Raw genomic sequence first — 55,695 nt, 5'->3', positions numbered from 1 at the left:
GGCGGGCCCGGGCGCCCGGCTGCTGGACGAGGTGGCCGACGCGGTGGACCGGTCGCTGCGGGCGGTCTGACGACTACGCCCGCCCGGCGGCGGGAGCGGTACGAGGCGGGCCCCGGCCACCATCAGGCCGGGGCCCGTCGGCCCTCCGCCCACGGAGGGCTGACGGCGGGGTCGGTTGTGCGTGCCCGGTCGGGGGCGTCAGCCCTCGGCCTGCGGAGACTCCCGGTCGGGGCCGGTTGTGCGTGCCCGAACGGGGATGTCAGCCCTCGGCCTGCGGAGACTCCCGGTCGGGGCCGGTTGTGCGTGCCCGAACGGGGATGTCAGCCCTCGGCCTGCGGAGACTCCCGGTCGAGGCCGGTTGAGCGTGCCCGAACGGGCCCGTCAGCCCTCCGCCCGCGAAGGCTCCCGGCCGTCCCGGTCGCCCCGGACGTCCCCTTCACTCCGGTCCGCGGCGAGGCCGTGCAGGACCACGTCCCAGACGGAGTCCCAGACCGCGCCCCACGCCGCCCCCCGGGGCGTGCCGGGGGCGGCCATCGCACCCTCCGCCAGGTGCGCCAGCATGGCCTCCGCCTCCTCGGGCGCGACACCCGGGCGGAGCCACCGGGCACCGTGGGCCCGGTCGAGCAGGGCGCGGAGGACGGGCATCCAGGTCTCGGCCAACGGCGGAACCCCGTCCGGCGGGCCGGCTTCCAGGCGGCGTACGGCGCGGACGAAGCGGTCCTCGCGCGCCAGCCGGGCCAGGGTGCCGATCAGGACCCGCAGCTCCCGTAACGGATCGGCGGCCGGGGCGAGTTCCGCCAGGGAGCGGCAGAAGCGCGCACGTCCCGTGAGACGCACCTCCTCGGCCAGGGCGGTCTTGTTCCGGAAGTGGAAGGTCAGAGCGCCGATCGAGGTCTCGGCCCGACAGGCCACCCGCTGGAGCGAGGCGCCCTCGTAACCGCGCTCGGCGAACTCCTCGGCCGCCGCCTCCAGCACGGCCTGACGGGTCCTGGCCGCCCGTTCCTGCATGCGCCTTCTCCTTGAACCTCGGTAAGTCGCCACTCTTCTCCCTCAGAAATATAACGAACATTCTCTATGTTTGTTAGTCTGCTCACCGGACGCTCACCTGGGAGGGACTCGCAGTGACGACGATGCACGAAACGCCCGAGATGGCGACGGGCCGAGCGCTGGACGACCTGTCCCGCCTCCTCTTCGGCCACTTGCACCGCTCCGACCAGCAGCGTTGGGGGCATGTGTACTTACAGGGCCTGCTGCGCACGCACGGCAAGAAGACCGTGCGGCGCATGGCCGCCACCGTGACCGGCTCCGAGGCGACGTCGCCGTCGCTGCACCAGTTCGTGAACGCCAGCCCCTGGGACTGGACCCCGGTCCGCGGCCGGCTGGCCCGCTGGGCCACCCGGTCACTGCCGGTGCGGAGCTGGACCCTGGCGCCGACGGTGCTGCCCAAGCGGGGCAACCACTCGCCCGGCGTGCACCAGCGCTTCCTGCCCGAGTCGGGGCGCACCGTCAACTGCCAGCTGGGGCTGGGCCTCTTCCTGAACGCCGGGCAGGCACACCTCCCGGTCGACTGGCAGCTCTTCCTGCCCCCGCGGTTCACCCAGGACCCCGCCGTACGGGACCGGGCGAAGATCCCGGCGACGGCCCGGCCGCAGTCGCCGGGGGACCACGCCCTGCACCTGGTCCAGGAGATGACGTCCTGGACGGACGGGGAGACCGCCCCCGTGGTGGCCGACCTGACAGCCCTGTGCGACACCCCGGAGCTGGCGCGGCGACTCCAGGGCAGCGGGCACTCCTTCGTGCTCGCCATCCCGGGCCAGACCGCCCTCGGCGGAGCCGAAGTGCCGCCGGGTGAGCGGCCGTCGGCGCGCGCCCTGCTGCTGCGCCGCGGGATGCGGCACCCGGCGGGCGCGGGCCGCCGGATCATCTCGTACGACACCCCCGTGCGCGGGATCCGCCCGAGCGGCGAGAAGGCCCACGGGCCCGGACGGCTGCTGGCCGAGTGGGACGGGGAAGCGGGGCGCCCGGGCCGGATCTGGCTGACGAACATCACCGACCGCCATCCGGCCGAACTGCTGGAGCTGGCCCACTCGGCCCAGGGCGCGCGGTCCGCGGTCCGGCACATGGGCGAGGACTTCGGCCTGCTCGACTTCGAGGGCCGCTCCTTCCCCGGCTGGCACCGGCACATGACACTCGTCTCGGCCGCCTACACGTGTGGCACCCTCGAAAGCCTGAACCCCTGACTTTTCATTGCGCATACAAATAAATATCGGCCAGGACCCACTCTCGTAGCTGCCGACACCCCCCAGATGATTGCATGGGCATGTATCTTGTTGGTATCGCAGTCGAGAAGGGGAGCTGTTCCATGACGATCAACCAGCAGCCACGCGCCGCCTCCGATCAGGCCATGTGGGAGGCCGTTCTCGGCCTGCACGCCTTCGTGGAACGCCAGCTCGCGCACACCCTCCAGCGTCGCTACGGGGTCGGCCTGTCCGAGTACCGGGCCCTGGAGACCCTCCACCAGGCCGAGAAGGGCGAGTGCCGCATGCAGGAGCTGGCGGACCACATCGGGCTGGGCCAGAGCTCGGTCACACGCCTGGTGGGACGGCTCGACAGCGCCGGCTACGCCTACAAGGACAGCTGCGCCGACGACAAGCGCGGCGTCTTCGCCGTCATCACCGAAGAAGGCCGCAAGCGCTACCAGGAAGCCCGCGCCACGTACGCCGACGTCCTCAGCTCGGCCCTCAACACCGCGAGCGCCGACGCCCAGCTCGCCCGGGCGGTGCAGGCGCTGCGCAGCGCCGCCTGACGCGACCACGACGACGGCGGGAGGCGGCCGGGGCAACCCGGCCGCCTCCCGCCGTCTTTGCATGTTCGGGCTTCCCCTGAAGCCGACAAGACTGTGGCCCGGATCACACGAACCCTCAATCTATTTGCTTGACCATGCAAATAGAAACCCGTAGGTTCTCTGTCGTAGCCAGATCTCGCGGCCTCGCAGCCGGATCTCGCAGTCGGACCGCGCGGCTCGCTCGCACGGCCGGATCCCGCCGTGAGATCGCCCATCCACCGAGGGGGACCGTTGCCATCGCCTCGCCTGTTACAGGCCTTCAGCAGACATGTGCAGGAACAGCCCGACAGCACCGCGCTCGTCGCCGCCGGCGAGCGCGTCACCTACGCGGAGCTGGAGCGGCTGACCCGCCGCGCCACCGCCGACCTGGACGGCGCCGGCTTCGGATCCGTCCGCGCCCTGTGCGTCCCGGCCCACAAGTCACCGGAGACCATCGCCCTGCTGCTGGCGGCCTGGCGTCAGGAGATCAACACCCTGGTCCCCTCCCCCGGTCTGGGCGCCGCCGCCCTGGGCACGCTCACCGCCCAGGCCCACGGCCCGCTGACGGCCACGGCGGTCCCCGGCGGCGGCGTGAGCCTGGTGCGGGAGGAGACGGACCCCGCGGCGGCGGACGGCTTCAGCGTCCCCGACCCCGCCGAGTCGCTGCTGACCCTCACCACCTCCGGATCCACCGGCGTACCCAAGCTCGTACCGATCCGCACCCATGCCTTCGACCGGTTCGCCGACTGGGCCACCGGGAAGTTCGGGATCGACGGCTCGACCCGGGCGCTGAGCTTCTCACCGCTCAACTTCGACCTGGCGCTCCTCGACGTCTGGACGGTCCTGGAGGCCGGCGGCACGGTCGTGCTGGCCGACGCCGGGGCCAGCGGGGACGCCGGCTACCTGCGGGAGCTGGCCCTCGCCCACGGGGTGACCCTCGTCCAGGGCGTGCCCCTCCTCCACCGGCTGCTGGCCGCGGACGGGGCTCGCTACCCGGCGGTCCGTACGGTCGTCTTCACCGGGGAGGCCGTCTCCGAGCAGGGGCTGCGGGACACGTTCGCCTCCTGCCCGGACGCCCGCTTCCACAACGTCTTCGGCTGCACCGAGACCAACGACAGTTTCATCGAGGACATCGACCCCGACGCGTACGTCCATCCACTGCCCATCGGCACCCCGATCGACGGCACCGACGCGGTGCTGCTGATCGACGGGCCGAAGGGCAGCGAGGTCCTCCAGGGGCCCGGCACCGGTGAACTGCTGGTGCACACCCCCTTCCAGACCTGCGGCTATCTCGAACAGGCCCGTAACGCCCGCGCGTTCATGCCCGACCCACGCGGCGGCGGCGCCATGTTCTACCGCACCGGCGACCTCGTCCACCGCGACGCCGACGGCCGCTACTTCCTCCAGGGACGCACCGACTTCCAGGTCAAGGTGCGCGGCGTGCGCACCAACACCCTGGAGGTCGAGACCGTCCTCGGCGCCCATCCGGACGTCGTCGAGGCCTGTGTCGTCGCCCTGCCCTGCCCCGAGGCCGGCAACCGGCTGCACGCCGAAGTGGTGCGCCGGGACGGGGCCTCCCTCAGCTCGCTGGGACTGCGGGCGTACGCGGCGAAGCACCTGCCGCGGCACGCCGTGCCCAGCTCGGTCGGGCTCGCCGGCACCCCGCTGCCGAAGACCCCGACCGGCAAGCCCGACCGCAACTCGATCAAGAAGAACCGACTGAACGGAGACATCGCATGACCACCACCGCCAGCGACCCGATCCGCGCCTACATCGTCAGCGAGTTCCTCGCCGGCGAGGACGCCGAGGACCTGACCGACGACTTCGACCTCATCGAGAGCACCGTCGTCAACAGCCTCGGTCTGGTCCGCCTCATCTCCTGGATATCCGAGACCTACCGCATCCCCGTCGACGACATCCCCCTGGAGCCGGCCGCCTACCGCACGCTCGCGGACATCCGCCGCTTCGTCGAGCAGGCCGCCCCGGCCTCCGTCTGACCCCACAGCTCCACCCCCGCACCGCCCGCCCCCCACGCCCAGGCACACCAGCGCACGTCCAGAACACAACGATGACAGGAGTAATTCCATGATCGTCCGTTCTCTGTCCGACGTCCCCGCGGTCGAGTGGGGCAGCGGCACCAGCCACCGCCTGCTCACCGAGGCCGACGGTATGGGCTTCACCGTCTGCGAGACGCTGGTCCGCAAGGGCACCTCCAGCGGGCTTCAGTACCTCGGCCACCTGGAGGCCTGCTACTGCATAGGCGGCTCGGGCGAGGTCGTCACCACCGAAGGCGTCCGCCACAAGATCAAGACCGGCACCATCTACGCCCTGGACCAGCACGACGCCCACCACCTCCTCGCCTCCGACGACGAGGACCTCCTCCTCGTCTCCGTCTTCAGCCCGGCGCTGCGGGGCGACGAGAAGCACTCGCTCTCCGAGGACGGCTTCTCCCGCTACTGATCACCGCCGCCGGGTGCGGGGCCGCGACGGCGCGGCCCCGCACCCGGCTCACCCCGCGACCGGCGAAAGGCAAGGCAGAGCCCTCATGGCAGCAGAGAAGGACACAGACACCTACGGCGTCACAGCGCCGTACGGCGACGAGCTGAACGACGACGTCGCCCGCTGGGACCGGGCCGGCGAGTTCCCCCGCGAGAAGTGGAAGCCGCTCCAGAGGTCGGGCCTCTTCACCCTCCCCTTCGCCCCGGAGTACGGCGGCGCCGGCCGGACGCTCACCGAGACCATGTCCGCGCTGGAGGGCCTCGGCCACACCAGCCGGGACGCCGGTCTCAACTTCTCGGCGTCCACCCAGATCGTCAGCGTCGGCATCCCGCTCCAGGCGTTCGGCTCCGAGGAGCTGCGCTCGCGCTATCTGCCGCGGGTCACCTCCGGCGAGGCCATCACCGCGCACGCGATCACCGAGCCGAGCCACGGCTCCGACGTCATGAACATCCGGACCACCGCGGTCCGGGAGGGCGACGAGTACGTGATCGACGGCGGCAAGATGTTCATCACCAACGCCCCCGTCGCCGACCTCTTCCTGCTGTACGTCCGTACCGGCAAGCCGGGCGCCTTCGGACTGAGCACCTTCCTCGCCGAGCGCTCCACGCCCGGACTGAAGATCGGCGAACCGCTGGAGACGATGGGGCTGCGCACCTCACCCATCAGCGAGGTCACGCTGGAGAACGTCCGGCTGCCCGCCGCCAACCGGCTGGGCAGCGAGGGGGCCGGCTTCCTGATCATGGACTACGTGATGAAGCGGGAGGTCCTCTTCTCCTTCGCCGTCAACCTCGGAGAGATGACCCACCGCCTGGGGCGCGTCCTCGAACACGCCACCACCCGGCAGCAGTTCGGCAGCGCCATCGGCAAGAACCAGGCGGTCTCCCACAAGATCGCGGACATGAGGATCGCGGTGGAGACGGCCCGGAAGTGGCTGTACGACACCGGGCGCAAGGTCGAGCAGGGCACGGACGCCTCGCTGGACGTGGCCGCCACCAAGATCGTGGTCAGCGAGGCCAACCAGCTCACCGCCCGGCACGCCATCCAGATCTTCGGCGCCCGCGGCTATCTGACCGACACCGGCATCGAGCGCGAGTTGCGCAACGCCACCTCCGGCTCCATCTACTCCGGCACCAACGAGATCCAGCGCAACTGCATCGCCGCCCTGATGGGCCTGTGACGAGAGGCATCCGCCATGACCGACACCCTGACCGACACCGTCTCCGCACCCCTGACCGCCGAGGACCTCGACCGCCTCACCGCGGCCACCGACTTCCTCGACCACGAGCACGAGACCGTACGCGCCTTCGTCGACAAGGCCCTGGACGGGATCGACCGCGAGAAGGCCGGCCAGGTCGACCTCGCCGTCGCCCTCTACTACGCGGTGCGCGACGGCATCCACTACGAGGTCTACGGCGCCGACCTCTCGCCCGAGGGGCTGAAGGCGTCCAGCATCATCACCGGCGGCAAGGGCTTCTGCCTGCACAAGTCCGTGCTCTACGCCGCCGCCTGCCGCTCCGTCGGCATCCCGGCCCGGCTGCACTACAGCGACGTCCGCAACCACCTCGCCTCCGACCGGCTGCGCTCCTACATCGGCGGCGACGTCTTCTTCCACGGCCTGGCCACCGTGTATCTCGAAGGCCGCTGGCTTCAGGTGACCCCGGTCTTCAACAAGCTCCTGTGCCGGCTGTACGGCATGACCCCGCTGGAGTTCGACGGCCGCTCGGACAGCCTCTACCACCCCTTCGACGCGCAGGGGCGGCAGAGCATGGAGTTCCTCACCGACCACGGCGACTTCGACGACGTGCCGTACGCGTTCGTCCTGGACAACATGCGCCGCAAGCACCCGAAGTTCCTCGACGCGGACGGCACCGGCACGGTCAGCGGCGGTTCGCTGGCCGACGAGGCGAACTGAGCTCTCCCCCCTCACCCGCAGAGAAGAACGGCAGAAGAAGAGGAGAAACACCCCATGACGCAGTTCCAGGCCCGAGAGGACGGCTGGGGCGCCGTCGCCCGCGTCGGTGTCGTCGTTCCGCACGCGGACGTCGGGCCGGAGTCCGAACTCCAGGCGATGGCCCCGCGCGATGTCTACATCCACGGCTCCCGCGTCCACTTCGGGGCGATGCGGCCCGGCGGTGAGATGGACCCCAAGATCCCGCACGACCCGGTGCGCGCCTTCATCGACCCGCCCTTCATCGACGACGCGGTCGAACTGCTCGCGGCCTCCCCGCTGGACTCCATCGCCCTGGGGTTCACCAGCTCCGCCTACGTCCTGGGCGCCGACGGCGAGCAGAAGCTCTTCGAGCGGCTCGCCGAGCGGACCCGGGGCATCCCGCTGACCGGCACCACCCACGCGGCCACGGCCGGCTTCCGGGCCCTGGGTGCCGAGCGGATCGCGCTGGTCAACCCGCCGTGGTTCGACGACGAACTGTCCGCCCTGGGCGCCTCCTACTTCGGCGAGCGCGGCTTCGACGTCGTCCACCACGCCCCCTGCGGCCTCCCCAGCAACCAGAAGCTGATCACCCCGGAGGCCCTGGTGCAGTGGATCGAGTCCACCGTCGCCCCGCAGAAGCCGCAGGCCGTCCTGGTCGCCGGCAACGGCATCCGCGCCGTGGGCACCGTCGCGGGCCTGGAGGAGCGGATCGGCTTCCCCGTCCTGACCGCCAACCAGGTGCTCTTCTGGCACGCGCTGCACCTCGCCGGCGGTGCCGGTGCGGCCGCGCGGATCAGCGACTACGGCGCCCTGTTCGGCGTCCGCCCGGAACCCGGGAGCGTGACCGGATGAGCCTGCTGCCCGCGTACGGCTACCAGGCCGCCGTGCAGGAGACCTGCGACACGCCCGAGTACCACATGCCCCTGGTGTGCTGGCACGACGACGACAACGGTGTGCACGGCCTGGTGCTGTACCGCGGGGCCCTGCGCCCGGCGGAGCAGGTGCCGGGGTTCCGGCGCTATCTCGCCGCCGAGGGTCTGGAGCAGTACGCCACGACCGGCCCGTGGCCGCTGCTCGCAGCAACCGCCTGATCCGACCCGTGGCGGGGGCCGGCCGGGCCCCCGCCGCACCAGGAGCCGTATCGACATGACACACGACCTCAAGTGGTCCGACGCGCCCCCGGGGGAGGTCCGCGACCAGGTGGGCGTCTGGATCGTCCGGGCCCCGGCCGGGCAGCGGCTGCCGCCCGACGGGTCCCCGCCCGGCTGGCTCGACGAGAAGGAGCGAAGCCGGCTGGCCGCGATACCGCAGCGCTCCGGCAAGGAGGCCTACGCCTTCGCCCACTGGGCACTGCGCAGCGTCCTCGGCTCCTCACTCGGCTGCCCGCCCCGGAACGTCGCCTTCCTGCGGCAGCCGTGTCCCGGCTGCGGCGGGGCGCACGGCAGGCCGGCCATCCGTGATCCGGACCGGGGCGGCGAACCCCCGGAGTTCTCGATGTCGCACGCCGGGGACCACGTCGCCATCGCGGTGGCCGAGGCCACCATCGGCATCGACATCGAGTGCCATCCGACCCCGGAGTCGGTCGCGGGCTATCTGCCCTTCCTCCACCCGAGGGAACAGCAGTGGCTGGGCGGCCGACCGGCGGACGAACTGGTCCGCGACTTCGCCCGGTTGTGGACCCGCAAGGAGGCCATGGCCAAGGCGACCGGCCAGGGCATGGCGGCGGTCATGAACCGGCTCGACCTCACCGGCCAGCCGCTCGGCTGGCGGGTGAGGCAGCTGATCGCCCCACCCGGGTACGAGGCCAGCTTCGCCGTTCCGGCGTCGGTGCACGTGGACGTCCTCATGTACGAGGACCTGCCGCACCCGATGCCGGAGGCGGAACTGGAGCCGGCCTGACCGGTGGCGGGTGGCCCGTACCTCCGAGCGAGGAGGTACGGGCCACCCGCCGCGTCACGTCGAGGGCCCCGGAGGGCGGGCCCGCATCAGGCGAGGGTCACCTCGGAGGTGAAGACCTGGACGCCGTGCTGCTCGACCGAGACGGGTATCCGGCGCCGGCCGGTGCCCGCGGGGGCCGGGGAACCGGCCACGACGACGGCGGGGGCGTCGAGTTCGACGTACCGGACGAAGTTCGTCCGCATCCCGATGACGGCCGCGGTGGCGCCGCCGACGGCACACGCCGCCTGCCGGGCGGCCTCCAGCAGGAGCATCCCGGGCGCGTGGTCGACCGGGTGGTCGAAGAGCACCGGGTGGGCGGTGTCCACCCGCAGCAGCCACCGCCCGGGTCTCTCGCCCCCCGGGGCCGGGGAGAGCACCACGTCGGCCGGGGAGCTCCGGCCCACCCGGTGCGGCTCCACCGGCACACCCGCCGGAAGGCGGTTCGCCAGAGCTGCGTCGATGTCCGCGTGGCTTCCGCGCATTCTCCGGTAGACGGCCGCGGGCTGGTCGTTGAACCGGGTGTGCGCGATCCCCATGAGCCGCTTGCCGAGGTGGACGTCGATGTCCATCGTCATGCCCGCGAACCTGGTGCCGCGCCGGACCACGTCCGAGCAGGACACCACCAGGCGCACCTCGTCCTCGGCGGTGGTGACCAGTGCCGCCAGCGGCTCGACCGCGAAGTCTAAGCACTCCCACGCCTGCTTGTGCTCCCGGGGGACGCCGTGCACGGCGTGGGAGAGCAGCGGCACCGCCTGGCGCACGGTCTCCGCGAGCAGCAGCGGGTCGTACGCGCCCTGCGACGGCTGGTAGAACGCGTGCCCCTTCGGCCAGCGCGCCGTGATCACGAAGCGTCCGGAGTCTTCCTCGGTCCACGTCCTGAGCAGTACTTCCTCCCCCTGGAGTTTGTGCACCTGCCACTGGTGCACCGGAGACTGCTGGACCGGCTGTACGTCACGGCTGAGTACGGAAACAGACAACGTGGACCCCCCACGATCGGTTGCTCGCTCACGGATGACTACGCAACGGATGACTACGCAGAGGAGCGCCATGAGCACCCCCTGCGCCGACTCAAAAATAATGTTTCTTTTGTTTTGCTGGGTCAAGGGGGAACGCGCGCCTGATTTTTTCCGCACCCAGGAGTATGCATAAGCAACTTAACTGGAACAAACGGGACTTGCCTCGGTGGCGGTCGGGCCGGATAACATAAGGGTCATTCTTTTTGGGAAGGTGACAGGGCATGGCACAACCGAAACAGGAGCGAGCGGAACAGACCCGCCGCGCTCTCCTCCTCGCGGCAGCAGAGGTCTTCGACGAGTTCGGCTACGCGGGTGCAAGCATCACCCGCATCCTCAAGCGCGCCGGTGTGACGGCCGGAGCGCTCTACTTCCACTTCGGCTCCAAGGAGGACCTGGCCAGGGCGGTGATGAACAGCCAGCCGGAGACCCTGGTTCCGCTGGTGGCCGCCGGGGGCCTCCAGCGGCTCATCGACATCACCCTCGTATGGTCGTGGCAGCTCCAGCGCGATCCGCTGCTGCGGGCCGGCGTACGGCTGACCAACGAGCAGACCTCCGCGGTCGGTCCGGCCAACGCCGACCCCTACGAGAAGTTCCGCGCGATCATGACCGGGTGCCTCCAGGACGCCCAGAACGACGGCGAGCTGCAGCCGGGTGTCGACCCGGTCGTGGTCGCGGAGTTCGTCGTCGCGGCCTGTACCGGGATGCAGATGTACTCCAACGTCGTCAGCAGCCGCCAGGACCTGCCCGAGCGCACCCAGCAGATGTGGAACCTGATCCTTCCGGGTATCGCCGTCCCGTCCGTGATCACCCGCGCCGACGCGACGCCCGCCCGGGGCGCCGCGATGATGCCCTGACCGCCCTGCCCGCCGTCCGCCCAGCCCGCCGACCGTTCCGCCGCCCCGGACGAACTTCGAGGAGCCCCATGCTTTCCTTACGCCTGGCCGCCCTGAACATCGACGGTGTCCTGCTCAACGACACCTTCAGCCCGGTCATCCACCAGTTCGTCGTGAGCCGGGGCGGGACGTACTCCGCCGAGCTCGAACGCTCGATCTTCTCCCAGCCGCAGCACATCGCCGGGCAGCGGCTCGCGGCCTCCGTGGGCGGCACCATGACGGGCGAGGCGGCGCTCGCCGCCTACTTCGAGGAGCGCGCCGCCCACCTCGACCGCCACCCGGTCACCATCACGCCGGGGACGCGTGACCTGCTCCACCGGCTGCGGAGGGCGGGCCTGCGCACGGTCTGCTACGGGGGCCTGGGCAAGGAGCACTTCGACCACCATCTGGGCCGCTACGCCCGTCTCTTCGACGGCCCCGGTTACGTCAGCACCAACGACATCCGCCCCGGCCTCAGCGAGATAGCCGAGGACGTCTTCGGACTCCGCCCCGCCCAGGCCCTCTTCGTCGACGACGTCGCCCGGGTCGCGGAGGCGGCCCGGCACCTGGGCGCGGCCTTCGTGGGGCGCCCCTCCGCCTTCCCCCACAGCCACCAGCGTGAACTCATGCGGGAGGCCGGCGTCCGCCACATGATCGACCGTCTGGACACGCTCGACGAGCGCCTGCTGGGCCGGATCGACCAAGAGATGAGCACGGACACGTTCTGGAGCCCCGCCCTCGCGGCGGCCGGCCGGGAGAGACACGCGTGACGCCGGGCAGCCCGCTGCTGGCCGGCAAGGTCGCGCTGATCACCGGCGCCTCCAGCGGAATCGGCGCCGCGGCGGGCCGGTACTTCGCCGACGAGGGCGCCGCCGTCGTGCTCGTCGCCCGCCGGGCCGCCCGGGTGGAGGAGCTCGCCGAGCGTATCCGCAAGGACGGCGGACGGGCCGTGGCCGTGCCGGGCGACGTCACCCGCCCCGCGGACATGGAACGGGCCGTCGCCACGGCGGTTGACCGGTTCGGCAGCCTCGACTGCGCGTTCAACAACGCCGGTCACGCCAGCGCCGGAACGGTCCTGCACGAACTTCCCGACGAAGTCTTCGACAGCATCCTGGACGTCAACCTGCGCGGTGTGTGGAACTGCCTGCGTGCCCAGATCCCCGCCATGCTGGAAGCGGGCGGCGGCGCGGTCGTCAACACCTCCAGCGTCGCGGGCGTACGGGCCACCTCCGCGTCGGCGCCCTATGTGGCCGCGAAGCACGCGGTCATCGGCCTCACCAGGGCGGCGGCCGCCGAGTACGGCGAGCACGGCATCCGGGTCAACGCCCTCGTGGTGGGCGGCACCGACACGGAGATGATGGACGCCCTCCGCCCCGCCGGCGCCGCCGTGGGCGCGGGTTTCGGCTCCCGGGGCATTCAGCGGCGGCTCGCCGATCCGGTCGAGATCGCCCGCGCCGCCGCCTGGCTCTGCTCGGACGCCGCCTCCTTCACCACCGGGACCGCCCTCGCGGTGGACGGGGGGCGGACCGCGAAATGACGTTGGCGCCCACGCGCACGAGGGCCCGGACCGTCACGTGAGGACAGCGGCGCGCGGCACGACGACGGTACGCCCCGGCGGCCGCCGCCCCTCAGGAAGGGGAGGCGGCCGCCGGGGGCGTACGTTCGCGGGGCGTCAGACCTGGAGCGCGCCGGGCCGGTCCGCGACCTGCTGGGCCGCCGGGGCCGGGGCGACCGCCTCGGGCTTCGTCCGGTCGGCGAGCTTCAGCCAGATGACACCGACGATGATGACCGACAGCCAGATGCCCTTGGCCACGGTCAGGGTCTCGTCGAAGAAGACGGGGCCCAGGACGGCGGCGCCGACCGCACCGATCCCCGCCCAGACGGCATAACCGATGCTGACCTCGATCGTGCGGAGGGCCAGGCTCAGGGCGTAGAGCGTCAGCAGGAAGAAGACCACGGCGACCAGGGACCAGGTCAGGACGGTGAATCCTTCGCTGCCGCCGACGGCGAGCGCGTAGCCGATCTCGAAGACTCCGGCGAGAAGGAGCGAGAGCCAGGCGTTGGTGGAGGTCTTGACTTCGTTGGACATGGGAGGTGGATCCTCTCTGGGGTGGCGTCAGGTGGTGGGCGGGAGGCACCGCGTGCGCGGTCGGGGGTGGTGCGCCCGGGCTCAGGCGGAACCGCTCAGCTGGAGGCCGACGACGCCACCGATGACGAGGACGATGCCGATCGCCTTGTTCACGTTCAGGCGCTGGCCGAAGAAGAGCGCGCCGAGGATGGTGATGCCGACCCCCGCCACGGAGGTCCACAGGGCGTAGCCGACGCCGACGTCGAAGGTCAGCAGCGACTTGCTGAGGAAGAAGGTCGCCAGGGCACCGCTGATCAGCGTGATGGCGGTCCACTTGCGGTTCTTGAAGCCCTCCGCCTTTCCGGCGGCGATGGCGACAGCGATCTCGAAGGCGACGGCGATGGCGAGGTAGAGCCAGTGCATGGGAGGTCCTTCCGGGCGGTGGGTGAGGAGATGGGGTGTGGGGAGGGCGGTACGGGGGACGGCGTGCGGCGGTGTCGCAGAACCGGGCCCGGGGTCAGTGCCGGGGCCGGCTCATGGTGAGGAAGTCCTGGAACGGCGCTTCCGCTTCGGGGAGCTGGAGCGCCGTGACCTTGATGGGCCAGTGCTCGGGGTCCTCGGCGAACAGGGAGTACGAGCCGGTGTAGTCGAAGCCGTACCGGGCGGCGGTCCGGCGGTCGGCGGTGTGCACGATGTGGCCGATGCCGGCGAACCGCGCCGCCACGTAGCACAGGGCGCAGGGCTCGCCGGAGGCGATCAGGGTGGCTCCCGCCACGGCGCGCATGCCGTGCCGTGCGGTGGCCTGCCGGAGGGCGACGACCTCGGCGTGCGCGGTCGGGTCGTTGTCCTCGCGGACCCGGTTGAAGCCGGTACCCAGGATGCGTCCGGCGCCCACGACGACACCGGAGAAGGGAATGCCGCCCTGGGCGACGTGCTCGCGGCTGAGCCGGATCGCTTCGTGGGCGAAGCCCATCAGTTCGCTGTCGTGTGTACCCATGAGCAGTTCGTCTCCCGAGTTGCCCTGCATCCGGCTTTGCCTGCACATGCAAGCAAATAGTTTCCATGGATCTCCGCCGACGGCGTGATCCGACGCCTTAATCTTGCATGTGCATATAACGAGTGTCAAGCGGACGCGTACGCAAGGGCGTTGTCCAGCGTCGCCAGAGGCTCCAGCACCCGCGGGTCGAACGCCGCCGGCAGGGCCCCCGCGGCCACTCTGTGCGGCAGATCGGGGTTGGCCAGCGCACCCGTACCGACCGCCAGGACGTCCGCGTGCCCCTCGTCCAGGACGCGCCGTGCCACCGCTTCCTCGTGGAGCCCGCCGTTGGCGATCACGGGCACTCCGGTGACCTTCCGGGCGAGCCCGGGAAGCGTGGGCCCGTCCGGCAGCCAGTCCCGTCCGCTGCCCGCGAGGTGCAGATAGTCGGCCCCGGACCCGACCGCCGCCCCGAAGAGGGCGGCCGCCTCGGCATCGCCCCCCTGCCACCGCCAGCCGAAGTTGTTGATCTTCCCCTGGGAGAGCCGGACGCCGACCGTGAAGCCGGGCCCGGCCGCGCCTCTGACCGCGGCCGTCACCTCCCGCAGGAGCCGTGAGCGCCCCTCGATCCCCCCGCCGTACGCGTCGGTGCGCAGATTGGTGTACGGGGTGAGGAACTGGTCGAGCAGATAGCCGTTGGCGGCGTGGATCTCCACACCGTCGAAGCCGGCGTCACGGGCGCGGACCGCGGCGGCGGCGAAGCCCTCGACGGCCTCGGCGATCTGATCGGAGGTCATCTCCAGCGGTACGGGCCACGGGCCGCCGCCCCGGTACTTGGCCAGCTGCTCACCCATCGGACGGACCGCGGACGGGCCGGCGGTCCGGTCCCGGAACCGGTTCCCCTGGGCCAGGGCCCCGGCGTGCATCAGCTGGAGGACGATGCGCGCGCCGGCGGCGTGCGCGCGGTCGACGACGCCCCGCCAGGCGGCGGCCTGCACCTCGTCCGTGATGCCGGGCTGGTGCAGGTAGCCCTGGCCGAAGGCGGTGTCGGTGTAGGTCCCCTCGGTGATCAGGAGCCCGAAGCCGCCCTCGGCGAAGGCCCCGTAGTAGGCGGCCATCTGCTCGGTGGCCCGGCCGTCCTCGGTGGCCGAGACGCGGGTCATGGGGGCGACGGCGAATCTGTTGCGCAGCTCCAGACCCGCGAACCGGCAGGCGGTGAGGGCGGGGTGGGGCGCGCGCGACGCGCTGGTGCGGGCGTCGCTCACCTCAGCACGTCCCGTCGATGCCGCAGGCCGCGCCGTAACCGGCTTCCTCCGTCTGCCGGGCCCGCGCGTCCAGGATCGCCTTGCGCAGCTGGGCGGGGCGCGGGACGCCCTCGATCCGGATGTCCCCGACGAGCAGCGTGGGGACGGACCGCACCTGGTGGGCGGCGGCCTCCCGCAGCGCCTCCTGGTGCCGGGCACGGTAGGTGCCGTCCGCCAGCGCGGCCCGGAACCCGGCCTCGTCCAGGCCGATGCCGACGGCCAGCGCGGCGAGGACGTCGACCTCCCCCAGGTCCTGGTCCTCCTGGAAGAAGGCACGGAACATCCGCTGGTTGTAGGCATCGCCCAGGCCGTGCTCGGCCGCGTACTGGTACCCCTCGAAGGCGAGGGCGGTGTAGGGCTGCGGCGAGACGGTGGGGAGGGTGATGTCGACCCCCAGCCGGCGGGCCATGGGATAGACGGCCCGCTCCCAGATGGCGGGCAGGTACTCGTCCTCCGGCCGCAGGGTGGGCTGGGGGTGGGCACGCAACTCGAAGGGCATCCACTCGACGTCCACCTCGACGCCGACGTCCTTGATCGCCTCTTCGATGGGCCCCTCGGCCAGCATGCAGAAGGGGCAGACGTAGTCGGACCAGATCTTGATCTTCACGGGATCAGCCATGCGCAGACTCCACCTAATTGATCGCGCAAGCAACAACATCTCTCGACGGATTGACGAGCGATGGAAGGGATCTCAGGAAGGTTGCACGATCATGCACTTAAGTGTCAAGCGTGGCTGTACCGCCCGGCGCGCCGGACACGACAACGGCGGTGGCCCCCGGCCTTTTGAGGCCGGGGGCCACCGCCACGGTGCTGCCAAGGTGCCCTACAGGAACGAGTTGATCTCGATCGTCTCGGTCCGGCCGGGGCCGACGCCGATCGCGGAGATCGGGGCGCCCGACATCTCCTCCAGCGCCTTCACGTAACCCTGCGCGTTCTTCGGCAGGTCGGAGAAGGTCTTGGCCTTGGTGATGTCCTCGGACCAGCCCGGCAGGGTCTCGTAGATCGGCTTCGCGTGGTGGAAGTCGGTCTGGTTGTACGGGAGCTCCTCGACGCGCTTGCCGTCGATCTCGTACGCCACGCAGACCGGGATCCGCTCCCAGCCGGTCAGGACGTCCAGCTTGGTGAGGAAGAAGTCGGTCAGGCCGTTGACCCGGGTCGCGTACCGCGCGATCGGGGCGTCGAACCAGCCGCAGCGGCGGTCACGGCCGGTGGTGACACCGCGCTCACCGCCGATGCGCCGCAGCGCCTCGCCGTCCTCGTCGAACAGCTCGGTCGGGAACGGACCGGCGCCGACCCGCGTCGTATAGGCCTTGAGGATGCCGATGACGCGGCTGATCTTCGTCGGGCCGACACCGGCGCCGGTGCAGGCGCCGCCCGCCGTCGGGTTCGACGAGGTGACGAAGGGGTACGTGCCGTGGTCGACGTCGAGCAGGGTGCCCTGGCCGCCCTCGAAGAGCACGACCTTGCCGTCGTCGATGGCTTCGTTCAGGATCAGGGTCGTGTCGGCGACGAACGGCTTGATCTGCTCCGCGTACTGGAGCATGTCCTCGACGACCTTGCCCGCCTCGATCGCCCGGCGGTTGAAGACCTTGGCCAGGAGCTGGTTCTTCTGCTCCAGGGCCGCCTCCACCTTCTGCTCCAGGATCGACTCGTCGTAGAGGTCCTGGACGCGGATCCCCACCCGGTTGATCTTGTCGGCGTACGTCGGGCCGATGCCCCGGCCCGTCGTACCGATCTTGCGCTTCCCGAGGAAGCGCTCGGTCACCTTGTCGAGCGTGACGTTGTACGGAGTGATCAAATGAGCGTTGCCGCTGATCAGAAGCTTGGACGTGTCGACGCCTCGCTCGTTCAGACCGCTCAGCTCGGAGAGCAGGACCGCCGGGTCGACCACGACACCGTTCCCGATGACCGGGGTACAGCCCGGCGACAGGATTCCGGAGGGGAGGAGATGAAGTGCGTACTTCTGGTCGCCCACGACGACCGTGTGACCGGCGTTGTTACCGCCCTGGTATCGCACGACATAGTCCACGGATCCACCGAGGAGATCGGTGGCCTTCCCCTTGCCCTCGTCACCCCACTGAGCACCGAGCAGCACAAGTGCGGGCACAGGCGTACACCCCTTCCGGGCGGGGCATGTCCAAGGTCAGGGGGCGTACGTCAAGGTCGTACCTGCCGTACGACGATGTACGGCAAAGCCTGAGCCGTCGAACCGGGTGCCCCGGAATAGACGAAGCCCCTGGCGCAATAGCGCAAGGGGCTCTTGCACCAAGATGCTACCCGAGGAAGGACCGAGGTGTCGGCTGCAGAGCCCCCCGGCGACGGCGACGACCAGCTCCTGGTGGTCATCGACCCGGTCGCCCGCCGGAGTGACGGCGAGTCCGTCCGTATCGCCAAGGACGTGCTGAGCGCCGGTGCGCACGCCAAGATCTGCCTTCCGGACACCCCCGAGGAGTTCGCCCGGGCCCTGTCCCGTCGGGGTGCGCGCAGGCCCGTCGTCGTCGGTGACGACCACGCGCTGCTGCGCGCCGTCGCCCAGCTGCACCGCGAGCGGGAGCTGGCCGCCGGCGTCCTCTCCCTGATCCCCGTCGGCGCGGCCCACGCGCTGGAGGTCGCCCACGCCCTCGGCGTGCCCCGGGGCGCGGTGGCCGCCGCCCGGACCGCGCTGGACGGTGCCGTGCGCCGCCTGGACCTGCTGGTCGACGACAGCGACGGCGTGGTCCTGGGCCGCCTGCGCATCCCGGCCCCGCCGCCCCCGCCGCCCGGCTCCGGGACCCCGCACGCGGGCGGCACGACCGTCTGGGAGACCTGCCGCTCGCTGGTGTCGTCCCTCGTCCGCCCGGCCCCGGTCGCCGCCTCGACGAACCCGGGCACGCACCGCCTGCGCATCGAGGCGGACGGGGTGCTGCTGAACGATCTGGACACGCCGGTCCGGGACCTCTCGGTGACCTCTCAGGGCGGCGGGGGCCTGGCCGACGTCGTCGTCCGCACCGGTTCCGGCGAGGACGTGACGGTGGCGGCCAAGGCCGTCACGGTCTCCGGCGCGGACTTCCGCTACCGGGCGGACATACAGACCGGGGGGCCGGTGCGGACCCGGACCTGGACGGTCCGGGCGGGCGCCTGGGGGCTGATGCTGCCGGGCCCGGCGAGCGCGGACGCGGCGGCGGGCGCACGCTGGTAGGAGACGGCCCGGAGCCGTCCCGTTCCTTCCCGGTCCCGGAGGTGACCGTCATGACCAGGATCGCTGTCGGATGGCACATCGACCTCGAATTCGAGGAGGACACCCACCGCACACGCGCGGCGGCGCTCGTCCGCCTCTCCGACGGAACAGAGGTACGCGCCCACGGCTACGCCAGCCGCCATCCCTCCGACGCCGACCAGCAGCGGGTGGGCGAGGAGATCGCGGGGGCCAGGGCGCTCAACGAACTGGCGATGAAACTGCTGACCAAGGCGCACGACGAGATCGACGAGGCGTCGGGGCGGACGTCGTACCCGTTGACCTGATGCGGGGCGCCGCCCGTTTCCGGCCCCTCCGGTGTCCGAGGGGCGGGGGCCCGGGGGCAGCGCACCCCGAAAGACCGGAACCGCTCCCGCACCCCGCCGCGTCCCCCAGAGCATGGGAACCGAGAACGCGCGACGCGAAGCCGTCATCAGCACCGTCGGCTGCCTGACCGCTGTCCTCGGCACCCTCGCCGGTATCGCGGTCTGGTTCCCATACGGCCGCAGGGGCCTCTTCGGCGCCTTCGAGAGCGAGACCAACCCGGCCGTCTTCTGGCTGGGCCTGCCCGTCATGGCAGTGGGCGGGGCCGCCGCCGCCCTGGCCGTGTTCGCCCTCGTACGCGGCCGGTGGCGGCCCGCCCTCGGGCTGGTCGCGGCGGTCGCGGGAATCGCCGCCTTCGGGTACGGCTTCGACGTCCTGGCCGGTACGCAGGCGGTGGCGGACTGCGGCCCGCCCTGCTGACCGCCCCCGCCCCGGCCGGAAGGCGGACCTACACCTCCGCCCGCAGCTCCTTCACGCCCCGGATCACATACCCCGGGTGCCACTCCGGCTCCGCCGTCATCCGCAGCGCGGGCGCCTTGCGCAGCAGCTCCCCGAAGGACGCGGCCAGCTCCAGGCGGGCCAGCGGGGCGCCCAGGCAGAAGTGGATGCCCGCGCCGAAGGTGATGTGCGGGTTGTCCGTACGGGACAGATCCAGGGTGTCCGGGCGCGCGAACCGTGCCGGGTCCCGGTTCGCCGAGCCGAACAGCAGCGCCACCTCCGCGCCCCGCCCGATCACCTGGCCGTCGATCTCGATGTCGTCCAGCACCCAGCGCTCGAACATCTGCAACGGGGTGTCGTAGCGCAGCAGCTCCTCGATCGCGGTGGGCAGCAGCGCGGGATCGGCGCGCAGGGCGGCCAGCTGCTCCGGGTGGTGGAAGAGGGTCCGCCAGCCGTTGACGGTGGTGTTCACCGTCGCCTCGTGGCCCGCGTTCAGCAGCAGCACACAGGTCGAGATCATCTCCTGCTCGGTCAGCCGCTCGCCCTCGTCGTGGGCGGCGATGAGCGCCGAGATCAGGTCGTCGCCGGGGTCCGCCCGCCGCTCGGTGATCAGCCCGCGCAGATACGCGGAGAAGTCGACGGAGGCGCGGACGGCGGCCCGCGCCGTCTCCTCCGACGGGTTCAGCTCGAACATCCCGCAGATCGCCGAGGACCAGGGCCGCAGCAGCCCCCGGTCCGCCTCCGGGACGCCCAGCATCTCCGCGATGACGGCGACCGGCAGCGGCTCCGCGACCTCCGCCAGCAGGTCACCGCCGCCCTTGGCCACGAACGCGTCGACCAGCTCGGCCGCCAGCCGCCGCACGGTCGGGGCGAGGTTCTCGACCGTACGCGGGGTGAACGCCTTCGAGATCAGCCGCCGGATCCGGGGGTGGTCGGGGGCCTCCAGATCGAGGATGCCCTGCCCGTTGAGCGTGGTGAACGGCTCGTGCTCGGGCGGCGGCGGGGTCCGGCCGAACTCCTCGTGGCTGAAGCGGTGCAGATACGTACGCCCGAGCCGCCGGTCGCGCAGCAGGGCCGATACGTCGGAGTGGTGCGGGATCAGCCACTGCCCCGTCGGCTCGAACCAGTGCGCCCGGCCGGCCGCGCGCAGCGCTGTGTAGGCGGGGTAGGGATCGGCGACGAACGCGGGAGACCAGGGGTCGAAGGAGACGTGCATGGCCCGACGCTACCCGCGCCCGCGCTCGCCGCAAGGCCCGCGGCCGATGTCCGGCGGGCCCGGGCGACGTCCGGCTACCCCGGGGTGACCAGCCGCGCCTCGTACGCGAACACCGCCGCCTGGGTCCGGTCGCGCAGCCCCAGCTTCACCAGGATGCGGCTGACATGGGTCTTGATCGTGGACTCGGCGACGATCAGATGCGAGGCGATCTCCGCGTTGGAGAGCCCCTGCGCGATGAGGACGAGCACCTCCGTCTCGCGCTCGGTGAGATCCCCGATCCGGGCCAGGGCGGGCGGGCGCGGGGTCTCCGCGAGCTTGGAGAACTCGGTGATCAGCCGCCGGGTGACCGTCGGGGCGAGCAGCGCCTCGCCCGAGGCCACCACCCGTACCCCGTCGGCGAGCTGCCGGGCCGAGGCGTCCTTGAGGAGGAAGCCCGAGGCTCCGGCCCGCAGCGCCTGGTAGACGTACTCGTCGAGGTCGAAGGTGGTCAGCACCAGGACCTTCGCGTCGGCGTCGCGCGCGACGATCTCGCGGGTCGCCTCGATGCCGTTCATCTCCGGCATGCGGATGTCCATCAGGACGACGTCCGGGCGCAGGGCGGCGACCTGGTCGAGTGCCTGCCGGCCGTCCAGCGCCTCGCCCACGACGGTGATCCCGGGCATCGCGTTGAGCAGCACCGAGAAGCCCTCGCGGACCATCATCTGGTCGTCGACGATCAGGACCCGGATGTCGGTGTCGTTCATGCCCTGCCGTCCTGTGCGCGTTCGATGACGACGGTCTCGGCGTCGCCTTCGGCCGGGTCCCGGGACTCCGGCCGCTCCGGGCGCTCCGGCTGCTCGGACAGCGGTACGGGGAGGAACACCGCGACCTCGTACCCGCCGTCGGCCGTCGTCCCGGCCGTCATCTCGCCGTTCAGCATCGCGACCCGCTCCCGCATCCCGGTGATCCCGTGCCCGGCCCCGGGCGAGGGCTTGACCAGGCCCCGCGCGGGTCCGTTGACCACGCGCAGCCCGAGCCCGCCGAGGACATAGCCCAGCTCGACCCGGGCCGAGGCGCCCGGCGCGTGCCGCAGGCTGTTGCTCAGGGCCTCCTGGACGATCCGGTACGCCGACAGCTCGACGCCCTGCGGCAGCTCGCGGACGGCCCCGGTGATCACCTTCTCCGTCTCCAGGCCCGTCTCACGGACGTTGTCCAGGAGCCCGTCGAGCGCGGCGAGGGTGGGCTGCGGAGCGTCGGGGGCCTCGTAGTCCTCCGCCCGGACGACTCCGAGGACGCGGCGCAGTTCGGTGAGGGCGGCCACGGCGTTCTCCCGGATGGTGACGAAGGCCTGCTCCAGCTCGGGCGGCGGGTTCTCGACCCGGTAGGGGGCGGCCTCGGCCTGGATCGCGACGACCGACATGTGGTGGGCGACCACGTCGTGCAGCTCCCGGGCGATGGTGGTGCGCTCCTCCAGCAGCGTGCGCCGGTCGCGCTCGACGGCGGTGACGGTGCGCTGCACGGTGACCTCCCGTTCGGCGTCGCGCCGGATCTGGACCACGGCGACGACGAGCAGCGCGAAGGCGGAGAGGGTGACCAGGGGCGCGGTGATCGACAGCTCGCCGCCCTCCAGCAGCATCCCGAAGAACAGGGTCAGCAGCCACATCCAGGCCGCCGCACGAGGGCGGGTCCGGGCGGCCACGACCACCAGGACCACCACCTGGGCCGTGAAGGCGCTGGGCCCCCACAGCCCGTCGCTGCCGAGGATGCCGCAGATGACGGTGGCCACCATCGACGCCCAGAACGCGGCGACCGGCCGGATGAGGGTCATCGCCACGGGAATCGCGGGGACGACGCCCATCAGGAAGCGGTACTCCCACTCGGCGAACCCGGCCATCATCACGAGGAAGGCGGCGAACAGCACCAGGGCGTGCGGGGTCCAGACGACGAACCTGCGCAGCCCCTCGGGCAGCCGCCGGATGATCCGCCCGTCGGGGCTGAGCGGCGGCAGCGGCCGGTAGGCGAACACGTTGCGCAGGAGGTCGTTCCGCAGTCCGTCTATCGCCCCTGCGGCTGCCCGGAACTCCGGGCTACTGGTCTTCGTCTGGGTCTCGGTCACGCTTCCACGGTAGGCGGCGGCGGATGGCGGGTCGTCACCATCGCTACCGATTCCACGGCATCCCCCTCAAGGACTACCCGCCTCCGCCGCACCGCGTAAGGGACCGGAAAAGCCCAGGTCAGCAGTGGTTTCAGCGCTGGGCCCTGTCGTCCGACCGCCGTCTGCCGTACGACGCCCGGCGGGGGACTCACCAGGCGAGCTGGGTGATCTCCTCGGCGACGACGGCGCAGGCGTCGGCGGCCGGATCGATCAGCGGAAAGTGCCCGACGCCGCCGAGCAGCGTCAGCCCGACCGTCTCACCGGCCTTGGCCGCCGCGTCGACGTACGCCTCGGAGACGGCCTGCGGGACGACGATGTCCTCGACGCCCTGCACGATCGCGGTGGCGATCCCGGTCGGCAGCAGCACCCCGGGGTCGGTGTGCGCCGCCCGGTCCGCGAAGCCGGCCTCCCCGCCCAGGAGCTGCGTGACCGCACCGCCGCACACCCCCAGGCCGACCGCCGCCGCGAAGTCCGCGATCGGGGCCAGGGCGACGACCCCGCGCAGCGGCGGCGGGGCGGGCAGCCGCCACGGGGACCCCTCGGGCAGGACGTGCCGCGCCGCAGCCCAGAGCGCGAGATGGCCGCCCGCGGAGTGCCCGGTGACCACGATCCGCCGCACATCCGCGCCCGGAAGCGCGCCGGCGGCCAGCACGGGCATCGCGTCCAGGGCCGCGGCCACGTCGTCGAAGGTCTCCGGCCAGCGCCCCGCGACCGGACCCGCCCCGGCGGACGCCGGCCCGCTCCCGCCGCGCTGCTGCGGGATGCCGTCGCCGCCGCGCCGGTACTCCACGTTGGCCACGGCGAAGCCCCGGCGGGCCAGGAAGTCCGCGAGCGGGGAGACATGGGCCCGGTCGTACGGGGCCCGCCAGGCGCCGCCGTGCAGGAGGACGACGAGCGGGGCGGCGGTGCGGCCGTCGCGCGGGGCGTAGAAGTCGACGACCTGGTCGGGGTGGTCGCCGTAGGCGGCGGTGGCGTCGGGTGCGACGGGAGGATGGGCGAACGCCGACGCGCTCTCCGCCTCGTCCCGGGCTCGCGCCGCAGCGTCCGGGGAACCCGGGGAATCCGACATGCCGCTCAACCGTCCTCTGCCCGTGGCCTGCGCCTGTGTTCTGTGCCTGCGCCGCAGGCGCCCTGCGCCAGTGCCCTGTTCCTGTGTTCTGGCCTGTGTTCTGGCCTGTGTTCTGTGCCTGTGTCAGGTGCCCAACTGGGTTGACCTGCGGGGACGGTACCAGCACTCGGCGCCGTCCCCGCCCGCCCGAACCCCTGTTGACGAACGGTCAGCCGCCCGGGGCCTCCGCCAGCACCTCGGCCAGCACCCGTGCCGCCCGTTCCGCGTCGGCGAATCCGACGTACAGCGGGGTGAAGCCGAACCGCAGCACGTCCGGCCGCCGCAGATCGCCGACGACACCCCGCTCGATGAGGCGGCGCATCACGGACGCGGCGTCGTCGCAGCGCAGGGCCACCTGGCTGCCGCGTTCGGCGTGCGCGGCCGGGGTGACGGAGGTGACCCGGCCCGCCGGAACGTACGCCTCCACGCACTCCAGGAAGAAGTCCGTCAGCGCGAGGGACTTGGCCCGTACGGCGTCCACCTCCACCCCGTCCCACACGTCGAGCGCCGCTTCCAGCGTCAGCATGGAGACGATGTCGGGGGTGCCGACCCGGCCCCGTGCGGAACCGTCCGCCGGGGCGTAGCCGGGGGTCATGCCGAACGGGTCGGCGTGCGAGTTCCAGCCCGGCAGCGGCGAGTCGAAGGCGGCCTGGTGGCGCTCGGCGACGTACAGGTACGCGGGCGAGCCGGGGCCGCCGTTGAGGTACTTGTACGTACAGCCGACCGCCAGGTCCACCCCGTGCTCGTCGAGCCCGACGGGCAGCGCGCCGGCGCTGTGGCAGAGGTCCCACACCGCGACCGCGCCCGCCGCGTGGACGGCGGCGGTCAGCCCCGGCAGGTCGTGCAGCCGGCCCGAGCGGTAGTCGACGTGGTTGAGCAGGACCGCCGCGGTACGGGGACCGAGCGCGGCCGGTACGCCGGCGGGGGCGACGGGCACGATCCGGTGGCCGGTGAGCCGGGCGGCGGACGCCGCGATGTACCCGTCCGTGGGAAAGGTCGTCGCGTCAACCAGGATCTCGTCGCGTCCCCCGCCCGCGATGCGGGCCGCGGCGACGACGGCCTTGAAGACGTTCACGCTGGTCGAGTCACCGACGACGATCTGCCCGGCGGCGGCCCCGACGAGCGGGGCGATCCGGTCGCCGATCCGCTCGGGCGCGGTCCACCAGCCGCTCTCGTCCCAGGACCGGATGCGCAGCTCGCCCCACTGGCGGGTGAGGACGTCCTGCACGCGGGCGGGGACGTGCACGGGCAGCGCGCCGAGGCTGTTGCCGTCGAGGTAGACACCGTCGTCGAGCGCGAAGAGCTTCCGGCGGTCGGCCAGCGGATCGGCGGCGTCGAGCTTCAGCGCCCGCTGACGGAGCGCGTCCGGCGCGGTCGTGGTCTCAGACATGGCTGCGCGCCGTCCACAGCTCGGGGAACACGTTCTTCGTGGCGCGCTTCTCCAGCCAGGCGACCCCGGCGGAACCGCCGGTGCCGGTCTTGGAGCCCATCGCGCGACGGGTGGCGACCAGGTGGTCGTTGCGCCAGCGCCACACCAGCTCACCGACGTCGGTGAGCAGCTCGCCGAGGCGGACCAGCTCGTCGTTCTGGTCGTCGGAGGCGTAGATCTCCGCCCACACGGCCTCGACCTCGGGAGAGGGCTCGTACCGCTGGGTGAGGTCCCGGGAGACGACGGCCTCGGGGACGGCGTACCCGCGCCGGGCCAGCAGGGCGAGGGTCTCGTCGTAGAGGCTGGGCTCCCCGAGCGCCTTCTCCAGCTCGGCGTACACGCGGGGCGCGCCCCGGTGCGGCACCAGCATGGAGGCGGACTTGTCGCCCAGCAGGAACTCCATCCGCCGGTACATCGCGGACTGGAACCCGGACCCCTCGCCGAGGGAGCCCCGGTAGGAGTTGAACTGGGCGGGGGTGAGTCCGGCGAGCGGCCGCCAGGACTCGTTGAGCGCCTCCAGCTCGCGCAGCGAACGCTTCAGGGCGTCGCGCGCGACGGGTATGCGGTCCTCGCGCAGGGCGCGGGTGGCCGTCTCCCACTCGTGGACGATGACGGTGAACCACAGCTCCATGACCTGGGTCGTGACCAGGAAGACCATCTCGCCGGGATCGTCCGAGCGCAGGTGCTGGAGGTGGGTCAGGACATCCGCCTGGACATAGTCCTCGTACGGAGTCGTTCCCGCGAAGTCCAGGTACGGGGTGTCCGCACCGGTGGCTTCGGGGTCGGGGTGGTTGGTCGACATTTCTGTCTCCTCGACACGAGCTTCCGGGTAGCGGTCCGCCCCTTCCGTGAGGTGATGGAGCTCCGGTCCCCTGCTCGCATACTAAGCCGCTCCCCGCCCTGCCTGCGTGGGCGGGGAGCCGGGGGAGACTGCTCAGCTCAGGATGTCGGCGGCGGTCGGCGAGGAGTCGCGCAGGAACGTCGTGCAGCGCTCGTGCTCCTCGGTCTCGCCGATCGCGCCCGCGGCCCGGGCCAGGGCGTGCAGGGCGCGCAGGAAGCCGCGGTTCGGCTCGTGCTCGAACGGGACGGGCCCGTGGCCCTTCCAGCCGGCCCGGCGCAGGGAGTCGAGGCCGCGGTGGTAGCCGGTACGGGCGTACGCGTAGGACTCGACGACCCGGCCGCCCTCGAACGCGTCGTCGGCGAGCTGCGCCCAGGCGAGCGAGGAGGTGGGGTACTTCGCGGCGACCTCGGCGGGCGGGGTGCCGGCGGCGAGCAGCTCGCGCGGCTCGGGGTCGTCGGGGAGGTGGGTCGGGGCGGGGCCCCCGAGCAGGTTCTCGTGGATGGACATGCCTCAAGTGTGCCTGCCGTCACGTCCCGGCGGGACCTCGGGCCTTTCGCCGGATCCCGCGAGCCCGCGAGCCCGCCGTGATCCCGGCGGAGCCCTGGCCCCGGGGGGCTCTCACCCCTCCTCCCGCTCCGGCTCCAGCGGCGGGGCGACGACCCCGCAGTGCACCGCGCACTCGGGCCGCTCGCTCCGGGCGGCGGTGGTGGCGGCCGGGGTGCGCACCGTCCACCAGGCCAGGAGCGCGCCCGCCACCAGCAGCCCCGCGCACATCGGCATCGCCCGCCGGAAGGTCGTGGCGAACTCGCCCGCGTCCCGGTACGCCTCGGGCCCCATCCCGGCGAGCAGCGGCAGGGCCGCCACCGCGATGAGCCCGGCGGCCCGGGCGGCGGCGTTGTTGATACCGCTGGCCAGACCGGCCCGCCCGGTGTCCACGGCGGCCAGGACGGTCGCGGTGAGCGGGGCGACGACCACGACGAGCCCGGTACCGAGCACCAGGACGGCGGGCAGCACCTCGGTGACGTACCCGCCGAAGGAGGCGCTGTCCGGCCCGACCCGCAGCATCAGGAGCATCCCGGCGGCGGCCAGCAGCGGGCCCACGGTGAGCGGGATGCGCGGCCCGATGCGCCGCCCCAGCTCACCGGAGGAGGCGGAGAAGAGCAGCATCAGCACGGTGGTGGGCAGCAGCGCGGTACCGGCCCCCAGCGCGGAGTACCCGGCGACGACCTGGAGCTGGATCGCGGAGAGGAAGAAGAAGCCGCCGAGGGCCGCGTAGACGCAGAAGGTCACCAGGTTGACCGAGGTGAAGAGCCGGGAGCGGAAGATCGACGGCGGCAGCATGGGGTCCGCCCGTCGCCGCTCGACGAGGACGAACGCCGCTCCGAGGGCCGACCCGCCGAGCGCCGCCCCGATCACCACCGGCGAGGCGCCCTGCTCCGGCGCCTCGATCAGCGCGTACGTCACCCCGGCCAGCGCCAGCGCCCCGAGAGCGGCCCCCGGTACGTCGAACCGCCCGTGCGCCGCCGGATCCCGCGACTCCGGTACGTGCCGGAGCGCGACGGGTACGCAGATGGCGGCGAGCGGCAGGTTCAGCAGGAACACCCACCGCCACCCGGGCCCGTCGACGAGCCACCCGCCGACGAACGGCCCGACGGCCGCCCCGACCCCGCCGAACCCGGACCAGAGCCCCACCGCCCGCGCCCGGTCGTCCGGATGGAAACCGGCCTGGATGAGCGCGAGGGACCCCGGCGTCAGGAGCGCCCCGCCGACGCCCTGGAGCGCCCGGGCGGCGATGAGCACGCCCGCGTTCGGCGCGATCCCGCAGAGCAGCGAGGCGGCGGCGAACCACACCACCCCCACCAGGAACACCCGCCGCCGCCCGTACCGGTCGCCGAGCGCCCCGCCGAGGAGGATCAGCCCGGCGAGCGTGAGCATGTAGGCGTTGACGGTCCACTGGAGGGCGGCCAGGTCGGTGCCGAGGTCCTCGCCGATCCGGGGCAGGGCGACGTTGATGACGGTCGAGTCGAGCATCGCCATGCCGGACCCGAGCACCGTGGTCAGGACGACCCAGCGCCCGGCGGGCGAGGCGACCCGGATCTCGCCGGGGGCGGAGCCAGCAGCAGCCATGGGGCCAGCGTGCCCCACCTGAGCCCCTCCGGCGATCGAGGAGCCCCGGAGCACCCGCACACGTCAAGCCCCTCCGGCGATCGAGGAACCCGCGCTGTCCAGCCCTTCCGGCGATCCAGGAGCGGGCCGGGGCAGGGCGCCCCCGGAACCAGCGGCCACCGCACGGCTCACACAGTCCGCACCGCCCCCACGGCCCGCACCAACGCCTCGACCCCCCGCACCGCCTTCTCCCGCGGGCACCCCACGTTCAGCCGGACGAACCCCGGCGCCCCGTAGACCGACCCCCCCATGATCGCCACCTTCTCCCGCTCCACCAGCACCCGCTGCAAGGCGGGCTCCTCCACCCCCAGCGGCCGCAGGTCGATCCACGCGAGGTATCCGGCCTGCGGCGGCACCCACCCCAGCTCGGGGAAGGCGGCCCCCAGCCGCTCAGCCACGTGACCCAGATTCCCCGCCACATACGACCGCACCGCGTCCAGCCACGCCGCCCCCTCCCGGTACGCCGCGATGTGCGCGGTCAGCGACAGGACGGCCGGCGACGCCAGCCCCTCCGCCGTCTCCATCCGGCGCAGGAACTCCGCCCGGTCACCGGGATCCCCGAGGAACCCGTACGAACCGGTCAGCGCCGGAAAGTTGAACGCCTTCGACCCGGACGTGACCAGCGCCCACCGGCCCTCGCCCGCCACCCGCGTCCAGGGCACATGGACGCGCCCCGCACCGTCGTCGTGCACGAAGTCCGCGTGGATCTCGTCGCTGATCACCGCGACCCCGTACCGCTCGGCGAGCGCCGCCGTCCGGGCCAGTTCGTCGGCCGTCCACACCCGGCCCGTCGGGTTGTGGGGCGAGCACAGCACCAGCACCTTCGCGTCCGGGCGGGCCAGCTCCCGCTCCAGCGCCTCCTCGTCCCCCACCGGCACCCCGCGCAGCTCCCGCCCGAGTCCGGTGATCGCCTTGCGGAAACCGTCGTACACAGGGGTGTGGACGACGACGCCGTCCCCCTCGCCCGTCCACATCTGGAGCAGCTGGGAGAGCTGGCTGAGCACGGACGGCCCGTAGACGAGCTGCCCGGTGTCGATCTCGGTGCCGTACCGGGTGGCGTACCAGTGGGCTATCGCCGAGCGGAAGTCGTCCTGCTGCCAGGTGCTGTAGCCGAACACCCCGTGGTCCAGGCGGGCCCGGAGCGCGGCCAGGACCTCGGGAGCGGTGGCGAAGTCCATGTCGGAGATGGTGAACGGCAGCAGGCCGTCGACGCCGAAACGGTCGGCGACCCCGTCCCACTGGACGCACCAGGTGCCCCGGCGGTCGACGGCGGTATCGAAATCGTAGGGCGCGCCCATGAACAGATCCTCTTCTCTCGGCTTCGAACCCCGGCGCTCCGGCCACGTCCGTACAGCAGCGGGCCCGGCCCTCCGAGGGAGGACCGGGCCCGACGCCGTGCGTCCGTGCGGACGGGTGACTACTTCAGCTTCGTGCCCGTGGAGCGCAGGTTCGCGCAGGCCTCGGTGACGCGCGCGGCCATACCGCCCTCGGCCAGCTTGCCCCAGGTGCGGGGGTCGTAGGTCTTCTTGTTGCCGACCTCGCCGTCGACCTTCAGGACACCGTCGTAGTTGCGGAACATGTGGTCCGCGACCGGGCGGGTGAAGGCGTACTGGGTGTCGGTGTCCAGGTTCATCTTCACGACGCCGTTCTCCAGCGCGGTGACGATCTCCTCGGCGGTGGAGCCCGAGCCGCCGTGGAAGACGAAGTCGAACGGCTGGCTGCCGGCCGGCTTGCCGTACTTCTCGGAGACGCCCGCCTGGAGGTCCTTCAGCAGCTCGGGGCGGAGCACGACGTTGCCCGGCTTGTAGACGCCGTGGACGTTGCCGAAGGAGGCGGCCAGCAGGTAGCGGCCCTTCTCGCCCAGACCGAGCGCCTCGGCGGTACGCAGCGCGTCGTCCACGGTCGTGTACAGCTCGTCGTTGATCTCGTGCGTGACGCCGTCCTCCTCGCCACCGGTCGGGGTGATCTCGACCTCAAGGATGATCTTGGCGGCGGCGGCCTTGGCCAGCAGCTCCTGGCCGATGGCCAGGTTGTCGGCGAGGGTCTCGGCCGAACCGTCCCACATGTGGGACTGGAACAGCGGGTTCAGGCCCTTGGCGACGCGCTCGGCGGAGACGTCGAGCAGCGGACGGACGTACCCGTCCAGCTTGTCCTTGGGGCAGTGGTCGGTGTGCAGCGCGATGGTGACGTCGTACTTCGCCGCGACGATGTGCGCGAACTCGGCGAGGGCGACCGCGCCCGTGACCATGTCCTTGTTGTACTGGCCGCCCAGGAACTCCGCACCACCGGTGGAGATCTGGACGATGCCGTCGCTCTCGGCCTCCGCGAAGCCGCGCAGCGCGGCGTGCAGGGTCTGGGACGAGGTCACGTTGATGGCCGGGTAGGCGAACTTGCCCGCCTTTGCCCGGTCGAGCATCTCGGCGTAAGCCTCGGGGGTTGCGATGGGCATCTGACCGCTCCTTGGGATGTGCGGGTGTGCAGGCTGTGAGTCCCTGACCTGGGGGCGACGTCATCGTCGCCCCCATCTTCCCAGACTTGCCCCCGGGCTCCACCCGGCGGACCCGGTTTCACGTGAAACCGGGCCCGTGGAGGGTTCAGCTCAGGCCGAGGTCGGCCACCGAGTAGACATGGACGTACGGCAGACCGGCTTCGGCGATGGCCGGGGCGGCCCCGCGCTCGACGATCACGGCGACGGCGACGACCTCGCCACCGGCCTCACGGACCGCCTCGACGGCGGTCAGCGGCGAGCCGCCCGTGGTCGAGGTGTCCTCGACGACCAGGCAGCGGCGGCCCTTCACGTCCGTGCCCTCGATCCGGCGCTGCATCCCGTGCGCCTTCTGGGCCTTGCGGACGACGAACGCGTCCAGGCTCTTACCCCGGGCCGCGGAGGCGTGCAGCATCGAGGTGGCGACCGGGTCGGCGCCGAGCGTCAGCCCGCCGACGCAGTCGTAGTCCAGCTCGGCGGTGGCGTCGAGCATGACCTGCCCGACCAGGGGCGCGGCCTTGCCGTCCAGCGTGATCCGGCGCAGGTCGATGTACCAGTCGGCTTCCAGCCCCGAGGAGAGGGTCACCTTGCCGTGCACCACGGCCTTGTCCTTGATCTGCTGGAGCAGGTCAGCGCGTACGTCAGTCATGTCCACGAGGGTAAGCGGTGCGGCCCCCGGCCCCGAGCCGAGCCTCGGAGCCGCGCCTCAGAGCCGCGTCCAGCTCCAGGTCGTGGCCATCTCCAGCGGGTCGATCTGGGTCACCAGACGGGGCGCGGTGTTCAGCCCGTTCGGCGGACCGGACTGCGGCTCCACGCAGACGGCCTCGTCCTGCTCGTCGTAGATCACCACCCACTCGCTGCGGCTCTTCACCGTCAGCTCCAGCCGCTCCGGCCAGGTGAGCTTCACGTCCACGCCGTCCGGCATCCCGAAGCAGTCGTCCCACGGGCCGGGCTGCGGGTCGATGCGCCGCCCGGTCGGCAGATGGTCCCCGCCCCGCTCCTCCTGCCAGCCGGCGTCGAAGGACAGCTCGACGTCCCGCCCGTCGAGGGTGCGGAGGAACCAGGGGTGCCAGCCCGCCTGCGCCGGAAAGGAGTCGCCGTACGTCTCGACGGCCAGGCCCAGCGTGAGCGTGTCCTCGGTCAGCTCGAAGGTCTGCGTCACCCGGCCCTCGTACGGCCAGGGCTTCGCGAGGTCGTAGTAGAAGGCCGCCCGGCCCTCGGCCAGGTCGGCGGCCGTGTACGCGGGATGCCAGGAGGTGTCCCGGCCGGTGCCGTGGATGGCGTGCGGCGGGGAGTTCAGCGGCAGCTCGTGGAGCTCGTCGCCGTTGCGGAACTGCCCGTATCCCGTACGCCCGCACCAGGGGACCATCGGGAAGCAGCCGTACCGATCGCCCTGACGGAGCAGTTCGGTGGACCCGATCCGCAGGCTGCTGATCCGGCAGCCGTGCAAGGGGTCGACGGTCAACTCGGCAGCGCCGACGGTCAGCCTGACGTTCTCTTCGCTCCTGCTCACCCGACGACCCTACTGGTGGCTCACGGCCTCCGGCGCCGCAACGCCCGGCCCAGCACCACGGCGGAGGCCAGCGCGAGGGCGGCGGCGGGGGCGACCCATCGCAGGGTCGTGCTCGCACCGCCCTGCTCCGGGGAGGGCACGGGGGCGTACCGGCCGCGCGGGGGCGCGTGGTCGACCTCCTCGGCGCTGCGCCCGATCATGGTGCGGCGGGCGTGCGCGGCCTCGGCGGGCGGTTCGTCCGGAACGGTGAACTCCACCCCGGCGACGGGGTCGAGCGAGGGCGGCGGCACGGGCGAGTCGAAGACGGACCCGGATCCGTCGTCGCCCTCAAGCCCCTCCGCGGCAACGGCGTCGCTCTCGTCACCCCCAAGTCCCTCCGCGGCAACGGCGTCGCTCTCCTCGCCCCCAAGCCCCTCCGCGGCAACGGCGTCGTCCACGTCGGCGTCGGAGCCCGAGCCGGTGTCCGCCCCCGCGTCCGTGTCCGCGCTGGTGTCCCCGCTCTCGTCCTCCCCCGCCGCCAGCGACTCCGTCACCAGCTGCTGGGTGAAACGGTCCAGGAGCCGGTGGGCGGCCGCGAGCGCCGCGCCCTCCTCCAGCTCGACCAGCCGCCCGCCCCCGTCGGCCGTACCGCTGTAGGTGATCGTCGTCCCGCCGTCCGTCGCCGTGAGGCCGACGGTCAGGGCCAGCTCGACCGCACCGGTGCCCCGAGCCTCCACGCCCTTCCCGGAGACCGAGAAACGGTCCCTCTCCGGGCCGGTGAGCAGCAGCTCGCCCCGGTAGGTGATGGTGTGCCCGCCGGCCCGCAGCTTCAGCCGGCCGGCCAGGGGCGACGCCGACGCGTCGGCGTCCTGTTGGAGGCCGGGGATGCAGCGGGCGACCCGGGCGGGATCGCCCAGGGTGCGCAGCAGCGTCGGGACGGGAACCGGAACGAACACCTCATGCTCCATGGAAACCGAGCCTAATCCGCCACGGCCCCGGACGTCAGCGCTTCGGTCCGCCGGAGGACCGCCGAAGAACCGCCGGAGGGCCACCGAAGAACCGCCGAAAAGCCACCGAAGAACCGCCGAGAGCCGAGGGAGGGGCGGCACACGGCAGGCTCACGCGTCCTCCCAGTACCGCGGGTGGATCAGCGTCGACGGGAGCAGCCCCGGCAACCGGGCCTCGGCGGCGGCCCGCGCCCCCTCGCGCAGCTCCCGGCCCCGCAACGAGCGCGGTTCGGGACCGTCGGCGGCCAGCGCGGCCCGCGGGGCACGGCCCGGTGCGGCGAGGAGAAAGCCCCAGTCCTCCCGGTCCCGCCTCTCCCCGCCGCCCCGGTCCGGGCTCGCGGCGAGGCCCGCATACCGGCCGGTGACGCGGTACGGGCGGGTCGCGAGGCCGCCCGCGCGCACCGAGGCCTCCACCGTCCAGAAGGTCTGCGGCCGGGCCCCCAGCGGTCCGGCGTGCACCGCGAGCCGCCCGTCCGGGGCCAGGGCCTCGGCGATCAGCCCGTAGAACTCGGCCGAATACAGCTTCGTACTGGCGGTGATGCCCGGGTCCGGGAGGTCGGAGATCACCACGTCGTACCGGCCGTGGTCGGCCCGGAGCCAGGGGAACGCGTCCGCCCCGACCACGGTGAGGCGGGGGTCGCGGAAGGCGTGGCCGTTCAGCTCGGAGAGGGCGGGGTCGGTACGGGCCAGTCGGGTGACGGCGGGGTCCAGCTCGACGACGGTGACGGCGCGGACGTCCCCGTAGCGCAGCACCTCGCGGGCGGCGAGCCCGTCGCCGCCGCCGAGGATGAGCACGCGGGCGCGGGGCCCGTTCATCGCGGGGTGCACCAGCGCCTCGTGGTAGCGGTACTCGTCGCGGGCGCTGACCCGCAGCCGGCCGTCCAGATAGAGGCCGAGGGAGTCCCGGTCGGTGCCGGTCACCACCACCTCCTGCACCCCGGTCTGCACGGCGACCCGCACCTGGTCCCCGTACACCGCCCGCCGCGCCGCCCGCTCGAAGTCGTCGACCAGCACCGTGGCGGTGGCCAGCACCGCGATCACCGAGACGTTGACCAGGACGAGGAGCCAGCGGGAGCGGTGGCTCAGGTCGCGCCGGAACACCCACAGCACGAGCGCCCCGCCCGCCGCCGCGTTGACCGCGCCGGTGAACAGCGCGCCGGTCAACTGCCCCAGCATCGGCAGCAGGAGGAAGGGGAACGCGAGCCCGCCGACCAGCGCGCCCACGTAGTCGGCGGCGAAGAGATCGGCGGCGGTCCCGCCCGCGTCCTGCCGGTCGACGCGCTGGATCAGCGTCATCAGCAACGGGATCTCCGCCCCGATCAGCACCCCGATCGCCAGCGAGAACCCGACCAGGGCGTACTGCGAATCGCCGAGCCAGGCGAACGAGGCGTACAGGACCAGCGCCGAGGAGCCGCCGATCAGGGCGAGGGCCGCCTCGATCATCCCGAAACCGACGGCGGCACGGCAGCGCAAACGTTTCGCGAGAAGAGAACCGATGCCCATCGCGAACACCATCACGGAGAGCACGACGGACGCCTGGGTGACCGAATCGCCGATGAGATACGAGGCGAGCGCGACCAGTTCGAGCTCGTAGACGAGACCGCAGGCGGCGCAGACGAAGACCGCGGCGAGCACGAGGAACCGGCCGGTCCTCGGCCGTACGGGAAGCCGCGCCGCGCCCCCTCGCAGCGACATCTGCTGGTCGATCATGTCGCGAACGCTACGTCACGACACCGTCGCACCTTGTCACCCACACGGGTGTAAGTGCCCCTGCCATTCACGCCGCGGTGGCGGGAATCCGCGCTCCCACCCGGGTCCGGGTCACCACCAACTGCCCCTCCTGCGGGTACGCGTGCCAGGTACGCCACCGCACCTGGCCCTCGGCGCGCTGGGCGAGCATCGCGGTGAAGGCGTACGGGCTGCCGGGGAAGGTGCCCACGAGGCCGTGGGGGTGATCGCTCACCAGGGCCAGCAGTTCCTGTGCGCGGCCCGCGAACTGGCCCTGGGTCAGGGTCTCGACGCGGGCGGCGAATTCGTACTCCCGGTCCCCGAGGCGCTTCGAGACGCCGAGGGGCAGGGGGGTGCTGCTGCCGGGCAGACAGGCCACGGTCTCGGAACAGACCCCGGGCTCCTCCTGGAGGAGCACCTGGTGGGAGGCGCCGAGCAGCCTCAACTGGATTTCGGCGCCGTCGAACCGGAGGTCGAGGACCGCCAGGGCGGGCAGCGGCTCCCGCCCCAGCATCCAGGCCAGGTCGGCGGCGCGGGTATCGGAGTAGGCCGTCTGGAGGGTGGTGAGCATGGGTGGGCTCCGCAAACACACATGGACGCCGGGACAGCGGAACGCCCTCGCATGACTGCGTGTGGGAGGTGAGGGGCGCCCGATCTGGTCCAACTGGGGTCCGAGGGCTGAATGTTCTCTTCGACGAGGGAATCACGAAGTACGCCGCACTCACAGCGTTTTCGCCCAACTTGCCGTGGTTTCCATCCCCCCGGGGGCCCCACGGTTCACCTGTTCAACCCGAACACGACCGCGTCGCTCAACGAAAAGGCGTCCGGAGGGAGTTCACCCTCCGAACGTCCGCCACCGGCTCACTGTCGGTGACCGTGCACAAGGACAGCCGGTCAGCTGCCGCCCCCTCCGCAGCCACCCCCGCCGCCGCCCCCGCACGACGAGCCGCCGCCGCAGGAGTGCCCGCCGGAGTGTCCGCCGGAGCCGCCGCTTCCGCAGGACGCGCCGGTGTCGGTGCCGCCCGCCCACCAGCCGGCCCCGGCGCCACCGGCCGAGGACCTGCTCGCGGAACGCCGACGCCCGGACCGCGGCGACGCGCCGCTCCCGCCACCGGTGGCCCGTCGAGCGACCACCAGCCCGCCGACGACGACCGCGGCGATCACTGTCGCGATGAAGACGCCCATGGTTCCCACCCGCCTTTCTCTCCCCCGAAGCAACGTCCCCCGTCGCTCCCCCGTTGTTGTGTGACAGGGGCATTCCCAGGGCCCGCGCGCACCAAAGCGGACTTGAGCAACTCCAGAGCTTCGGCCCAGGATGGCGCCCATGACACAGGGACGACCGCTGCTCAACCGCCGCCTCGCCGCGTTCGGCACGACGATCTTCGCCGAGATGTCCGCGCTGGCCGTGCGGACCGGCTCCATCAACCTCGGCCAGGGCTTCCCCGACACCGACGGCCCCGAGGAGATCCGGGAGGCGGCGGTCCGGGCGCTGCGCGCGGGCCACGGCAACCAGTACCCGCCCGGCCCCGGGGTCCCGGAGCTGCGCCACGCCGTCGCCGCCCATCAGGAGCGCTTCTACGGCCTGACCTGGTCCCCGGAGACGGAGGTCCTGGTGACGACCGGGGCCACCGAGGCGATCGCCGCCTCCCTGCTCGCCCTCCTCGAACCGGGTGACGAGGTCATCGCGTTCGAGCCGTACTACGACTCGTACGCCGCCTGCATCGCCATGGCGGGCGCCACGCGCGTACCGCTGACCCTGCGCGCCCCGGACTTCCGCCCCGACCTCGACGAACTGCGCACGCTGATCACCCCGCGCACCCGGCTCCTGCTGCTGAACACCCCGCACAACCCGACCGGCACGGTGCTCACCCCCGACGAAGTGTCCGGGATCGCGGCCCTCGCGGTGGAACACGATCTCCTGGTGGTGACCGACGAGGTGTACGAGCACCTGGTCTTCACAGGGGCGCATCGTCCGATCGCCGCGCTCCCCGGGATGCGCGAACGCACGGTGTCCATCTCGTCGTCGGGGAAGACGTTCTCGTACACCGGCTGGAAGATCGGCTGGGTCACCGGCGACGCCCCCCTGGTGGCGGCGGTGCGCGCGGCGAAGCAGTATCTGACCTTCGTCAGCGGGGGCCCCTTCCAGTACGCGATCGCCGAGGCGCTCGCCCTTCCCGACGCCTTCTTCACCGGCTTCCGCGAGGACATGCGCCGCAAGCGGGACCTGCTGGCGGAGGGCCTGCGCACCGCGGGCTTCCGGGTGTACGAGCCGGAGGGGACGTACTTCATCACCACCGACATCTCCCCGTTCGGCGACGAGGACGCCTACGCCTTCTGCCGCGCGCTGCCGGAACGCTGCGGGGTGGCGGCCGTGCCGAACTCGGTCTTCTACGACGACCCGGAGGCGGGCCGCAGCCAGGTCCGGTTCACGTTCTGCAAGCGGGACGACGTGCTCCAGGAGGCGGTGGAGCGGCTGGCCCGGCTGGGCTGAGCCCCGGGACACGGGCCCCGGGACACGGAAACGGCCCGGGCGACGGTCGCGATGACCGCCGCCCGGGCCGTGACCCGGCGCTTCGGGACTAGGCGCCCGCGGGCTCCTCGCCGTCCGTCTTGCCCTCGGCGGGCTGGATGCCGAGGCGCTCGGTGAGCCACTTGTCGAACTCGATCGAGGCGCGCACCCAGCTCACCGTCGAGGAGACGAAGTGCTCCAGGCTGACGCCGGTGCCGATGAGCATCTGCGCCTCACCGATCAGCCGGACGGAACCCGTCTCGCCCTCCTCGCCCTCGTGGGCGTGGGTGTAGACCTTGGGCCACAGGGTGCGGCGGTTCCAGTCGTCGATGGCGTCCAGCAGGACGGGACGCTGGTCGAGGTCGTGCGGGCGGTCGTAGAACGTACGGACCGAGAAGACCTGCTGCTCCGCCTCACCGCGGAACATGAAGTACGTCCGGAACTCTTCCCACGGCGCCGCGAGGTCGCCCTCGTCGTCGACGACGTACTTCAGCTCCATCTGGTCGAGGAGCTGCTTGACGAGGTCCTGGTCCGGGACGACGGGGCCCTCCGGTCCTGCCGCCTGCGGTTCGGGCTGGCCCCCGAAATTAGGAATCGAGGACGGATCGATGCTCACCGTTATTTCCCTTCGTGACGAGTGCGGCCATCCTCTCCCATGGCGGGCGGGGCATGGCAAGCCCCGGCGGCCCCGATCAGCCACAAGCTGACAGACAGCCGGTGGATACGGGGCTCGCCGGGCGTTCACTCACAGCGTGCGACGCTCCGTGACCGGTGGTTACGAGGCGGGGCCGACGATCAGCCCGTCCTCGGCCCGGTCCACCCGTACGGTGTCCCCGTCGCGGACCTCGCCGGACAGGATCTCCTTGGCGAGCCGGTCACCGATCGCGGTCTGGATGAGCCGGCGCAGCGGGCGCGCCCCGTAGGCCGGGTCGTTGCCCTCCTGGGCGAGCCAGGCCAGCGCCTCGGGGGTGACGTCCAGGGTGAGCCGCCGGTCCGCGAGGCGCTTCGCCAGCCGGTCGATCTGGAGCCCGGCGATGTGGGCCAGCTCGTCGCCGGAGAGGGCGGAGAAGACCACGAGGTCGTCGAGCCGGTTGATGAACTCCGGCTTGAAGGAGGCCCGCACCACGTCCAGCACCTGCTGCTTCTTCACCTCGGGCTTGACCAGGGGGTCCATGAGGAACTGGCTGCCGAGGTTGGAGGTGAGGACGAGGATGGTGTTGCGGAAGTCCACCGTGCGGCCCTGGCCGTCGGTGAGCCGGCCGTCGTCGAGGACCTGGAGCAGGATGTCGAAGACCTCGGGGTGGGCCTTCTCGACCTCGTCCAGGAGCACGACGCTGTACGGGCGGCGGCGGACGGCCTCGGTGAGCTGGCCGCCCTCCTCGTAGCCGACGTAACCGGGCGGGGCCCCGACCAGGCGGGCGACGCTGTGCTTCTCGCCGTACTCGCTCATGTCGATGCGGATCATGGCCCGCTCGTCGTCGAACAGGAAGTCCGCGAGCGCCTTGGCCAGCTCGGTCTTGCCGACCCCGGTGGGCCCGAGGAAGAGGAACGACCCGGTGGGCCGGTCGGGATCGGCGATCCCGGCCCTGGTCCGGCGTACGGCGTCGGAGACGGCCTGCACGGCCTCGGTCTGCCCGATCAGCCGCTTGCCCAGCTCGGACTCCATGCGCAGCAGCTTCTGGGTCTCGCCCTCCAGCAGCCGCCCGGCCGGGATGCCGGTCCAGGCGCCGACGACATCCGCGATGTCGTCCGGACCGACCTCCTCCTTGACCATGGTGTCCTTGTCCTTGGACGCCTCCTGCTCGGCCTCGGCGGCCTCCTCCAACTCCCGCTCCAGGCCCGGGATCTCCCCGTACAGCAGCTTGGACGCGGCGTCGAAGTCACCGTCGCGCTGGGCGCGTTCGGCCTGGCCGCGCAGCTCGTCGAGGCGCTCCTTGAGCTCACCGACCCGGTTGAGGCCCTGCTTCTCCTTCTCCCAGCGGGCGTTGAGGCCGCGCAGCTCCTCCTCCTTGTCGGCGAGGTCGCGGCGCAGCTTCGCCAGGCGCTCCTTGGAGGCGGCGTCGGACTCGTTCTTCAGCGCCAGCTCCTCCATCCTCAACCGGTCGACGGAGCGCTGGAGTTCGTCGATCTCCAGCGGCGAGGAGTCGATCTCCATCCGCAGCCGCGACGCGGCTTCGTCGACCAGGTCGATGGCCTTGTCGGGGAGGAAGCGGGAGGTGATGTAGCGGTCGGAGAGGGTGGCGGCGGCCACCAGCGCCGAGTCGGCGATCTGCACCTTGTGGTGGGCCTCGTAACGGCCCTTGAGACCCCGCAGGATCGCGATGGTGTCCTCGACGGTCGGCTCGGCGACCAGCACCTGCTGGAAGCGGCGCTCCAGGGCGGGGTCCTTCTCGATGCGCTCGCGGTACTCGTCGAGCGTGGTCGCGCCGACCATGCGCAGCTCGCCGCGGGCCAGCATCGGCTTGAGCATGTTGCCCGCGTCCATGGCGGAGTCGCCGCCCGCGCCGGCGCCGACGACGGTGTGCAGCTCGTCGATGAACGTGATGATCCGGCCGTCGCTCTCCTTGATCTCGGAGAGGACGGTCTTCAGCCGCTCCTCGAACTCGCCGCGGTACTTCGCGCCCGCGACCATCGCGCCGAGGTCGAGCGAAACGAGCCGCTTGTCCTTCAGGCTCTCCGGCACGTCGCCCTTGACGATGCGCTGGGCCAGCCCTTCGACGACGGCGGTCTTGCCGACGCCGGGCTCACCGATGAGCACGGGATTGTTCTTCGTCCGGCGCGACAGCACCTGCACGACGCGGCGGATCTCCTGGTCACGGCCGATGACCGGATCCAGCTTGCCCTCGCGCGCGGCGGCCGTGAAGTCGGTGCCGAACTTCTCCAGGGCCTTGTACTGGCCCTCCGGGTCGGGTGTGGTCACCCGGCGCCCTCCCCTGCTCGTCTCGAACGCGGCCAGCAGCTTCCTGGCGCCGGCCCCCTGCCCTTCGAGGATCTCACCGGCCCGGCCGCCCTTCGCGGCGATCCCGATGAGCAGGTGCTCGGTGGAGATGTAGTCGTCGCCCAGCTCCTTCGCCCGCTGGGCCGCGTCCTGGATGACGGCGAGCAGTTCGCGGTTGGGCTGCGGCGGGGCCACGGTGGAACCGGTGACGCTGGGCAGCCCGCCGAGCAGCCGCTCGGTCTCGCCGCGCACCAGCGCCAGATCGGCCTCGACGGCGGCGAGCAGATCGACGATGTTCTCGTTGTCCTCCCCCTCCAGCAGCGCGAGCAGCAGGTGTCCGGGGGTGAGATCGGGGTGCCCGTCCTTCACGGCCCGGTTGGTGGCCGCGTTGATGGCGTCCCGGCTCTTGTTGGTCAGCTCGGCGTCCACGTGTGGTTACTCCTCCTCGCAGCTGGCGGTCAGACAAACCTCATGCATTGACTTAATCAACGTACACAAAGTTGAGTCTATTCCACTCAAGCCACTGATCGCACGCGCTGTGAACCCTCGGCGGCGGCCCTCGTACGCTGCCCCCATGGCAGACGTACGCAATCCCTCCCCCGAATACGTCGCGTTCTGGCGCGAGAGCCACCTGTCCACGCTGACGACCCCCCGCCCGGACGGCACGCCGCACGTGGTCCCGGTGTGCGTGACGTACGACCCGGAGGCGGGGGTGGCGCGCGTGATCACGGACGGCGGCAGCCGCAAGGTGGCCCACATCCGCGCGGCCGGCCCCGACGGGGCACGTGTGGCCGTCTGCCAGATCGACCGGGCCCGCTGGGCGACCCTGGAGGGCCGCGCGGTCGTCCGCACCGAGCCGGAGGCCGTCAGGGACGCGGAGGTCCGCCACGAGGAGCGCTACGGCCGGCCGCCGCGGATCAACCCGACCCGGGTCGTCATCGAGATCACCCTCGACCGGGCGCTCGGCAGGGCCTGAGACCGCCGCACCGGGAACGGCCGGCCGGCTCCCGGCCCGGGACAGCACAACGGCGCCACCGTGTTCAGGTCACGGTGGCGCCGCTGTGTGGGGGAAGCGCCTGGAGCGACAGGTGACGACGGGGGAATCGCTCAGGCACTGCGGGGGGTGGCGGAAAGGGGTTCTGCGTCGAACAGCTCGTGGTCGCGCTGGTCGAGATTGACGAAGATCATGCCGTACCTGACGGCACAGCGAACCGGCTGCGGCGCACCGCGGGGCCGACGGAGACAGCGATAGGCGCGGACGTCCTCGTCCTCTTCCATCACCACGACGATCGGCTCTCCGAACAGGGTGACCATCAACGAGTCGCCACGGCGGGGGAGGGCCGTGAGCAGATCGATGAAATGCCACCCTGAGCGATAGGCGGTTGCCATCTCGCGCCGGAAGGTGCGGTCGTCCGGCGGGGTGCTCATGCGACCGTGCGGGCCGGAGCGATGCCCCAGGTGATATCACCGGGCACGGCCGCCTGCGCCGCGGGCGCCGATTCGGCCGCCGGGGCGCCCCAAGTAATGTCTTCGGCCCCCTGTCCGGACAGGGCCCCGAAGGCCAGAGCCCCTACGAACGCAGTGGCAAGCACCGAGCGAAGCATTCGCTTATACATTTCGGCTTCGTCCTCACTTGATGGATTCATCTCCCCCGCACCAAGACGATGTCCCACCTGAGCGCTCGAACACCACCGGGTCGATGCATCATGTTCCTGTAGGTTCAGGAACATGGGGGGTGGAGATATGGCCACAAGCGAGTCAAAAGCGGCACATCCTCACGGCATCACCGAACTATGCGATGCGGGACAGCGCGTCTACGCCAACGCACTGCGATCCGGCCGCATACCTCGCGCCGACGCCGACCCGGCCCCGTGCCTGATGGACTTCGCCCTGCTCCACCCGGATCCCGACGACGTCGAGTGGCTCCGCCCGGTGCCGCCCTCCGCCGCCCTCGCGCAGCGCCTGCACCCCATAGAACGCGAGATCCAGGAGCGCAGACGGCATTCCCTGGAACTGACCGAGTCCTTCGAACCTTTCATGGACATCAGCGCCCAGGATCCCCCCACGACCCACGCCATCACCGTGCTGGAGGGCAGCACGCGCATCAACGCGGCCATCGACGTCGCTACCGCCGAAGCCCGCCACGAGGTACTCACCGTCCAACCCGGGGGCGGTCGCAGCGAGGACATCCTCAGCAAGGGGCTGGAGCGCGGCAAGGCCGTGGTCGACCGGGGTGTCCAGATCCGCACCCTGTATCAGCACACCGTGCGACACCACCAGGGCACGTTCGTCTATGCGGAACGTCTCGCGGAAGGCGTCGAAATCCGCACCCTGGAGGAATTGGTCGAGCGCATGCTCATCTTCGACCGCACCGTCGCGTTCATACCCGCGCAGGACGACCGGTCCGTCGCCCTGGAGCTCCGGCATCCCGGGCTCGTCTCCTACCTCATCAGGGTTTTCGAGCAGCTTTGGCAACGCGCCACGCCCCTCCTCGAAGAGGTCCTGTACGACCCCACCCCCGCCGGCATCAGCGGCGTCCAGCGTTCGATAGCCCAACTCCTCGTAGAAGGCCACGTCGACGATTCCATCGCTCGCCGACTCGGCATGAACGTCCGGACCTGCCGTGCGCACATCGCCAAGATGAACGCCACGCTCGGCAGCACCAGCCGTGCCCAACTCGGCTACCTGATCGCACGATCGGGAATCCTGGAATCAGAACCCGAGCATGCGGTACCCCCCGGCACCGGGGCGTGACCGACCGACACCGCCGTCCGCCGCGCCGGCCCCCTCACGGCAACCCGTCTCCCGTGAGACCGAAGTGCGACTGCGACCCTCCGCGACGCTGAGCCGGTCGCTGCTTCCGCTGACCGCCGTCGCGCACGGTCGCCCGCATCCCCGCGTCCGCCGACCGGGACACCGCCCTGCGGATCGAGCGTCCGGCCGCGGTCGCCCACCTCATCCGGGTCCACGAAGCCCTGTGGTCACAAGCCGTACCGCTGGCCGAAACTCATCACACGGCCGCCCCGGACGCCCCCGTCACCGCCGTCCGGCTCAGCACCGCCCCGCAGCCTCACCGAAGGCCACGTCCGGGCCTCTCCGAACCCCCGAACTCCCCCGCCACCTGCGAGAATTCCGTACGTCAGCCCTGACCGACCTGACGCACACCCCCGCACGACCGAAGGATCACGAAGCCCGGATGACCGACACCACCCCCGCACCCGCCCCCCTGCCCGCCACCGTCGAGGACGACCGCCACGGGGACATCCGCGTCGAACTCGTCGGCGAGCAGCGCGAGACGCTCGTCGTGAGCGGCGAGGGGATACCCCGCGTCGTCCTCACCCGCGCCCCCGGCACCGAGGCCGACGACCACATCCTCATCGGCACCCGAGACCCCCGCCGGCTCACGCTCACCGTGGACGGCCGGGAGGCCACGATCAAGCCCGGGAAGGGGAAGCTCCGCCGCCGCACCTACCGGGTCGACGTCCGCTGCGCGGGTACCGCCTACCGGCTCGTGCCCGACTCGATCCCGAGCAGCCGGCTGACCCGCAACGGCAAGCGCATCGGGGACTTCTCCTCGGTCGGCGGCGACCGGCGGGTGGTCGCCCAGTGGCGGGACGGGGCCGTCGTCGAGCCGGCCGACGCGGCGATCGGCTACGCCCTGGCCGCCGCCTTCGGCACCGGCGGACAGCCCATGTGGATGATGGCGATCGAAGCGGTCAGCGAGTTCCTGCCGTAGGGCCCGGCCTGACGTCCTGGGCACGTGAAGGGGGCCGGAGAGCGTTCGTCCGCTCTCCGGCCCCCTTCACGCCGGGCACAGCCGGGTCCTACTCCGTCGGCCGCTTCGGCTTCGGCCGCCACACCACCAGCGCGCCCGTCTGCTGCACGTCCTGGTACGGCACCAGGTCCCGGCGGTACGAGGCGTGCACCTGGGCCTCGCGCTGCTGCATGGCGACCGCCGCGCCGTCCACCGCCGCCGAGAGCTCGGCGACGCGCTGCTGGAGCGCGGCCACCTGGTTCTCCAGCTCGATGATCCGCTTGATGCCCGCGAGGTTGATGCCCTCGTCCTGCGACAGCTGCTGCACGGTGCGCAGCAGCTCGATGTCGCGGGCCGAGTAGCGCCGGCCGCGCCCGGCCGTACGGTCCGGGGAGACCAGGCCGAGCCGGTCGTACTGGCGCAGTGTCTGCGGGTGGAGCCCCGAGAGCTGGGCCGCGATCGAGATCACGTACACCGGGGTCTCATCGGTCAGCTGGTACGGATTGCGTCGACGGCCGTCCATCTCAAGCTCCCTTCGCGGCCTGGAACAGTTCCGCCCGCGGGTCCTCGCCCGCGGTCGCCTTCCGGTAGGCCTCCAGGGCGTCCCTGGCCTCCTGGCCCAGGTCCCCGGGGACCGCGACCTCCACGGTGACCAGCAGATCGCCGCGGGTGCCGTCCTTGCGCACGGCGCCCTTGCCCCGGGCGCGCATCGTACGCCCGTTGGGGGTACCGGCGGGAAGCTTCAGCGTGACCGGAGGTCCGCCGAGGGTGGGGACCTTGATGTCGCCGCCGAGCGTCGCCTCCGGGTAGGTGACGGGCACGGTGACCGTGAGGTTGTCGCCCTTGCGGCCGAAGACCGGGTGGGCGTCGACGTGGACGACGACGTACAGATCGCCGGCCGGACCGCCGCGCTCCCCCGCGCCGCCCTTGCCGCGCAGCCGGATCCGCTGGCCGTCGGAGACGCCCGCCGGGATCCGCACCTGCATGGTGCGCGCCGACTTCGCCCGGCCGCTGCCCTTGCAGACGTCGCAGGGGTCCTGGGCGATGAGGCCCCGGCCCTTGCAGTCCACACAGGGGTCGGTGAGCGAGAAGCCGCCGCCGCTGCCGCGCGAGACCTGCCCGGTGCCGACACAGGTCGGGCAGACCCGGGGGGTGCCGTTCTTGTCGCCGGTGCCGGAGCACGCCTTGCAGGGCGCCTGGCTGGACATCCGCAGCGGGACCGTGGCCCCGTCGACCGCCTCGGTGAAGCTGAGCGTCACCTCGGACTCGATGTCCTGGCCGCGCTTGGGCTGGACCCGGGTGCCCGTGCCGCCGCGGTTGAACAGCCCGCCGAAGACGTCGCCGAGACCGCCCCCGCCGCCGCCGAAGCCGCCGCCCGCGCCGCCCTGTCCGCCACCCGGGGCGCCGCCGCCGAAGAGGTCGCCCAGGTCGAAGTTGAAGTTGCCGCCCGCACCACCGGGGCCGGGCCGGAAGCCGCCGTTGCCGAAGAGGGCGCGCGCCTCGTCGTACTCCTTGCGCTTCTTGGGGTCACCGAGGACGTCGTTCGCCTCGGAGATCTCCTTGAAGCGCTCCTCCGCCTTGGCGTCGTTCTTGTTGGCGTCCGGGTGGAACTCGCGCGCGAGCTTCCGGTACGCCTTCTTGACCTCGGCGTCGGTGGCGTCCTTGGGGACGCCGAGGACCTTGTAGTAGTCCTTCTCGACGAAGTCCTTCGTGCTCATCGACGTCCCTCCTTCCGGACGATCGGCCGAGCGGCCGGCCCGTGGGCCGGCCGCCGGGCCGGTCGGTGTGCACCGCGGTGATCAGACGTCTTCCCGTCAGACCTCCTCGGTGCCACCGCTCTCCTCGTCGTCTGCCTTCTTCTCTTCCTTCGCCGCGGCGGGCGTGGCGCCCGGCTGCGGCTCGGCGACGGCAACCCGCGCGGGGCGGATGGTGCGCTCGCCGATGCGATACCCCGGCTGAAGGATCGCCACGCAGGTCGTCTCGGTGACGTCCGGCGCGTAACTGTGCATCAGGGCCTCGTGGATCGTCGGGTCGAAGGGCTCGCCCTCCTTGCCGAACTGCTGGAGGCCCAGCTTCGCGACGACGGTCTCCATCGATTCGGCCACCGACTTGAAGCCGCCGACCAGCTCGCCGTGTTCCCGCGCGCGGCCGACGTCGTCGAGGACGGGCAGGAGCTCGGACAGGAGGTTCGCGACGGCGATCTCCTTGACCGTGACCCGGTCCCGCTCGACGCGGCGGCGGTAGTTCTGGTATTCGGCCTGGAGCCGCTGGAGGTCTGCGGTGCGCTCGTTCAGCGCCGTACGGACCTGGTCCAGCTGCGCCGTCAGACCGACGGTCTCATCGGTGTCCCCGGCCGGGGCCGCCGCCTCCTCCTCGGAGGAGTCGGCAGCCTTCGGCTCGGCGTCATCAGGGGTGGCGCCGGAGGGGACGTCGGGCTTCTCCTCGAAGCCCGGAGTCTCCTCGGTCACGCCGCACCGCCCTTGGTGTCCTTCTCGTCGTCCACGATCTCGGCGTCGACGACGTCGTCGTCGGCCTTGGCCTGGCCGTCGCCCGGGGCCTCGGCGCCCGGGGCCGCACCCTCGGCCTGGGCGTTGGCGTACATCGCCTGGCCCAGCTTCTGGGAGACGGCGGCGACCTTCTCGGTGGCCGTACGGATCTCGGCGGTGTCCTCGCCCTTGAGCTTCTCCTTCAGCTCCTCGACCGCGGTCTCCACCTCCGTCTTGACGTCGGCGGGGACCTTGTCCTCGTTGTCCTTGAGGAACTTCTCCGTCTGGTAGACGAGCTGCTCGCCCTGGTTGCGCGACTCGGCGGCCTCGCGGCGGGCGTGGTCCTCCTCCGCGTACTTCTCGGCCTCTTCGCGCATCCGGTTGACCTCGTCCTTCGGCAGCGAGGAGCCGCCGGTGACGGTCATCTTCTGCTCCTTGCCGGTGCCGAGGTCCTTGGCGGCGACGTGCATGATGCCGTTGGCGTCGATGTCGAAGGCGACCTCGATCTGCGGGACACCGCGCGGGGCCGGCGGCAGACCGGTCAGCTCGAACATCCCGAGCTTCTTGTTGTACGCCGCGATCTCGCGCTCGCCCTGGTAGACCTGGATCTGCACGGACGGCTGGTTGTCCTCGGCCGTCGTGAAGATCTCGGAACGCTTGGTCGGGATCGTGGTGTTGCGCTCGATGAGCTTGGTCATGATCCCTCCCTTGGTCTCGATGCCGAGGGACAGCGGGGTGACGTCGAGGAGCAGGACGTCCTTGACCTCGCCCTTGAGGACACCGGCCTGGAGCGAGGCGCCGATGGCGACGACCTCGTCCGGGTTCACACCCTTGTTGGCCTCCTGGCCGCCGGTCAGCTCCTTGACGAGCTCGGCGACGGCGGGCATACGGGTGGAACCACCGACGAGAACGACGTGGTCGATCTCGGAGAGCTGGATGCCCGCGTCCTTGATGACGTTGTGGAACGGGGTCTTGCAGCGGTCCAGGAGGTCCGCGGTCAGCTGCTGGAACTGCGAGCGCGTGAGCTTCTCGTCCAGGTGCAGCGGGCCCTCGGCGGACGCCGTGATGTAGGGCAGGTTGATCGTGGTCTCGGTCGAGGAAGACAGCTCGATCTTCGCCTTCTCCGCGGCCTCGCGGAGGCGCTGGAGGGCCATCTTGTCCTTGGACAGGTCCACGCCGTGCCCGTTGGCGAACTGCTTCACCAGGTAGTCGACGACACGCTGGTCCCAGTCGTCACCACCGAGGTGGTTGTCACCGTTGGTGGCCTTCACCTCGACGACGCCGTCGCCGATCTCCAGGAGGGACACGTCGAAGGTGCCGCCACCGAGGTCGAAGACGAGGATCGTCTGGTCGTCCTTGTCCAGGCCGTACGCCAGGGCGGCGGCGGTCGGCTCGTTGACGATGCGCAGGACGTTCAGGCCCGCGATCTCACCGGCCTCCTTCGTCGCCTGGCGCTCCGAGTCGTTGAAGTACGCCGGGACGGTGATGACCGCGTCGGTCACCTTCTCGCCCAGGTAGGACTCGGCGTCACGCTTCAGCTTCTGCAGGATGAAGGCGCTCATCTGCTGCGGGTTGAAGCTCTTGCCGTCGAGGTCGATCTTCCAGTCCGTGCCCATGTGGCGCTTGACGGAGCGGATGGTCCTGTCGACGTTGGTGACCGCCTGGCGCTTGGCGACCTCGCCGACGAGCACCTCGCCGTTCTTGGCGAAGGCGACGACGGACGGCGTGGTCCTGGCGCCTTCGGCGTTGGTGATGACGGTGGGCTCGCCGCCTTCGAGAACGCTGACGACGGAGTTAGTCGTGCCCAGGTCGATGCCGACCGCACGTGCCATTTCAATTCCTCCAACGGATTACTTGAGTGGATCTGACTCAACCATGCACGACGCCGGCCCATGAGTCAACAGAGCTGAGTCGGATGCACTCAACTTAAGTGCTACCAGGAGCTTACGCAGACCTTATCCGCGCTGATACGCGCCGGTCCGCCCGCCACACCACCGCACCGGCGCACGCCACACCCCTCGCGCACCACCCGGCCCACCGTCCCACCGTGGGATCGTTCTGTCACGAATTGCCCCATCGAACCTCGAACCCCGGGCAGGCGCGATGCAGGACGCGAGGAAGCGACACGTACGGCAGGCGAGACGGGAGAACCTGCGGACGGCAAGCCGGGCGGGAGGCACAGGGGGGCCGCCCCCACCCGCGTACGCGACCGTGTCCGGCACCGCGCGGGGCCACTTCCCCTCCCGCCCCGCCGCGCGCCTGGCGGGCGCCACCGACCGGGTGCGGCGGCTCGCGGACCGCGCCCTCCCCCGCACGACGGCCGAACGCGCCCTGGACCTGGCGCTCGGCGGGGCGCTGCTCGTCCTGACCTACCCGGCCGTCGCCGTGGCCGCGCTCGCCCTGACCGCGCGGCGCACCCCGGGCGGCGCCTGGAGCAGCCGCCCCCGGGCGGGCCTGGGCGGACGGGTCTTCGAGCTGCGCACCCTGCGCACCCGAAGACTCCGCCTGGACCTGTTCTCGCGGCTGCCGCACGTCGTCCGCGGCGACCTCGCCCTGGTCGGCCCCGCCCCCCTGGCCCCGCGCGACCCCCGGGCGTCCGGGCCCGGCGCCCAGCGGTGGCGGCAGGAACTGCGGCCCGGCCTGACCGGTCTGGCACAGGTGCGCGCCCGCTCCGGCATGCCGTGGGACGACCCCGCCCTGCTGGACCAGCACTACGCAGAGCACCATGGAGTGGTGCTCAACCTGGCGATCCTCACCGAAGCCGCCCGCGATCCCCTGCGGGACCGGCTCCGGAAGGCCCGCCGGACCAAGGCACACCTGAGCGACGCAGATCACCGCCCGCCCGTCTGCAGAAGGGTGGACTAAGTGGATAGTGTCAGCACAGACTGATTAAGTTACTGCTTAGTAGTAGCGGGCAGTATCACGTCATCACGTAACCAACTGGATCCCGCTCTCGCAGGCCCGAGGAGCCCCACTCATGCAACTCGCCGCGATCATCGTGTCGCTGGTGCTGACGGTCGTCGGCGTTGCGCTCATCTGCCGAGCCGTCGCGCAGATCTACCGCTTCGTCCGTCTGGGCCAGCCGGTACCAGCAGGCAGCCGCACCGACGACCCCAAGGCCCGCACGATCACGCTGGTCAAGGAGTTCCTGGGCCACACCCGGATGAACCGTTGGGGCATCGTCGGCTTCGCCCACTGGTTCGTCGCGATCGGCTTCCTGACGCTGCCGCCCACCCTGCTCCAGGCGTACGGCCAGCTCTTCCAGGCCGACTGGGTGCTGCCGATCGTCGGCACGTTCCTGCCGTTCGAGATGTACATCGAGTTCATCGGCCTGATGACGGTCGTGGGCATCGTGGCCCTGATGGTGATCCGGCTGGCGAACCTGCCCTCCCGGGCCGGCCGCAAGTCGCGCTTCGCGGGTTCGAAGGCCTGGCAGGCGTACTTCGTCGAGTACATCATCCTGACCATCGGCCTCGCGATCCTGGTACTGCGCGGCCTCGAGGGCGCGATCCACCACGTCGAGAGCTACGACGCCGCGTACTTCGTGTCGTACCCGCTGGTGCTCGCCTTCAAGGGGCTGAGCCTCAGCACCCTCCAGACGCTCATCTACTTCACCGCGATGATCAAGATCGGCACCTCGCTGATCTGGATGATCACGGTCTCGCTCAACACCAACATGGGTGTCGCCTGGCACCGCTTCCTCGGCTTCCCGAACATCTGGTTCAAGCGGAACGCCGACGGCGAGGTCGCGCTCGGCGCGCTCCAGCCGATGACGACGGCGGGCAAGGAGATCGACTGGGAGGACCCGGCCGAGGACGCGGTCTTCGGTGTCTCCCAGGTCGAGCAGTTCTCCTGGAAGGGCATCCTCGACTTCTCCACCTGCACCGAGTGCGGCCGCTGCCAGTCGCAGTGCCCCGCCTGGAACACCGGCAAGCCCCTCTCGCCGAAGCTCCTGATCATGTCGCTGCGCGACCACGCGCACGCCAAGGCCCCCTACCTGCTGGCCGGCGGCGGCAAGACCATGGAGGGCGAGGAGAAGGCGACCGAGGAGCAGCTCAAGGACGTTCCCGCGGCCGCCCTCGCCGAGGCCGAGCGCCCGCTGATCGGCACCGCCGAGGAGAACGGGGTCATCGACCCGGACGTCCTGTGGTCCTGCACCACCTGCGGCGCCTGCGTCGAGCAGTGCCCGGTCGACATCGAGCACATCGACCACATCGTCGACATGCGCCGCTACCAGGTGATGATCGAGTCCGCGTTCCCGTCCGAGGCGGGCACGATGCTCAAGAACCTGGAGAAGAAGGGCAACCCCTGGGGCCTGGCCAAGAAGGCCCGCGTCGAGTGGACCAAGGAGGTCGACTTCGAGGTCCCGATCGTCGGCAAGGACGTCGAGGACCTCACCGAGGTCGACTACCTGTACTGGGTCGGCTGCGCGGGCGCCCTGGAGGACCGGGCCAAGAAGACCACCAAGGCCTTCGCGGAGCTGCTGCACATGGCGGGCGTCAAGTTCGCGATCATGGGCGGCGACGAGAAGTGCACCGGTGACTCCGCCCGCCGCCTGGGCAACGAGCCGCTGTTCCAGCAGCTCGGCCAGGAGAACGTGGCCATGCTGAACATGGCGTACGGCGAAGACGACGACGACCCGGAGACGAAGAAGCCCAAGGCGTCGAAGAAGATCGTTGCGACCTGCCCGCACTGCTTCAACACGATCGCCAACGAGTACCCGCAGCTCGGCGGCGAGTACGAGGTCATCCACCACACCCAGCTGCTCCAGCACCTCATCGACGAGGGCAAGCTGATCCCGGTGACCCCGGTCGAGGGCCTGATCACGTACCACGACCCGTGCTACCTGGGCCGGCACAACAAGATCTACACCCCGCCGCGCGAGATCATCGCGAAGGTCCCGGGCCTGCGGAACGAGGAGATGCACCGCCACAAGGAACGCGGCTTCTGCTGCGGCGCCGGCGGCGCCCGGATGTGGATGGAGGAGCGGATCGGCAAGCGCATCAACACCGAGCGCGTCGACGAAGCCCTCGCACTCAACCCGGACATCGTCTCCACCGCCTGCCCGTTCTGCCTCGTCATGCTCACCGACTCGGTCAACGGCAAGAAGAACGACGGCCAGGCCAAGGAGTCCATCCAGGTCGTGGACGTCTCGCAGCTCCTGCTGGAGTCCGTGAAGACGCCCATCGACCCGACCGGCGAGGCGGAGCCGGTGGACGCACCGGAGCCGGAACCGGCAAAGTGACGTAACGCATCAGCGCGAAGAAGCGGCCGGACCTGCCTCGGGGGCAGGACCGGCCGCTTCTTCGTGTGCCGGGCCCCGGCGACCCGGGACGACGTGACGACCGCCGCAGAGGAACTGTGAACTCGGACATGTACGCGACGACGTAACTGGAGCATCATGTGCCCCGGAGAAGCCCGCCAGGGCCCCCGGAACACCTCCCCGGCACGGACGCGGGGAGGCAGCCGCAGCCCCGAACACCGAACGAGGCCCCCGTGCGCCCACGCACCCGCACCGAGCACCCGCAGGCGGCGGTCACCCGCAGGGTGAGCGCCTCCCTCGCCGTGGGCTGTACGGCCCTGCTGCTGGCACTCGCGGCATGTACGGGCCCGTCCTCCGCGTCCGACGGAAAGAACGGCGACACCCCGCCCCCCGCACAGGCACGGACCCGGGCGGAGACGGCGAGCGCCCCCGTCCCCCGCGGCACCGGCAGCCGCGTCCCGTACGACTTCAACGGCGACGGCCACCGCGACCTGGTCATCGACGACCTGGTGAAGGTCCCCGAGAACCGCCACGGCGACGACGCGGGCATCGGCATCGTGTACGGCTCCGAGAACCGCGACCGCCCCCTGGACCCGGCCACCCGGCAGCTGCTGAGCGCCCGGGCCAACGCGGCGAAGTCCGGCGACACCCTGCCCGCCGCGTTCGACTCCGAGGCCGCCTGCGACCTGGACCGGGACGGCTTCACCGACCTGATCGTCTCGACCGACCCCCCGTACAACGGCATCGGCGCCCCGCCCGTACCGCTCCAGATCCTCTTCGGCTCCCCGCGGGGCCTGACGGGCAAGGCGGTCACCCTGCGCATCCCGCAGCAGGCCCGGTTCGGCAACGAGTGGCCCGAGCAGCCGGTCTGCGGCGACTTCGACGGCGACCGGAAAGCCGACCTCGCGGTCACCGCCAGCGCCGGCCAGGTCACCTTCCTGCACGGCCCCTTCACCCGCGCCGGAGCCCCGCGCAGCGCGGAACTGCTGCCCGACGGCGGCCCGTACCTCTACGCACCCGAGCCCCGGTCCGACACCGACGGCGACGGTTACGACGACCTCGTCGCCGCCGCCCGCCCGCACGCCCCCGGCCAGGCGGGCAAGGGCACCCTGCTCCTCGGCTCCGCGAAGGGCCCGGCAGGCCCCGGCAGCGCGTACGCGTTCGCCGCGGAGGACCTCCCCACCGCACCGCTGAAGACGACGGGCGCCACCCGCACCACCCTCCTGAACCACGGCGACTACGACGGCGACAAGAAGCCGGACACGGTGGTGCGGACGTACCGCGGCGAGCGTCAGGACCTGGTCGCGCTCTACCCGGCGGGTACCACGGACCGGCCCCTCGTCACCTTCTCCACGGCGCTGTTCCTCCCCTGAACTCCCCCTCCGGGGGCCCTGGGTGCGGCCCCTAGGGGATGTCACAGCTCGGCCGCAATGGCCCCCTGCCCCCCCGGCCCCCGCACCCCGCCCCCGGGGACCAGGTACGTTCGACGGGTGGCTGGATTCAGGATCGGACGCGGCCGGGACAACCGCACCCCGCAACAACCGCAGCAGCAGCGGCAGCAGCCGTACGGAGGGCAGGCACCGCAGCCGCCGTACGGTGCTCAGCCGTGGCCGACGGCAGGAGGCCCGGGCAACGGCGCGGCCCCACCGCCGTACGGTCCGCCGCAGGGCGCCCCGTACAACGCGGGCGGCTACGCCCCCCAGGGCCACGGCGGCCATCACGGCCACGGAGGAGGTGGCGGCCACGGCGAACCGGAGTACTTCGGCGACCCGTACACGGCCCCCGCACCCCACGACCCGTACGCGAACAACCCGGGCCACACGCAGGCGTTCCGCGTCGACGAGGACCCGTACGGCGACGGCAACACCTACCGCGCCGGTGCCGCCCCCGCCCAGCCGGCGGGCCCGCGGCTGCGCTGGAAGGAGCTGCTGAGCGGCATCGTGATGCGCCCGGGGCCGACGTTCTGGCAGATGCGGGACTACCCGGTCTGGGGCCCGGCGCTGGTCGTCACGTTCCTCTACGGCCTGCTCGCGCTCTTCGGCTTCGACCAGGCGCGCGAAGAAGCGATCAACGCGACGATCTCGACGGCCATCCCGTACGTCCTGTTCACCGGCGTCGGCTTCGTCATCGGCGGCCTGGTCCTCGGCGCGGTGACCCACACCCTGGCCCGCCAGCTCGGCGGCACCGGCTCGTGGCAGCCGACGGTGGGCCTGTCGATGCTGATCATGTCGATGACGGACGCGCCGCGCCTGCTCTTCGCCCTCTTCCTGGGCGGCGAGAACTCCCTGGTCCAGATCGTGGGCTGGCTGACCTGGCTGGCGGCGGGCGCGCTGTTCACGTCGATGGTGAGCAAGTCGCACGACCTGCCGTGGCCGAAGGCGCTGGGGGCGTCGGCGATCCAGCTGATCGCGCTGCTGTCGATCATCAAGCTGGGCACGATCTGAGCGAGTGACGCGCAAGAAGGCCCCGGGACGCTTCCGCGTCCCGGGGCCTTCCGCACAGGCCCTGGCGGGCCCTACGCGTCGAGAACCTGCCCGTCCCGCCGAACGACGGGCTTCTCGACCGACCAGGGGAAGTTGATCCACTGGTCGGTCTTCTTCCACACGTACTCGCACTTCACGAGGGAGTGGGACTTCTCGTAGATGACGGCGCTGCGGACTTCGGCGACATGGTCGACACAGAAGTCATGGACGAGCTTGAGCGTCTTGCCCGTGTCGGCGACATCGTCAGCGATCAGAACCTTCTTGTCGGAGAAGTCGATCGCGTTGGGGACGGGCGCCAGCATGACGGGCATCTCCAGGGTGGTGCCGACCCCGGTGTAGAACTCCACGTTGACGAGGTGGATGTTCTTGCAGTCCAGGGCGTAGGCGAGCCCACCGGCGACGAACACGCCACCGCGAGCGATGCTCAGCACCACATCGGGCTCGTACCCGTCATCGGCAACGGCCTGGGCGAGCTCGCGCACGGCTCGCCCGAAGCCCTCGTAGGTGAGGTTTTCCCGCACGTCAGCAGCCATGGTCGATCACACCTGGGTCCGATGGAAGTTCTGGAAGGACCGCGAGGCCGTCGGCCCCCGCTGCCCCTGGTACCGCGACCCGTACCGCTCGGAGCCGTAGGGGAACTCGGCGGACGAGCTCAGCTTGAACAGGCACAGCTGCCCGATCTTCATCCCCGGCCACAGCTTTATCGGCAGCGTAGCGAGGTTCGACAGCTCCAGGGTCACATGCCCGGAGAACCCGGGGTCGATGAACCCGGCCGTCGAGTGCGTCACCAGACCGAGCCGGCCGAGGGAGCTCTTGCCCTCCAGCCGCGAGGCCAGATCGTCGGGGAGCGAGATGACCTCGTACGTGGACGCCAGCACGAACTCGCCGGGGTGGAGGATGAACGCCTCATCGCCCTCGGGCTCGACGGTCCGCGTCAGATCCGACTGTTCCACGGCCGGATCGATGTGCGGGTACCGGTGGTTCTCGAACACCCGGAAGTAGCGGTCCAGCCGCACGTCGATGCTCGACGGTTGCACCATCGAAGGGTCGTACGGATCGATACGGACTCGCCCGGCGTCGATCTCGGCCCGGATGTCCTTGTCTGAGAGAAGCACGCCCCGAGGATACGCAGAACGCGCGAGCCCGCCCCAACCGGACCACCCGCGCGCCCCTGCTCCACGTCTCGGCGACTACTGAGCTTCTTCAGCGTTGCCGCTCCAGTGTGAGGACAGCTTTGGCGATTGACGTCATGC

Annotated in this window: 58 protein-coding genes (1 of these 58 only partly in view); 25 read left to right on the top strand and 33 right to left on the bottom strand. The window is 71.5% G+C overall.

Annotated features, from left to right (window positions below; genetic code table 11):
• A protein-coding gene (locus tag IE145_RS13935) for a serine hydrolase domain-containing protein (protein WP_189525367.1) crosses the window boundary here: on the top strand, positions 1–70 show its final stretch. Its footprint begins 1,175 nt before the window's first position; the window shows 70 of its 1,245 coding nt (coding positions 1,176–1,245); its start codon lies beyond the left edge, outside the window; its stop codon occupies positions 68–70.
• Positions 71–381: 311 nt separating this feature from the next.
• Here the strand turns inward: IE145_RS13935 and IE145_RS13930 are convergent, their stop codons facing one another.
• Entirely contained in the window at positions 382–1,008 is a 627-nt protein-coding gene (locus tag IE145_RS13930) for a TetR family transcriptional regulator (protein ID WP_189525366.1), read from the bottom strand.
• 122 nt (positions 1,009–1,130) lie between these two features.
• Here IE145_RS13930 and IE145_RS13925 point away from each other — a divergent pair, with 122 nt between their 5' ends.
• The 10 genes from IE145_RS13925 to IE145_RS13880 all read left to right on the top strand — a co-directional run bounded on the left by IE145_RS13925 (position 1,131) and on the right by IE145_RS13880 (position 9,152).
• Positions 1,131–2,240: an IS701 family transposase gene (locus IE145_RS13925; protein ID WP_229825553.1), complete on the top strand. Its 1,110-nt coding sequence runs from the start codon at positions 1,131–1,133 to the stop codon at positions 2,238–2,240.
• Positions 2,241–2,362: 122 nt separating this feature from the next.
• Positions 2,363–2,806, top strand: a complete 444-nt coding sequence (locus IE145_RS13920) for a MarR family winged helix-turn-helix transcriptional regulator (RefSeq protein WP_189525365.1) — start codon at positions 2,363–2,365, stop codon at positions 2,804–2,806.
• A gap of 309 nt (positions 2,807–3,115) precedes the next feature.
• Positions 3,116–4,564: an AMP-binding protein gene (locus tag IE145_RS13915; RefSeq protein ID WP_189525364.1), complete on the top strand. Its 1,449-nt coding sequence runs from the start codon at positions 3,116–3,118 to the stop codon at positions 4,562–4,564.
• Positions 4,561–4,821, top strand: a complete 261-nt coding sequence (locus tag IE145_RS13910) for an acyl carrier protein (RefSeq protein WP_189525363.1) — start codon at positions 4,561–4,563, stop codon at positions 4,819–4,821. Before IE145_RS13915 ends, IE145_RS13910 begins: the two co-directional genes overlap by 4 nt.
• Before the next feature lie 88 nt (positions 4,822–4,909).
• On the top strand, positions 4,910–5,284 hold the full coding sequence (locus IE145_RS13905) for an ectoine synthase (protein ID WP_069735574.1): 375 nt from the start codon (positions 4,910–4,912) through the stop codon (positions 5,282–5,284).
• Positions 5,285–5,369: 85 nt separating this feature from the next.
• Positions 5,370–6,500, top strand: a complete 1,131-nt coding sequence (locus tag IE145_RS13900; protein ID WP_189525362.1) for an acyl-CoA dehydrogenase family protein — start codon at positions 5,370–5,372, stop codon at positions 6,498–6,500.
• A 15-nt stretch (positions 6,501–6,515) separates the two neighbouring features.
• Complete coding sequence (locus IE145_RS13895; protein ID WP_189525361.1) at positions 6,516–7,235, top strand: transglutaminase-like domain-containing protein; 720 nt, start codon at positions 6,516–6,518, stop codon at positions 7,233–7,235.
• A 54-nt stretch (positions 7,236–7,289) separates the two neighbouring features.
• Positions 7,290–8,105: a maleate cis-trans isomerase family protein gene (locus tag IE145_RS13890; protein ID WP_189525360.1), complete on the top strand. Its 816-nt coding sequence runs from the start codon at positions 7,290–7,292 to the stop codon at positions 8,103–8,105.
• The gene (locus IE145_RS13885) at positions 8,102–8,344 is read left to right on the top strand and encodes a DUF6253 family protein (RefSeq protein WP_189525359.1); all 243 of its coding nucleotides are present in this window, start codon (positions 8,102–8,104) and stop codon (positions 8,342–8,344) included. The genes IE145_RS13890 and IE145_RS13885 overlap by 4 nt, the downstream gene beginning before the upstream one ends.
• Positions 8,345–8,399: 55 nt before the next feature.
• Positions 8,400–9,152, top strand: coding sequence for a 4'-phosphopantetheinyl transferase family protein (locus tag IE145_RS13880; protein ID WP_189525358.1), 753 nt, complete (start codon positions 8,400–8,402; stop codon positions 9,150–9,152).
• A gap of 86 nt (positions 9,153–9,238) precedes the next feature.
• On the opposite strand, the gene IE145_RS13875 is transcribed toward IE145_RS13880, so the two are convergent.
• Entirely contained in the window at positions 9,239–10,168 is a 930-nt protein-coding gene (locus IE145_RS13875) for a ScbA/BarX family gamma-butyrolactone biosynthesis protein (RefSeq protein WP_229825536.1), read from the bottom strand.
• 260 nt (positions 10,169–10,428) lie between these two features.
• On the opposite strand from IE145_RS13875, the gene IE145_RS13870 reads away from it, so the two are divergent.
• From IE145_RS13870 to IE145_RS13860, 3 genes are all read left to right on the top strand, one after another.
• Positions 10,429–11,061, top strand: coding sequence for a ScbR family autoregulator-binding transcription factor (locus IE145_RS13870; protein ID WP_189525356.1), 633 nt, complete (start codon positions 10,429–10,431; stop codon positions 11,059–11,061).
• A gap of 68 nt (positions 11,062–11,129) precedes the next feature.
• On the top strand, positions 11,130–11,849 hold the full coding sequence (locus IE145_RS13865) for an HAD family hydrolase (RefSeq protein ID WP_189525355.1): 720 nt from the start codon (positions 11,130–11,132) through the stop codon (positions 11,847–11,849).
• Entirely contained in the window at positions 11,846–12,616 is a 771-nt protein-coding gene (locus tag IE145_RS13860; RefSeq protein WP_189525354.1) for an SDR family NAD(P)-dependent oxidoreductase, read from the top strand. Before IE145_RS13865 ends, IE145_RS13860 begins: the two co-directional genes overlap by 4 nt.
• A 135-nt stretch (positions 12,617–12,751) precedes the next feature.
• Here the strand turns inward: IE145_RS13860 and IE145_RS13855 are convergent, their stop codons facing one another.
• The 6 genes from IE145_RS13855 to IE145_RS13830 form a co-directional block, all read right to left on the bottom strand.
• Complete coding sequence (locus IE145_RS13855; RefSeq protein WP_189525353.1) at positions 12,752–13,168, bottom strand: DMT family transporter; 417 nt, start codon at positions 13,166–13,168, stop codon at positions 12,752–12,754.
• An 81-nt stretch (positions 13,169–13,249) separates the two neighbouring features.
• Positions 13,250–13,570: a DMT family transporter gene (locus tag IE145_RS13850; protein ID WP_189525352.1), complete on the bottom strand. Its 321-nt coding sequence runs from the start codon at positions 13,568–13,570 to the stop codon at positions 13,250–13,252.
• Positions 13,571–13,664: 94 nt separating this feature from the next.
• Positions 13,665–14,144: a nucleoside deaminase gene (locus IE145_RS13845; protein WP_189525351.1), complete on the bottom strand. Its 480-nt coding sequence runs from the start codon at positions 14,142–14,144 to the stop codon at positions 13,665–13,667.
• Between the two features lie 125 nt (positions 14,145–14,269).
• Entirely contained in the window at positions 14,270–15,388 is a 1,119-nt protein-coding gene (locus tag IE145_RS13840; RefSeq protein WP_189525350.1) for an oxidoreductase, read from the bottom strand.
• Position 15,389: 1 nt separating this feature from the next.
• Positions 15,390–16,046 carry a DsbA family oxidoreductase gene (locus IE145_RS13835; RefSeq protein WP_189525349.1) on the bottom strand — a complete coding sequence of 219 codons (657 nt, stop codon included), beginning with the start codon at positions 16,044–16,046 and terminating at the stop codon, positions 15,390–15,392.
• A gap of 204 nt (positions 16,047–16,250) precedes the next feature.
• On the bottom strand, positions 16,251–17,534 hold the full coding sequence (locus tag IE145_RS13830; RefSeq protein WP_026237801.1) for an adenylosuccinate synthase: 1,284 nt from the start codon (positions 17,532–17,534) through the stop codon (positions 16,251–16,253).
• Positions 17,535–17,720: 186 nt separating this feature from the next.
• Between IE145_RS13830 and IE145_RS13825 the strand changes: the two genes are divergently transcribed.
• The 3 genes from IE145_RS13825 (at position 17,721) to IE145_RS13815 (ending at position 19,385) form a co-directional block, all read left to right on the top strand.
• The gene (locus IE145_RS13825; protein ID WP_189525348.1) at positions 17,721–18,605 is read left to right on the top strand and encodes a diacylglycerol kinase family protein; all 885 of its coding nucleotides are present in this window, start codon (positions 17,721–17,723) and stop codon (positions 18,603–18,605) included.
• Positions 18,606–18,655: 50 nt separating this feature from the next.
• Complete coding sequence (locus tag IE145_RS13820) at positions 18,656–18,928, top strand: DUF1876 domain-containing protein (RefSeq protein ID WP_069735586.1); 273 nt, start codon at positions 18,656–18,658, stop codon at positions 18,926–18,928.
• 112 nt (positions 18,929–19,040) lie between these two features.
• Positions 19,041–19,385: a hypothetical protein gene (locus tag IE145_RS13815; protein ID WP_189525347.1), complete on the top strand. Its 345-nt coding sequence runs from the start codon at positions 19,041–19,043 to the stop codon at positions 19,383–19,385.
• A gap of 28 nt (positions 19,386–19,413) precedes the next feature.
• Here the strand turns inward: IE145_RS13815 and IE145_RS13810 are convergent, their stop codons facing one another.
• The 16 genes from IE145_RS13810 to IE145_RS13735 form a co-directional block, all read right to left on the bottom strand.
• A complete protein-coding gene (locus IE145_RS13810) occupies positions 19,414–20,619 on the bottom strand; it encodes a cytochrome P450 (protein ID WP_189525346.1) in 1,206 nt (401 codons plus the stop codon).
• A gap of 74 nt (positions 20,620–20,693) precedes the next feature.
• Positions 20,694–21,362 (bottom strand): response regulator, encoded by a 669-nt coding sequence (locus tag IE145_RS13805; RefSeq protein ID WP_189525345.1) that lies wholly within the window; start codon positions 21,360–21,362, stop codon positions 20,694–20,696.
• Positions 21,359–22,714 (bottom strand): sensor histidine kinase, encoded by a 1,356-nt coding sequence (locus IE145_RS13800; RefSeq protein ID WP_189525344.1) that lies wholly within the window; start codon positions 22,712–22,714, stop codon positions 21,359–21,361. Before IE145_RS13800 ends, IE145_RS13805 begins: the two co-directional genes overlap by 4 nt.
• 187 nt (positions 22,715–22,901) lie before the next feature.
• Complete coding sequence (locus IE145_RS13795) at positions 22,902–23,822, bottom strand: alpha/beta hydrolase (protein WP_189525343.1); 921 nt, start codon at positions 23,820–23,822, stop codon at positions 22,902–22,904.
• A gap of 208 nt (positions 23,823–24,030) precedes the next feature.
• A complete protein-coding gene (gene kynU / locus IE145_RS13790) occupies positions 24,031–25,251 on the bottom strand; it encodes a kynureninase (protein ID WP_189525342.1) in 1,221 nt (406 codons plus the stop codon).
• The gene (locus tag IE145_RS13785; RefSeq protein WP_189525341.1) at positions 25,244–26,092 is read right to left on the bottom strand and encodes a tryptophan 2,3-dioxygenase family protein; all 849 of its coding nucleotides are present in this window, start codon (positions 26,090–26,092) and stop codon (positions 25,244–25,246) included. The genes kynU and IE145_RS13785 overlap by 8 nt, the downstream gene beginning before the upstream one ends.
• Positions 26,093–26,224: 132 nt before the next feature.
• Complete coding sequence (locus IE145_RS13780; protein ID WP_189525340.1) at positions 26,225–26,638, bottom strand: DUF3151 domain-containing protein; 414 nt, start codon at positions 26,636–26,638, stop codon at positions 26,225–26,227.
• 111 nt (positions 26,639–26,749) lie between these two features.
• Positions 26,750–28,258, bottom strand: a complete 1,509-nt coding sequence (locus tag IE145_RS13775; RefSeq protein ID WP_189525339.1) for an MFS transporter — start codon at positions 28,256–28,258, stop codon at positions 26,750–26,752.
• 167 nt (positions 28,259–28,425) lie between these two features.
• Positions 28,426–29,595, bottom strand: coding sequence for a MalY/PatB family protein (locus tag IE145_RS13770; protein WP_189525338.1), 1,170 nt, complete (start codon positions 29,593–29,595; stop codon positions 28,426–28,428).
• A 119-nt stretch (positions 29,596–29,714) separates the two neighbouring features.
• Positions 29,715–30,746 carry a class II fructose-bisphosphate aldolase gene (fbaA, locus tag IE145_RS13765; RefSeq protein ID WP_010063207.1) on the bottom strand — a complete coding sequence of 344 codons (1,032 nt, stop codon included), beginning with the start codon at positions 30,744–30,746 and terminating at the stop codon, positions 29,715–29,717.
• Between the two features lie 145 nt (positions 30,747–30,891).
• Positions 30,892–31,431 carry an orotate phosphoribosyltransferase gene (gene pyrE, locus IE145_RS13760; protein ID WP_069740617.1) on the bottom strand — a complete coding sequence of 180 codons (540 nt, stop codon included), beginning with the start codon at positions 31,429–31,431 and terminating at the stop codon, positions 30,892–30,894.
• 57 nt (positions 31,432–31,488) lie between these two features.
• Positions 31,489–32,295, bottom strand: coding sequence for an aldose epimerase family protein (locus IE145_RS13755; RefSeq protein ID WP_189525337.1), 807 nt, complete (start codon positions 32,293–32,295; stop codon positions 31,489–31,491).
• A 20-nt stretch (positions 32,296–32,315) separates the two neighbouring features.
• A complete protein-coding gene (locus IE145_RS13750; protein WP_189525336.1) occupies positions 32,316–33,242 on the bottom strand; it encodes an SRPBCC domain-containing protein in 927 nt (308 codons plus the stop codon).
• Between the two features lie 150 nt (positions 33,243–33,392).
• Positions 33,393–34,991: a polyamine aminopropyltransferase gene (locus IE145_RS13745; RefSeq protein ID WP_189525335.1), complete on the bottom strand. Its 1,599-nt coding sequence runs from the start codon at positions 34,989–34,991 to the stop codon at positions 33,393–33,395.
• Positions 34,992–35,058: 67 nt separating this feature from the next.
• Positions 35,059–35,580: a DUF2617 family protein gene (locus IE145_RS13740; protein ID WP_189525334.1), complete on the bottom strand. Its 522-nt coding sequence runs from the start codon at positions 35,578–35,580 to the stop codon at positions 35,059–35,061.
• Between the two features lie 323 nt (positions 35,581–35,903).
• Entirely contained in the window at positions 35,904–36,194 is a 291-nt protein-coding gene (locus IE145_RS13735) for a hypothetical protein (RefSeq protein ID WP_189525333.1), read from the bottom strand.
• Between the two features lie 139 nt (positions 36,195–36,333).
• Here IE145_RS13735 and IE145_RS13730 point away from each other — a divergent pair, with 139 nt between their 5' ends.
• Positions 36,334–37,500 carry a pyridoxal phosphate-dependent aminotransferase gene (locus IE145_RS13730; protein WP_189525332.1) on the top strand — a complete coding sequence of 389 codons (1,167 nt, stop codon included), beginning with the start codon at positions 36,334–36,336 and terminating at the stop codon, positions 37,498–37,500.
• Positions 37,501–37,588: 88 nt separating this feature from the next.
• On the opposite strand, the gene IE145_RS13725 is transcribed toward IE145_RS13730, so the two are convergent.
• Positions 37,589–38,134: a YbjN domain-containing protein gene (locus IE145_RS13725; RefSeq protein ID WP_006126295.1), complete on the bottom strand. Its 546-nt coding sequence runs from the start codon at positions 38,132–38,134 to the stop codon at positions 37,589–37,591.
• A 159-nt stretch (positions 38,135–38,293) separates the two neighbouring features.
• On the bottom strand, positions 38,294–40,885 hold the full coding sequence (gene clpB, locus IE145_RS13720) for an ATP-dependent chaperone ClpB (RefSeq protein WP_189525331.1): 2,592 nt from the start codon (positions 40,883–40,885) through the stop codon (positions 38,294–38,296).
• 145 nt (positions 40,886–41,030) lie between these two features.
• Between clpB and IE145_RS13715 the strand changes: the two genes are divergently transcribed.
• On the top strand, positions 41,031–41,432 hold the full coding sequence (locus IE145_RS13715) for a pyridoxamine 5'-phosphate oxidase family protein (RefSeq protein ID WP_189525330.1): 402 nt from the start codon (positions 41,031–41,033) through the stop codon (positions 41,430–41,432).
• A gap of 131 nt (positions 41,433–41,563) precedes the next feature.
• Here the strand turns inward: IE145_RS13715 and IE145_RS13710 are convergent, their stop codons facing one another.
• The gene (locus tag IE145_RS13710; RefSeq protein WP_003967571.1) at positions 41,564–41,884 is read right to left on the bottom strand and encodes a Rieske (2Fe-2S) protein; all 321 of its coding nucleotides are present in this window, start codon (positions 41,882–41,884) and stop codon (positions 41,564–41,566) included.
• 315 nt (positions 41,885–42,199) lie between these two features.
• On the opposite strand from IE145_RS13710, the gene IE145_RS13705 reads away from it, so the two are divergent.
• Positions 42,200–43,210, top strand: a complete 1,011-nt coding sequence (locus IE145_RS13705; protein WP_189525329.1) for a helix-turn-helix transcriptional regulator — start codon at positions 42,200–42,202, stop codon at positions 43,208–43,210.
• Between the two features lie 442 nt (positions 43,211–43,652).
• Positions 43,653–44,192, top strand: coding sequence for a hypothetical protein (locus IE145_RS13700; protein ID WP_189525328.1), 540 nt, complete (start codon positions 43,653–43,655; stop codon positions 44,190–44,192).
• 88 nt (positions 44,193–44,280) lie between these two features.
• On the opposite strand, the gene IE145_RS13695 is transcribed toward IE145_RS13700, so the two are convergent.
• The 4 genes from IE145_RS13695 to dnaK form a co-directional block, all read right to left on the bottom strand.
• Positions 44,281–44,733 carry a heat shock protein transcriptional repressor HspR gene (locus IE145_RS13695; protein ID WP_032767066.1) on the bottom strand — a complete coding sequence of 151 codons (453 nt, stop codon included), beginning with the start codon at positions 44,731–44,733 and terminating at the stop codon, positions 44,281–44,283.
• A 1-nt stretch (position 44,734) separates the two neighbouring features.
• Positions 44,735–45,928 carry a molecular chaperone DnaJ gene (gene dnaJ / locus IE145_RS13690; protein ID WP_189525327.1) on the bottom strand — a complete coding sequence of 398 codons (1,194 nt, stop codon included), beginning with the start codon at positions 45,926–45,928 and terminating at the stop codon, positions 44,735–44,737.
• Positions 45,929–46,024: 96 nt separating this feature from the next.
• Complete coding sequence (grpE, locus tag IE145_RS13685; protein ID WP_189525326.1) at positions 46,025–46,678, bottom strand: nucleotide exchange factor GrpE; 654 nt, start codon at positions 46,676–46,678, stop codon at positions 46,025–46,027.
• Entirely contained in the window at positions 46,675–48,528 is a 1,854-nt protein-coding gene (gene dnaK, locus IE145_RS13680) for a molecular chaperone DnaK (protein ID WP_189525325.1), read from the bottom strand. Before dnaK ends, grpE begins: the two co-directional genes overlap by 4 nt.
• Positions 48,529–48,907: 379 nt before the next feature.
• Here dnaK and IE145_RS13675 point away from each other — a divergent pair, with 379 nt between their 5' ends.
• The 4 genes from IE145_RS13675 (at position 48,908) to IE145_RS13660 (ending at position 54,403) form a co-directional block, all read left to right on the top strand.
• Positions 48,908–49,561: a sugar transferase gene (locus tag IE145_RS13675; protein WP_229825534.1), complete on the top strand. Its 654-nt coding sequence runs from the start codon at positions 48,908–48,910 to the stop codon at positions 49,559–49,561.
• A 112-nt stretch (positions 49,562–49,673) separates the two neighbouring features.
• A complete protein-coding gene (locus IE145_RS13670; protein ID WP_189521283.1) occupies positions 49,674–51,941 on the top strand; it encodes a (Fe-S)-binding protein in 2,268 nt (755 codons plus the stop codon).
• A 251-nt stretch (positions 51,942–52,192) separates the two neighbouring features.
• Complete coding sequence (locus tag IE145_RS13665) at positions 52,193–53,332, top strand: FG-GAP repeat domain-containing protein (protein WP_189521281.1); 1,140 nt, start codon at positions 52,193–52,195, stop codon at positions 53,330–53,332.
• Between the two features lie 117 nt (positions 53,333–53,449).
• Positions 53,450–54,403 carry a Yip1 family protein gene (locus IE145_RS13660; protein ID WP_189521279.1) on the top strand — a complete coding sequence of 318 codons (954 nt, stop codon included), beginning with the start codon at positions 53,450–53,452 and terminating at the stop codon, positions 54,401–54,403.
• Between the two features lie 71 nt (positions 54,404–54,474).
• On the opposite strand, the gene IE145_RS13655 is transcribed toward IE145_RS13660, so the two are convergent.
• Entirely contained in the window at positions 54,475–54,975 is a 501-nt protein-coding gene (locus IE145_RS13655; RefSeq protein WP_006126277.1) for a phosphoribosyltransferase, read from the bottom strand.
• Positions 54,976–54,981: 6 nt separating this feature from the next.
• Positions 54,982–55,557 carry a dCTP deaminase gene (dcd, locus tag IE145_RS13650; RefSeq protein ID WP_189521277.1) on the bottom strand — a complete coding sequence of 192 codons (576 nt, stop codon included), beginning with the start codon at positions 55,555–55,557 and terminating at the stop codon, positions 54,982–54,984.
• Positions 55,558–55,695 lie beyond the last annotated feature (138 nt).

The sequence above is a fragment of the Streptomyces sindenensis genome, assembly GCF_014649035.1.
Lineage (GTDB): Bacteria > Actinomycetota > Actinomycetes > Streptomycetales > Streptomycetaceae > Streptomyces > Streptomyces sindenensis.
This window is presented reverse-complemented; position numbering and strand designations above follow the sequence as displayed.

What these genes read in the sequence shown, in the direction of transcription:
- IE145_RS13930 (WP_189525366.1), bottom strand. Translation starts at nt 1,008, where the DNA reads ATGCAGGAACGGGCGGCCAGGACCCGTCAGGCCGTGCTGGAGGCGGCG.
- IE145_RS13925 (WP_229825553.1), top strand. Translation starts at nt 1,131, where the DNA reads ATGCACGAAACGCCCGAGATGGCGACGGGCCGAGCGCTGGACGACCTG.
- IE145_RS13920 (WP_189525365.1), top strand. Translation starts at nt 2,363, where the DNA reads ATGACGATCAACCAGCAGCCACGCGCCGCCTCCGATCAGGCCATGTGG.
- IE145_RS13910 (WP_189525363.1), top strand. Translation starts at nt 4,561, where the DNA reads ATGACCACCACCGCCAGCGACCCGATCCGCGCCTACATCGTCAGCGAG.
- IE145_RS13905 (WP_069735574.1), top strand. Translation starts at nt 4,910, where the DNA reads ATGATCGTCCGTTCTCTGTCCGACGTCCCCGCGGTCGAGTGGGGCAGC.
- IE145_RS13900 (WP_189525362.1), top strand. Translation starts at nt 5,370, where the DNA reads ATGGCAGCAGAGAAGGACACAGACACCTACGGCGTCACAGCGCCGTAC.
- IE145_RS13895 (WP_189525361.1), top strand. Translation starts at nt 6,516, where the DNA reads ATGACCGACACCCTGACCGACACCGTCTCCGCACCCCTGACCGCCGAG.
- IE145_RS13890 (WP_189525360.1), top strand. Translation starts at nt 7,290, where the DNA reads ATGACGCAGTTCCAGGCCCGAGAGGACGGCTGGGGCGCCGTCGCCCGC.
- IE145_RS13885 (WP_189525359.1), top strand. Translation starts at nt 8,102, where the DNA reads ATGAGCCTGCTGCCCGCGTACGGCTACCAGGCCGCCGTGCAGGAGACC.
- IE145_RS13880 (WP_189525358.1), top strand. Translation starts at nt 8,400, where the DNA reads ATGACACACGACCTCAAGTGGTCCGACGCGCCCCCGGGGGAGGTCCGC.
- IE145_RS13870 (WP_189525356.1), top strand. Translation starts at nt 10,429, where the DNA reads ATGGCACAACCGAAACAGGAGCGAGCGGAACAGACCCGCCGCGCTCTC.
- IE145_RS13865 (WP_189525355.1), top strand. Translation starts at nt 11,130, where the DNA reads ATGCTTTCCTTACGCCTGGCCGCCCTGAACATCGACGGTGTCCTGCTC.
- IE145_RS13855 (WP_189525353.1), bottom strand. Translation starts at nt 13,168, where the DNA reads ATGTCCAACGAAGTCAAGACCTCCACCAACGCCTGGCTCTCGCTCCTT.
- IE145_RS13850 (WP_189525352.1), bottom strand. Translation starts at nt 13,570, where the DNA reads ATGCACTGGCTCTACCTCGCCATCGCCGTCGCCTTCGAGATCGCTGTC.
- IE145_RS13845 (WP_189525351.1), bottom strand. Translation starts at nt 14,144, where the DNA reads ATGGGTACACACGACAGCGAACTGATGGGCTTCGCCCACGAAGCGATC.
- IE145_RS13835 (WP_189525349.1), bottom strand. Translation starts at nt 16,046, where the DNA reads ATGGCTGATCCCGTGAAGATCAAGATCTGGTCCGACTACGTCTGCCCC.
- IE145_RS13820 (WP_069735586.1), top strand. Translation starts at nt 18,656, where the DNA reads ATGACCAGGATCGCTGTCGGATGGCACATCGACCTCGAATTCGAGGAG.
- IE145_RS13815 (WP_189525347.1), top strand. Translation starts at nt 19,041, where the DNA reads ATGGGAACCGAGAACGCGCGACGCGAAGCCGTCATCAGCACCGTCGGC.
- IE145_RS13810 (WP_189525346.1), bottom strand. Translation starts at nt 20,619, where the DNA reads ATGCACGTCTCCTTCGACCCCTGGTCTCCCGCGTTCGTCGCCGATCCC.
- IE145_RS13805 (WP_189525345.1), bottom strand. Translation starts at nt 21,362, where the DNA reads ATGAACGACACCGACATCCGGGTCCTGATCGTCGACGACCAGATGATG.
- IE145_RS13795 (WP_189525343.1), bottom strand. Translation starts at nt 23,822, where the DNA reads ATGTCGGATTCCCCGGGTTCCCCGGACGCTGCGGCGCGAGCCCGGGAC.
- kynU (WP_189525342.1), bottom strand. Translation starts at nt 25,251, where the DNA reads ATGTCTGAGACCACGACCGCGCCGGACGCGCTCCGTCAGCGGGCGCTG.
- IE145_RS13785 (WP_189525341.1), bottom strand. Translation starts at nt 26,092, where the DNA reads ATGTCGACCAACCACCCCGACCCCGAAGCCACCGGTGCGGACACCCCG.
- IE145_RS13780 (WP_189525340.1), bottom strand. Translation starts at nt 26,638, where the DNA reads ATGTCCATCCACGAGAACCTGCTCGGGGGCCCCGCCCCGACCCACCTC.
- IE145_RS13775 (WP_189525339.1), bottom strand. Translation starts at nt 28,258, where the DNA reads ATGGCTGCTGCTGGCTCCGCCCCCGGCGAGATCCGGGTCGCCTCGCCC.
- IE145_RS13770 (WP_189525338.1), bottom strand. Translation starts at nt 29,595, where the DNA reads ATGGGCGCGCCCTACGATTTCGATACCGCCGTCGACCGCCGGGGCACC.
- fbaA (WP_010063207.1), bottom strand. Translation starts at nt 30,746, where the DNA reads ATGCCCATCGCAACCCCCGAGGCTTACGCCGAGATGCTCGACCGGGCA.
- pyrE (WP_069740617.1), bottom strand. Translation starts at nt 31,431, where the DNA reads ATGACTGACGTACGCGCTGACCTGCTCCAGCAGATCAAGGACAAGGCC.
- IE145_RS13750 (WP_189525336.1), bottom strand. Translation starts at nt 33,242, where the DNA reads ATGGAGCATGAGGTGTTCGTTCCGGTTCCCGTCCCGACGCTGCTGCGC.
- IE145_RS13745 (WP_189525335.1), bottom strand. Translation starts at nt 34,991, where the DNA reads ATGATCGACCAGCAGATGTCGCTGCGAGGGGGCGCGGCGCGGCTTCCC.
- IE145_RS13740 (WP_189525334.1), bottom strand. Translation starts at nt 35,580, where the DNA reads ATGCTCACCACCCTCCAGACGGCCTACTCCGATACCCGCGCCGCCGAC.
- IE145_RS13735 (WP_189525333.1), bottom strand. Translation starts at nt 36,194, where the DNA reads ATGGGCGTCTTCATCGCGACAGTGATCGCCGCGGTCGTCGTCGGCGGG.
- IE145_RS13730 (WP_189525332.1), top strand. Translation starts at nt 36,334, where the DNA reads ATGACACAGGGACGACCGCTGCTCAACCGCCGCCTCGCCGCGTTCGGC.
- IE145_RS13715 (WP_189525330.1), top strand. Translation starts at nt 41,031, where the DNA reads ATGGCAGACGTACGCAATCCCTCCCCCGAATACGTCGCGTTCTGGCGC.
- IE145_RS13710 (WP_003967571.1), bottom strand. Translation starts at nt 41,884, where the DNA reads ATGAGCACCCCGCCGGACGACCGCACCTTCCGGCGCGAGATGGCAACC.
- IE145_RS13705 (WP_189525329.1), top strand. Translation starts at nt 42,200, where the DNA reads ATGGCCACAAGCGAGTCAAAAGCGGCACATCCTCACGGCATCACCGAA.
- IE145_RS13700 (WP_189525328.1), top strand. Translation starts at nt 43,653, where the DNA reads ATGACCGACACCACCCCCGCACCCGCCCCCCTGCCCGCCACCGTCGAG.
- IE145_RS13695 (WP_032767066.1), bottom strand. Translation starts at nt 44,733, where the DNA reads ATGGACGGCCGTCGACGCAATCCGTACCAGCTGACCGATGAGACCCCG.
- dnaJ (WP_189525327.1), bottom strand. Translation starts at nt 45,928, where the DNA reads ATGAGCACGAAGGACTTCGTCGAGAAGGACTACTACAAGGTCCTCGGC.
- dnaK (WP_189525325.1), bottom strand. Translation starts at nt 48,528, where the DNA reads ATGGCACGTGCGGTCGGCATCGACCTGGGCACGACTAACTCCGTCGTC.
- IE145_RS13670 (WP_189521283.1), top strand. Translation starts at nt 49,674, where the DNA reads ATGCAACTCGCCGCGATCATCGTGTCGCTGGTGCTGACGGTCGTCGGC.
- IE145_RS13655 (WP_006126277.1), bottom strand. Translation starts at nt 54,975, where the DNA reads ATGGCTGCTGACGTGCGGGAAAACCTCACCTACGAGGGCTTCGGGCGA.